The sequence below is a fragment of the Roseiarcus fermentans genome (genome assembly GCF_003315135.1).
Classification (GTDB): domain Bacteria; phylum Pseudomonadota; class Alphaproteobacteria; order Rhizobiales; family Beijerinckiaceae; genus Roseiarcus; species Roseiarcus fermentans.
On sequence record NZ_QNRK01000014.1, the window covers coordinates 57305 to 114153 of the forward strand.

At 68.3% G+C, this 56849-nt stretch carries 48 protein-coding genes, 1 tRNA gene and 1 pseudogene (2 of these 50 running past the window's edge); 21 read left to right on the forward strand and 29 right to left on the reverse strand.

The features are described 5' to 3' along the window. The 5 genes in view from DFR50_RS13795 to DFR50_RS13815 are tightly spaced (at most 11 nt apart) and all read right to left on the reverse strand, a layout consistent with a single transcriptional unit that may run on beyond the window. Positions 1 to 601: the 5' portion of an FAD-binding oxidoreductase gene (locus tag DFR50_RS13795; RefSeq protein WP_113889856.1), read on the reverse strand. The gene continues 830 nt to the left of window position 1, outside the view; the window shows 601 of its 1431 coding nt (coding positions 1-601); its start codon is at positions 599 to 601; the stop codon falls past the left edge of the window. After that, positions 598 to 1908 carry a cytosine deaminase gene (locus DFR50_RS13800; RefSeq protein WP_113889857.1) on the reverse strand — a complete coding sequence of 437 codons (1311 nt, stop codon included), beginning with the start codon at positions 1906 to 1908 and terminating at the stop codon, positions 598 to 600. Before DFR50_RS13800 ends, DFR50_RS13795 begins: the two co-directional genes overlap by 4 nt. Continuing rightward, positions 1905 to 2690: an ABC transporter permease gene (locus DFR50_RS13805; RefSeq protein ID WP_113889858.1), complete on the reverse strand. Its 786-nt coding sequence runs from the start codon at positions 2688 to 2690 to the stop codon at positions 1905 to 1907. Before DFR50_RS13805 ends, DFR50_RS13800 begins: the two co-directional genes overlap by 4 nt. Continuing rightward, complete coding sequence (locus DFR50_RS13810) at positions 2687 to 3529, reverse strand: ABC transporter ATP-binding protein (RefSeq protein WP_113889859.1); 843 nt, start codon at positions 3527 to 3529, stop codon at positions 2687 to 2689. The genes DFR50_RS13805 and DFR50_RS13810 overlap by 4 nt, the downstream gene beginning before the upstream one ends. An 11-nt stretch (positions 3530 to 3540) precedes the next feature. Further along, on the reverse strand, positions 3541 to 4533 hold the full coding sequence (locus tag DFR50_RS13815; RefSeq protein WP_113889860.1) for an ABC transporter substrate-binding protein: 993 nt from the start codon (positions 4531 to 4533) through the stop codon (positions 3541 to 3543). Positions 4534 to 4636: 103 nt separating this feature from the next. Here DFR50_RS13815 and DFR50_RS13820 point away from each other — a divergent pair, with 103 nt between their 5' ends. Beyond that, on the forward strand, positions 4637 to 5029 hold the full coding sequence (locus DFR50_RS13820; RefSeq protein ID WP_113889861.1) for a RidA family protein: 393 nt from the start codon (positions 4637 to 4639) through the stop codon (positions 5027 to 5029). A 2-nt stretch (positions 5030 to 5031) separates the two neighbouring features. After that, positions 5032 to 5844, forward strand: coding sequence for a creatininase family protein (locus DFR50_RS13825; protein ID WP_113889862.1), 813 nt, complete (start codon positions 5032 to 5034; stop codon positions 5842 to 5844). 161 nt (positions 5845 to 6005) lie between these two features. Here DFR50_RS13825 and DFR50_RS13830 read toward each other — a convergent pair whose 3' ends face one another. After that, a complete protein-coding gene (locus DFR50_RS13830; protein WP_210208891.1) occupies positions 6006 to 6599 on the reverse strand; it encodes a PEP-CTERM sorting domain-containing protein in 594 nt (197 codons plus the stop codon). Positions 6600 to 6846: 247 nt separating this feature from the next. Between DFR50_RS13830 and DFR50_RS32105 the strand changes: the two genes are divergently transcribed. Continuing rightward, positions 6847 to 6996 carry a hypothetical protein gene (locus DFR50_RS32105; protein WP_170153210.1) on the forward strand — a complete coding sequence of 50 codons (150 nt, stop codon included), beginning with the start codon at positions 6847 to 6849 and terminating at the stop codon, positions 6994 to 6996. A gap of 545 nt (positions 6997 to 7541) precedes the next feature. On the opposite strand, the gene DFR50_RS13835 is transcribed toward DFR50_RS32105, so the two are convergent. From DFR50_RS13835 to DFR50_RS13855, 5 genes are all read right to left on the reverse strand, one after another. Next, positions 7542 to 8009, reverse strand: a complete 468-nt coding sequence (locus DFR50_RS13835) for a M23 family metallopeptidase (protein ID WP_113889864.1) — start codon at positions 8007 to 8009, stop codon at positions 7542 to 7544. Between the two features lie 5 nt (positions 8010 to 8014). Then, positions 8015 to 9415, reverse strand: a complete 1401-nt coding sequence (locus DFR50_RS13840) for an NAD(P)(+) transhydrogenase (Re/Si-specific) subunit beta (RefSeq protein WP_113889865.1) — start codon at positions 9413 to 9415, stop codon at positions 8015 to 8017. Between the two features lie 6 nt (positions 9416 to 9421). Further along, the gene (locus DFR50_RS13845; RefSeq protein WP_113889866.1) at positions 9422 to 9844 is read right to left on the reverse strand and encodes a proton-translocating transhydrogenase family protein; all 423 of its coding nucleotides are present in this window, start codon (positions 9842 to 9844) and stop codon (positions 9422 to 9424) included. 38 nt (positions 9845 to 9882) lie between these two features. Continuing rightward, positions 9883 to 11010: a Re/Si-specific NAD(P)(+) transhydrogenase subunit alpha gene (locus tag DFR50_RS13850; RefSeq protein WP_113889867.1), complete on the reverse strand. Its 1128-nt coding sequence runs from the start codon at positions 11008 to 11010 to the stop codon at positions 9883 to 9885. A gap of 186 nt (positions 11011 to 11196) precedes the next feature. Then, positions 11197 to 11565, reverse strand: a complete 369-nt coding sequence (locus DFR50_RS13855; protein WP_113889868.1) for a flagellar export protein FliJ — start codon at positions 11563 to 11565, stop codon at positions 11197 to 11199. A 670-nt stretch (positions 11566 to 12235) separates the two neighbouring features. Here DFR50_RS13855 and ctrA point away from each other — a divergent pair. From ctrA to DFR50_RS13875, 4 genes and pseudogenes are all read left to right on the forward strand, one after another. Next, positions 12236 to 12937 carry a response regulator transcription factor CtrA gene (gene ctrA / locus DFR50_RS13860; protein WP_113889869.1) on the forward strand — a complete coding sequence of 234 codons (702 nt, stop codon included), beginning with the start codon at positions 12236 to 12238 and terminating at the stop codon, positions 12935 to 12937. A gap of 209 nt (positions 12938 to 13146) precedes the next feature. After that, positions 13147 to 13332 (forward strand): annotated as a pseudogene (locus tag DFR50_RS13865) (hypothetical protein); the annotation flags it as partial. Positions 13333 to 13667: 335 nt separating this feature from the next. Further along, positions 13668 to 14381: an MgtC/SapB family protein gene (locus tag DFR50_RS13870; RefSeq protein WP_113889870.1), complete on the forward strand. Its 714-nt coding sequence runs from the start codon at positions 13668 to 13670 to the stop codon at positions 14379 to 14381. Between the two features lie 475 nt (positions 14382 to 14856). Next, a complete protein-coding gene (locus DFR50_RS13875; protein WP_170153211.1) occupies positions 14857 to 15609 on the forward strand; it encodes a PEP-CTERM sorting domain-containing protein in 753 nt (250 codons plus the stop codon). A gap of 6 nt (positions 15610 to 15615) precedes the next feature. Here DFR50_RS13875 and DFR50_RS13880 read toward each other — a convergent pair whose 3' ends face one another. Further along, a complete protein-coding gene (locus DFR50_RS13880; RefSeq protein WP_113889872.1) occupies positions 15616 to 16245 on the reverse strand; it encodes a transglutaminase-like cysteine peptidase in 630 nt (209 codons plus the stop codon). A gap of 278 nt (positions 16246 to 16523) precedes the next feature. Here DFR50_RS13880 and DFR50_RS13885 point away from each other — a divergent pair, with 278 nt between their 5' ends. After that, positions 16524 to 18407: a potassium transporter Kup gene (locus DFR50_RS13885; RefSeq protein WP_113889873.1), complete on the forward strand. Its 1884-nt coding sequence runs from the start codon at positions 16524 to 16526 to the stop codon at positions 18405 to 18407. 28 nt (positions 18408 to 18435) lie between these two features. On the opposite strand, the gene DFR50_RS13890 is transcribed toward DFR50_RS13885, so the two are convergent. The 4 genes from DFR50_RS13890 to DFR50_RS13905 form a co-directional block, all read right to left on the reverse strand. Beyond that, complete coding sequence (locus tag DFR50_RS13890; protein WP_113889874.1) at positions 18436 to 18963, reverse strand: GNAT family N-acetyltransferase; 528 nt, start codon at positions 18961 to 18963, stop codon at positions 18436 to 18438. A gap of 65 nt (positions 18964 to 19028) precedes the next feature. Continuing rightward, on the reverse strand, positions 19029 to 21524 hold the full coding sequence (locus DFR50_RS13895; RefSeq protein ID WP_210208893.1) for a DUF3141 domain-containing protein: 2496 nt from the start codon (positions 21522 to 21524) through the stop codon (positions 19029 to 19031). Between the two features lie 14 nt (positions 21525 to 21538). Beyond that, entirely contained in the window at positions 21539 to 22732 is a 1194-nt protein-coding gene (locus tag DFR50_RS13900; RefSeq protein WP_113889875.1) for an acetate/propionate family kinase, read from the reverse strand. 25 nt (positions 22733 to 22757) lie between these two features. After that, positions 22758 to 24185: a bifunctional enoyl-CoA hydratase/phosphate acetyltransferase gene (locus DFR50_RS13905; RefSeq protein ID WP_113889876.1), complete on the reverse strand. Its 1428-nt coding sequence runs from the start codon at positions 24183 to 24185 to the stop codon at positions 22758 to 22760. A gap of 435 nt (positions 24186 to 24620) precedes the next feature. Here DFR50_RS13905 and DFR50_RS13910 point away from each other — a divergent pair, with 435 nt between their 5' ends. Continuing rightward, positions 24621 to 26978 (forward strand): Orn/Lys/Arg family decarboxylase, encoded by a 2358-nt coding sequence (locus tag DFR50_RS13910; RefSeq protein WP_113889877.1) that lies wholly within the window; start codon positions 24621 to 24623, stop codon positions 26976 to 26978. A 12-nt stretch (positions 26979 to 26990) separates the two neighbouring features. Next, the gene (locus DFR50_RS13915) at positions 26991 to 27581 is read left to right on the forward strand and encodes a GNAT family N-acetyltransferase (protein ID WP_113889878.1); all 591 of its coding nucleotides are present in this window, start codon (positions 26991 to 26993) and stop codon (positions 27579 to 27581) included. A gap of 61 nt (positions 27582 to 27642) precedes the next feature. Here DFR50_RS13915 and DFR50_RS13920 read toward each other — a convergent pair whose 3' ends face one another. The 3 genes from DFR50_RS13920 to DFR50_RS33325 all read right to left on the reverse strand — a co-directional run bounded on the left by DFR50_RS13920 (position 27643) and on the right by DFR50_RS33325 (position 29425). After that, complete coding sequence (locus DFR50_RS13920) at positions 27643 to 28095, reverse strand: VOC family protein (RefSeq protein ID WP_113889879.1); 453 nt, start codon at positions 28093 to 28095, stop codon at positions 27643 to 27645. A 342-nt stretch (positions 28096 to 28437) separates the two neighbouring features. Then, positions 28438 to 28953 carry an RICIN domain-containing protein gene (locus tag DFR50_RS13925; protein WP_170153212.1) on the reverse strand — a complete coding sequence of 172 codons (516 nt, stop codon included), beginning with the start codon at positions 28951 to 28953 and terminating at the stop codon, positions 28438 to 28440. 349 nt (positions 28954 to 29302) lie between these two features. Beyond that, positions 29303 to 29425 (reverse strand): hypothetical protein, encoded by a 123-nt coding sequence (locus DFR50_RS33325; RefSeq protein WP_281015993.1) that lies wholly within the window; start codon positions 29423 to 29425, stop codon positions 29303 to 29305. A gap of 905 nt (positions 29426 to 30330) precedes the next feature. On the opposite strand from DFR50_RS33325, the gene ovoA reads away from it, so the two are divergent. After that, complete coding sequence (gene ovoA / locus DFR50_RS13940) at positions 30331 to 32466, forward strand: 5-histidylcysteine sulfoxide synthase (protein WP_113889882.1); 2136 nt, start codon at positions 30331 to 30333, stop codon at positions 32464 to 32466. Between the two features lie 75 nt (positions 32467 to 32541). Here ovoA and DFR50_RS13945 read toward each other — a convergent pair whose 3' ends face one another. Further along, on the reverse strand, positions 32542 to 34257 hold the full coding sequence (locus tag DFR50_RS13945) for an adenylate/guanylate cyclase domain-containing protein (protein ID WP_113889883.1): 1716 nt from the start codon (positions 34255 to 34257) through the stop codon (positions 32542 to 32544). 363 nt (positions 34258 to 34620) lie between these two features. On the opposite strand from DFR50_RS13945, the gene DFR50_RS13950 reads away from it, so the two are divergent. The 3 genes from DFR50_RS13950 to DFR50_RS13965 all read left to right on the forward strand — a co-directional run bounded on the left by DFR50_RS13950 (position 34621) and on the right by DFR50_RS13965 (position 40496). Then, positions 34621 to 38703 carry a Pls/PosA family non-ribosomal peptide synthetase gene (locus DFR50_RS13950; protein ID WP_245427774.1) on the forward strand — a complete coding sequence of 1361 codons (4083 nt, stop codon included), beginning with the start codon at positions 34621 to 34623 and terminating at the stop codon, positions 38701 to 38703. Positions 38704 to 39184: 481 nt separating this feature from the next. Beyond that, the gene (locus DFR50_RS13960; protein WP_113889886.1) at positions 39185 to 39469 is read left to right on the forward strand and encodes a hypothetical protein; all 285 of its coding nucleotides are present in this window, start codon (positions 39185 to 39187) and stop codon (positions 39467 to 39469) included. Positions 39470 to 39590: 121 nt separating this feature from the next. Next, positions 39591 to 40496 carry a fructose bisphosphate aldolase gene (locus tag DFR50_RS13965; RefSeq protein WP_113889887.1) on the forward strand — a complete coding sequence of 302 codons (906 nt, stop codon included), beginning with the start codon at positions 39591 to 39593 and terminating at the stop codon, positions 40494 to 40496. Positions 40497 to 40644: 148 nt separating this feature from the next. On the opposite strand, the gene DFR50_RS13970 is transcribed toward DFR50_RS13965, so the two are convergent. From DFR50_RS13970 to DFR50_RS14000, 6 genes are all read right to left on the reverse strand, one after another. Further along, positions 40645 to 41286: an NADPH-dependent F420 reductase gene (locus tag DFR50_RS13970; protein WP_113889888.1), complete on the reverse strand. Its 642-nt coding sequence runs from the start codon at positions 41284 to 41286 to the stop codon at positions 40645 to 40647. An 875-nt stretch (positions 41287 to 42161) separates the two neighbouring features. Next, positions 42162 to 43238, reverse strand: a complete 1077-nt coding sequence (locus tag DFR50_RS13980) for a branched-chain amino acid ABC transporter permease (RefSeq protein WP_113889890.1) — start codon at positions 43236 to 43238, stop codon at positions 42162 to 42164. Next, on the reverse strand, positions 43235 to 44245 hold the full coding sequence (locus DFR50_RS13985) for a branched-chain amino acid ABC transporter permease (protein WP_113889891.1): 1011 nt from the start codon (positions 44243 to 44245) through the stop codon (positions 43235 to 43237). Before DFR50_RS13985 ends, DFR50_RS13980 begins: the two co-directional genes overlap by 4 nt. Further along, on the reverse strand, positions 44242 to 44964 hold the full coding sequence (locus DFR50_RS13990) for an ABC transporter ATP-binding protein (RefSeq protein WP_113889892.1): 723 nt from the start codon (positions 44962 to 44964) through the stop codon (positions 44242 to 44244). Before DFR50_RS13990 ends, DFR50_RS13985 begins: the two co-directional genes overlap by 4 nt. Then, positions 44961 to 45725 carry an ABC transporter ATP-binding protein gene (locus DFR50_RS13995; protein ID WP_113889893.1) on the reverse strand — a complete coding sequence of 255 codons (765 nt, stop codon included), beginning with the start codon at positions 45723 to 45725 and terminating at the stop codon, positions 44961 to 44963. Before DFR50_RS13995 ends, DFR50_RS13990 begins: the two co-directional genes overlap by 4 nt. Beyond that, positions 45722 to 46909: a substrate-binding domain-containing protein gene (locus tag DFR50_RS14000; RefSeq protein WP_113889894.1), complete on the reverse strand. Its 1188-nt coding sequence runs from the start codon at positions 46907 to 46909 to the stop codon at positions 45722 to 45724. The genes DFR50_RS13995 and DFR50_RS14000 overlap by 4 nt, the downstream gene beginning before the upstream one ends. Positions 46910 to 47103: 194 nt before the next feature. On the opposite strand from DFR50_RS14000, the gene DFR50_RS14005 reads away from it, so the two are divergent. The 6 genes from DFR50_RS14005 to DFR50_RS14040 all read left to right on the forward strand — a co-directional run bounded on the left by DFR50_RS14005 (position 47104) and on the right by DFR50_RS14040 (position 53116). Continuing rightward, positions 47104 to 47180: transfer RNA gene (locus tag DFR50_RS14005), tRNA-Pro, on the forward strand. Between the two features lie 462 nt (positions 47181 to 47642). Continuing rightward, entirely contained in the window at positions 47643 to 48602 is a 960-nt protein-coding gene (locus DFR50_RS33330) for a PEP-CTERM sorting domain-containing protein (protein ID WP_147262766.1), read from the forward strand. 72 nt (positions 48603 to 48674) lie between these two features. Next, positions 48675 to 49496: a sulfotransferase family protein gene (locus DFR50_RS14020; protein ID WP_113889897.1), complete on the forward strand. Its 822-nt coding sequence runs from the start codon at positions 48675 to 48677 to the stop codon at positions 49494 to 49496. 457 nt (positions 49497 to 49953) lie between these two features. Next, complete coding sequence (locus DFR50_RS14025) at positions 49954 to 50892, forward strand: glycoside hydrolase family 16 protein (RefSeq protein ID WP_113889898.1); 939 nt, start codon at positions 49954 to 49956, stop codon at positions 50890 to 50892. 453 nt (positions 50893 to 51345) lie between these two features. Then, positions 51346 to 51768, forward strand: coding sequence for a hypothetical protein (locus DFR50_RS14030; RefSeq protein ID WP_147262767.1), 423 nt, complete (start codon positions 51346 to 51348; stop codon positions 51766 to 51768). 346 nt (positions 51769 to 52114) lie between these two features. After that, entirely contained in the window at positions 52115 to 53116 is a 1002-nt protein-coding gene (locus tag DFR50_RS14040; RefSeq protein WP_113889901.1) for an ABC transporter substrate-binding protein, read from the forward strand. Here the strand turns inward: DFR50_RS14040 and ubiV are convergent, their stop codons facing one another. From ubiV to ubiT, 3 genes are all read right to left on the reverse strand, one after another. Beyond that, positions 53117 to 54055 (reverse strand): ubiquinone anaerobic biosynthesis protein UbiV, encoded by a 939-nt coding sequence (ubiV, locus tag DFR50_RS14045; RefSeq protein ID WP_113889902.1) that lies wholly within the window; start codon positions 54053 to 54055, stop codon positions 53117 to 53119. It lies immediately after the preceding gene. 163 nt (positions 54056 to 54218) lie between these two features. Next, positions 54219 to 55211: a ubiquinone anaerobic biosynthesis protein UbiU gene (gene ubiU / locus DFR50_RS14050; RefSeq protein ID WP_113889903.1), complete on the reverse strand. Its 993-nt coding sequence runs from the start codon at positions 55209 to 55211 to the stop codon at positions 54219 to 54221. Continuing rightward, positions 55208 to 55765: a ubiquinone anaerobic biosynthesis accessory factor UbiT gene (gene ubiT, locus DFR50_RS14055; RefSeq protein WP_113889904.1), complete on the reverse strand. Its 558-nt coding sequence runs from the start codon at positions 55763 to 55765 to the stop codon at positions 55208 to 55210. Before ubiT ends, ubiU begins: the two co-directional genes overlap by 4 nt. Before the next feature lie 82 nt (positions 55766 to 55847). Between ubiT and DFR50_RS14060 the strand changes: the two genes are divergently transcribed. After that, on the forward strand, positions 55848 to 56849 hold the 5' portion of the coding sequence (locus tag DFR50_RS14060; protein ID WP_113889905.1) for a UbiD family decarboxylase. 507 nt of this gene lie beyond the right edge of the window; only the first 1002 of its 1509 coding nucleotides appear in the window; its start codon is at positions 55848 to 55850; its stop codon lies off the right edge, out of view.

Below are 56849 nucleotides of genomic sequence, written 5' to 3' on the forward strand. Positions count from 1 at the left end.
AGGCGTGCACCGCCTTGTGCAGGTCGGCGCCGGTCAGCTCCAGCGTGCGCGGGCTCGCTTCCATCGTCATGACGCGCAGGCGCAGCACGTTGCCGAAGTCGCGCAAGCCCCCCCAGGTGATCGAGCCGACGCCGCCGGAGCCGCCGGCGATGAAGCCGCCGATCGACGCCGTCGCCCGGGTCGAGGGGAACATGCGCAATTCCTGGCCCGACGCAGCGGCGGCCTTGTCGATGTCGGCCAGCAGCGCGCCGGGCTCGCAGACCACGCGGCCGGGCGCGATGGCGAGGATCCTGTTCATCTCGATCAGGTTCAAGAGCACGCCGCCGTCGAGCGGCATCGCCTGGCCGTAGTTGCCGGTTCCGCCGCCGCGCGCGGTCACCGGGATGGCGAGCTCATGCGCCGCGGCGAGGATGGTCGCGACCTGCCGCTCGTCTTGAGGCGTCACCACGAGGTCGGCCGTCACCGGCTCGAGCTGGCGCTTGAGGACCGGCGAATACCAGTAGAAGTCGCGGCTCTTCTGCTTCACCAGAACCGGATTGTCCTCGCACTTGATCGGGCCGATCAGCGCGCGGAAGGCGGCGATGTCATACGGTCTGGTCACGGGACAGTCCCCAGCGCTTCGAGTTCGGCGTAGTCGGGCGGCGGCGGCGCGCGCTTTCCCGCGCGCAGCACGATCCGGTCGGCGTGCGGGCGGGCGAACAGCTGGGTGAAGTCGCGCGCGTCGGTCAGCACGAGGTCGGCGGGGGCGCCCGCCCTGACGCCGTCGAGCGCGAGGCCCATCGCCCGCGCCGGCGCCTCGCGCACCACCGGCGCCCAGCGCGCGAACGGATAGTCGAGATGCAGAATGCGCACGCCCTCGCGCCAGACCTCGAGCATGTCGAGATCGCCATAGGCGTAGAACGGGTCACGCACGTTGTCGCTGGCGATCATCACCTCGACGCCGGCGTCGCTGAGTTCGTGCAGGGCGGTCACGCCGCGCCAGCGGGGGGTGCGGCCGGCGTGGCGGTCCTGCAGGAACAAATTGCACATCGGCAGCGAGACGACGCTGACGTTCGCCCGCGCCGCGGCCTCGATCGCGCGCTTATGCTCGTCCTCGTCCTGGACGCTGAGCGAGCAGCAGTGGCCGGCGAGGATGCGGCCGGGAAAGCGGCGCGCGAGCGCCATGTCCGCGATCACGCGCAGCGAGCGCGCCTCCGGGTCGGCCGATTCGTCGACGTGGAAGTCGAGGTCCCAGCCCTTGCGCTCGGCGAGCGCGAACAGGACGGCGAGGCCGTCGCCGAGCTCGGGAACCATGTAGGTGACGGCCCCCAGCACGCCGGTCCCGTACGCGTCGAGCATCGCCTCGACGTGGCCCATGTGGGCGGCGTCGAGCGCCGACTCGATCTTGAACAGCGGCGCGGCCTGAAGCGCGATCCGTCCCTTCCAGCGCTCGCGCGCCTCGGCCAGCACCGGCCAGCTGATGCGGGTCTGCGGCCCGACGCTGTCGATGTGAGTGCGGATGGCGGCGGACCCGTGCGCGTAAGCCGTGCGCAGGCAGAAATCCATGCGGGCGGCGACGTCCTGCGCGGTCCAGTGCGCCTCGCGATCGCGGGTCACGGCGTCGAGCGCGCCCCAGAAATCGCCGGTCGGGTTGTGGGTCCGGCGCCAGATGTGCGCCTTGTCGAGATGGGTGTGCGCGTCGACGAAGGTTTCGAGCGCGATGCGGCCGGCGAGATCGACCCGCCGCACGTCGGGATGCGCCGCGGTCCCGGCCGGCGCGACCGCGGCGAACCGTTCGCCGTCGATCAGCAGATCGACCAGGACGAAGCCGTCGCGATCGACCGGCTCGCCCCGGAAAGGACAATGGCCGGCGAGCAGCCGCGCGCCGGCGAGAAGGAAGGGGCCGGAATCGGGGATCGCGGGGATCATGGCTCGCGCCTCCGCGCGCTGTCGTGCCAGCGGTGCAGCAGCAGCCAGGACAGCGTGGTCGTGCAAACGAAGATCGCCACGCCGCTGACCGAAATTAGCACCAGCGCCGCGAACATGCGCGGAATGTTGAGGCGATAGCCCGACTCGACGATGCGGAAGGCGAGGCCCGCGCCCTCGCCCGCCGAGCCCGCCGCGATCTCGGCCACGATCGCGCCGATCAGCGCGAGCCCGCCGCCGATCCGCAACCCCCCGAGGAAGTAGGGCAGGGCCGCCGGGATCCTGAGCCAGAGAAGCTGCCGCCACGACGAGGCGCGATACATCTGGAACAGGTCGAGCAGGTTGTGGTCGACCGACGTCAGGCCGAGGGAGGTGTTGGCGAGGATCGGAAAGAACGCCACCAGGAAGGAGCAGACCAGCACCGCCTCGCCGGGCGTGAGGTAGACGAGCAGCAGCGGCGCGATCGCGATGACCGGCGTCACCTGGAGAATCACCGTGAACGGGAAGAAGGTGTATTCGAGCGGTCGCCACTGGGCGAACAGAAGCGCGAGCAGCGTGCCCCCGACGGTCGCGGCGACCAGCGCCTCGAGCGTGATCGACAGGGTGACGACCAGCGACCCCGACAGCGTCGGCCAGTCCTTGACCAGGGTCGCGCCGATCAGGCTCGGCGCCGGCAGGATCACCGGGGGGATATGGTTGATGCGGACGATCGCCTCCCATGCGGCGAGCGCCGCGAGGAAGGCCAGCGCCGGGAGGAGGGTGCGGATCGCCCGGTCCCGGTTCATTGCGATCCCGTCTCCCCGCCCGCGGGTTCCGCGCCCATGGCGCGATGCAGCGCCCGCGACGTCTCCCGGCAGAGCTCGGCGTATTCGGCCCTGAGCCGGAAATCCTCGTTGCGCGGCTGCGGCGCGGGCACGGCGACTTCCGCCACCACGCGGCCGGGGCGCGGCGCCATGACGACGATGCGGTCGGACAGATAGACGCTCTCGAACACCGAGTGGGTGACGAACACCACGGTCGCGTTCAGTTCGCACTTGAGCGCGACCAGGTCGTCGTTGAGCTTCATCCGGGTGATCTCGTCGAGCGCGGCGAACGGCTCGTCCATCAGCAGCAGCGCCGGGCGCGTCGCCAGCGCCCGGGCGATGGACGCGCGCATCTTCATGCCGCCCGACAGTTCTCGCGGATAGGCGCGATCGAAGCCGGACAGCCCGACCTGCGCCAGCGCCTCCTCGACCCTGGGCCGGGCCGTCGCGCGCGACTGGCCCTGAAGGCGCAGCGGCAGCCAGACGTTGTCGAACACGTTGGCCCACGGCATCAGCGTCGGCTCCTGGAACACGAAGCCGAGGTCGTGCTCGGTCGCCGGCCAATCGATGCGGCCGAGGCTCGGGTTGGCGAGGCCGGCGAGCAGCCGGAGGATCGTCGACTTGCCGCAGCCCGACGGCCCCAGCAGCGACAGGAACTCGCCGCGGCGGATCTCGAGGTCGACCGCCCTCAGCGCCTCGACGCCGTTCTGGAAGGTTTTTCCGACCTGCGCGAGGCGGGCGAGCGGCTCGCGCGCCGGCGCGGACGGGGCGTCGCCGGTTGCGTTGGCGACCGCTCGCGCGGCGGGCAGGGGCGCAGCCATCGCGCGGGCGCTCACTTCGGCCTGAGGTCGAGCCCGACGCCCTTGTTGACGAACGCCAGCGTGTAGGCCTTCCGGATGTCGAGGCCCGGCTTCACCACCCCGGCCTTGACCATCTCGTCGTAGAACGACTGGATCCGCTCGTCGGTCATCGCGCCGATCCCGAGCTTCAGCGTGTCGCCGGAATCGACCAGCCCGTATTCCTTCATCTTGCCGATCGAGAAGGCGATCTGATCGTCGGTGATGTCGGGGTTGGCCTTCTTGATCAATTCGTTCGCTTTCGCGTTGTCGCCGTAGAGATAATGGTACCAGCCGATGGTCGAGGCGTCGACGAAGCGCTGCACGACGTCCTTGCGGGTCGCGACCACGTCCGCCCGGGTTTCGATCGTCGTCGCGTAGGTGCCGTAGCCGTGGTCGGCGAGCAGGAAGATGTTGGGCTTGAAATGGCCCTCGCGCTCGATGGCGAAGGGTTCGGAGGTCAGGTAGCCCTGCTGGATCGAATGCGGGTCGGCGATGAACGGCTGCGGATTGAAGGTGTAGGGCTTCACGTTCGCGCCCTTGAAGCCGTAGGCCGTCTCCATCCAGCGATAGAAGGAGGCGAGGCCCTCCTTGCCGACGAAGGCGGTCGCCTGCGGCAGCTCGGCCCACGTGTCGAGGCCGACGCCCGGGTGCGACATGAAAATCTGCGGGTCTTTCTGGAAATGCGCCGCGACGACCACGATGTTCAGGTCCTGGTCGACCGCGTCGAAGGCGAGCAGGAGATTGCCGCCCATGTAGAAATCGAGCTTGCCGGCGGCGAGCAAGAGGCCGTTGTTGGCCTGCGGGCCGCCGGGGACGATGGTCACGTCGAGGCCATATTTTTCGTAGGTGCCGTCGGCGACCGCCTGATAATATCCTCCGTGCTCGGCCTCGGCGAGCCAGTTCGTGCCGAAGGAGACCTTGTCCGCCGCGTCCGCCGTGGCCGCGAAGGACAGGAGGCTCAGGAGAACCGCGCCCGCTCGTTTCATCAATCTTACCTCCAGATGGCCGGGAGACCGGCCCGGGACTTGCAAACTCCGCGCCAGCATAACCGCCTTGACGGCGGTCAGCCCAGAGGGAATCCGAAGCCCCATGCGCCGACTGAATCCGAAATCGATCCATCCGCCCTTCGCCAATTACGCCCACGGGGTCGAGGCGGATGTCGGGGCGCGGACCATTTTCTGTTCCGGACAGCTCGGAATTGAGGCCGACGGCCGCATTCCGCCCGACGTCGAGGGCCAGGCGCGCCTGTGCTTTCGCGCGATCGCGGCGATTCTCGCCGAGGGCGGCATGACGCTCGCCGACGTCGTGCGCCTCAACGCCTATGTCAGCGGCCGCGAGCATCTCGCGGGCTATATGCGGGTGCGCGACGAATTCGTCGCGGGTCCGCCGCCGGCCTCGACGCTGATGATCGTGCAGGGGTTCGCGCGGCCGGAATTCGTGGTGGAAATCGAAGCGGTCGCCGCCCGCGCGCCGGAGACGTGAGCATGTTGCCGACCAGATTCTGGGCAGAGATGAAGTGGACCGATTTCGCCGCCGCCGACATGGCGAATGTGGTGGCGGTGCTGCCGGTCGCCGCGATCGAGCAGCACGGGCCGCACCTTCCCGTCGGCGTCGATTCGTTCATCAACGAGGGCTATCTGAAGCGGGCGGTCGATCGGGTTCCCGACGACCTCGCCGTCCTGTTCCTGCCGGTTCAGGCGATCGGCAAGTCGAACGAGCACCTCGACTATCCCGGCACGCTGACCTTCTCGATGGAGACTCTGACGCGGGCGTGGACGGAACTCGGCGAGAGCGTGGCGCGGACGGGCTGCCGAAAACTCGTGTTCATGAACTCGCACGGCGGCAACGTCGCCGTCCTCGCGGCCGTGGTGCGGGAATTGCGCGTGCGCTGCGGCATGCTCGCCGTCCACGCCGCGTGGCATACGCTCGGCTATCCCGAGGGCCTGTTTTCACGCGAGGAGAGCGCCCACGGGATCCACGGCGGCGACGCCGAGACCTCGCTGATGCTGGCCGAACGCCCGGCGACGGTCACGATGGCCGAAGCGCGGAACTTCGTCAGCGCCGCGGTCGCGATCGAACGCGACTTCAAGCGCCTGCGGGTCACGCAGCCGATCGGCATCGGCTGGATGGCGAACGACCTGCATGAGCTGGGCGCGGCGGGCGACGCCTCGAAGGGGACGGCCGAGAAGGGCGAGGCGTGTTTCGCTCACGGGGTCGAGGGCTTTGTCGAGCTCCTGCGCGACGTCTCGGCCTTCGACCTGTCGCGCCTGACGAGCGGGCCGCTGGCGCAGCGATGACGCGACGCCATGGGCTGAAGGTCCGGGTTCGCCCCGACCCGAGCCTCGATCGGGCCCGGTCGCGCCGTCGGGGCTCGATGGAAGGCGGGCGTTGGCAAAGCGGCGCTGAAGGCGGCAGGGCGCGGAAAGGCGGCCTTGGGGTCGATGATCGCCGCAGCCGCTCAGGCGGCGCGCGGCGTCCTCATGCGGCGATGGCCAGCGAGGCCGAGGCCGGCCATGCCGACGATCATCAGGGCCCAGGTCGCGGGCTCCGGCGCCGACACGAATGAGACGTCGATCGTGTAGGATCTGTCGGCCGAATTGCTGGCCGGCAGCGTCCAGGAGACCGAATCTGCGGTGTAGCTCACGTCCGCCGCCGTGAACCCAGAAATGTTGGTCGACGCAAGCGTAGCCGCACTGATCACCGCACTTCCGGTCAAATCTGTAAGAGTATAGCTAACCGAAGTTGAGAGCTTCTGTTTGTCAGCCCCGGAAATAAGCGTCGAATTGACTGTGACGCGTTGGCCAGTGCTAGGGGCGAAGACGGTGATAACAGTCTCAGAGTCTGAATAGCCAGCGGTGCTCGTCAGTTCGACAGTGTCGCCGAGCCAATTCGTCGCCGCGTTGGCTTCACCGCTTACCATAACGGCGGCGAGAGCCCCGGCCATCGCAAACTTCGGCACGTACGAACTGATCATATCGACTTCCCCACCCCAACGTGACACTGCGTCATCGCTGCTCTGCAAAAAGCTACGGGCAAAGTTGACGTTCGTCAAGTTCAAAAGTATTCTGCACGGTAATCGCTTGAGCGAGATGGGATTCTGCGCAAGACTTGATATGATTCATGGAGGACCTCGAAACAGTGAGGCCCGGAATCGCGAAGATCTCGCTGAGGCCGAGCGCCCGGCGGTCGCGATGGGGAAGGCGAAACATTCGTCAGCGCAGGCGTCGCGATGGAAGGCGATTTCACGCGCCTGCGGGTCACGCAGCCGATCGGCATCGGCTGGATGGCGAACGACCTGCATGAACTGGGGCCGCGGGCGACGCGTCGAAGGGGACCGCCGCCAGGTGCGAGGCGTGCTCGCTCACGGCGTCGAGGGTTTCGTCGAGCTCCTGCGCGACGTCGCGGCCTTCGACCTGTCGCGCCTGACGAGCGGGCCGCTCAAGCGCTGAGGGCGGAAGGCGAGGGGGCGGGGACGGGCGGCCGCCGGGCCTGCGCAGCAAAGGCTCCGGTCACGGCGTAGGCCTGGCGAAAAGTCGGCATGGACGCCGGCTCACGGTCTGACGCCTCATGGGACTTCCGGATGATGGCTTCGCGCTGCAGGCTGCGATGCGGCGCCGAGGGGCGGCGGCCTTGGAGGAAATGTCTTGTGAAAAAGAGAATTATAGTCTAGCGTATGTTCTGAAAATGCAACTCTTCCGGCGAAAACGCCCGGCTGTTTGACATCCCGGAGCCGAACGTGCGTAGGCTCGCGCCTGCGATCGCGCTCGTTGACCGCGTCGGCAGGATCAGCGACCGCGCCTTGCACGAGCGCCCTATCACGGCGAGCGTCTCGTCCGCCGCTCTTACGGCCGGCGTGGGCGTGACAGTCGCTCGGAAAATCCCGCACAAGCGGCTGAAAACGCTCGAAACCGGCCGATGTCGCGCCGCGCCTCCTCGAGGCGGCGCCCTCCCTGCGCGGATCGCCGCGGTCGAGGACGAGCGGCCCCGCGCGCGGCTAGAGCGGGACCAGGTGCGGGACAGGATCGACGGCGTGGCCGTCCTTGCGCAATTCGAAGTGCAGGCGCGGGGCGGGGGCGGCGCCGGTCTGGCCGGACTTGGCGATGATCTGTCCGCGCCGGACGTGATCGCCTTCCTGGACCAGAAGCTCGGAATTGTCGGCGTAGACGGTGACGAAGCCGTCGTCGTGACGGATGACCACCATCCGGCCGTAGCTCTTGATCTGCTCGCCAGCGGCGATCACTGTCCCGTCAGCCGCGGCGTGGACCGCGACGCCGAGGGGCGTCGCGATGTCGATCCCGTCATTGGCGCCGGCCTTGAAGGGCTGGACGATCGCGCCGCGCAGCGGCCAGCGGAATTTTTCCCGCTCGGGCTGCGGCGCCGCGTCCTGCGCAAGCGCCGCGCCGGGGAGGCCGGCCGCCAGGACGACGACGGCGGCGAGGCCGCCTCTCGCGAAGCGGCCCATTGTCCTCAGTGCCCGAACGCCTTGACGATCGAGTCGGTCATCTTCTTCGCGTCGCCGAACAGCATCAGCGTGTTGTCGCGGAAGAAGAGTTCGTTCTCGACGCCGGCGTAGCCGGAGCCCATGCCGCGCTTGACGAACAGAACCGTCTTCGCCTTCTCGACGTCGAGGATCGGCATGCCGGCGATCGGCGACTTCGGGTCGGTCTTGGCGGCGGGGTTGGTCACGTCATTGGCGCCGATGACATAGGCGACGTCGGCCTGGGCGAACTCGCTGTTGATGTCCTCGAGCTCGAACACTTCGTCGTAGGGGACGCTCGCCTCGGCCAGCAGCACGTTCATGTGGCCGGGCATGCGGCCCGCGACCGGATGGATGGCGTACTTGACCTCGACCCCCTCGGCCTTGAGCAGGTCGGCCATCTCGCGCAAGCTGTGCTGCGCCTGCGCCACGGCCATGCCGTAGCCCGGGACGATGATCACCTTGGAGGCGTTCTTCATCATGAAGGCGGCGTCTTCGGCCGAGCCCTGCTTGACGGGCCTTGTCTCCTTGGCGCCGGCCGCCGCCGCCGTCTCGCCGCCGAAGCCGCCGAGAATGACCGAGAAGAACGAGCGGTTCATGCCCTTGCACATGATGTAGCTGAGGATCGCGCCCGAGGAGCCGACCAGCGCGCCGGTGATGATCAGCGCCAGGTTGCCGAGCGTGAAGCCGATGCCCGCCGCCGCCCAGCCGGAGTAGGAGTTCAGCATCGAGATCACCACCGGCATGTCGGCGCCGCCGATCGGGATGATCAGAAGGACGCCGAGCGCCAGCGACACGAGGGCGATCAGCCAGAACAGGGCGGCCGACTGCGTCGTGTAGAAGAGCGCGATGAACACCACCAGGGCCAGGCCGAGGCAGATGTTGATGACGTGGCGCTGCGGCAGCATGATCGGCGCGCCCGACATGCGCCCGTCGAGCTTGAGAAAGGCGATGATCGAGCCGGTGAAGGTGATGGCGCCGATGGCGAGGCCGAGCGACATTTCGATGGCGCTCGCCGGATGAATGCCGCTCCCTTCCGCGATGCCGAAGGCTTCCGGCGCATAGAGGGCGCCGGCCGCGACCAGGACCGCGGCGAGGCCGACCAGCGAGTGGAACATCGCCACGAGCTGGGGCATGGCGGTCATTTGTACGGTGCGGGCGCGCCAGGCGCCGATGCCGCCGCCGATGGCGAAGCCGAGGATCACCAGCACCCAGGAGAAGAAGCCCGCAGGGGGCTCGAGCGCCAGCGTGGTCAGCACGGCGACGCCCATGCCGATCATGCCGTAGCGGTTGCCCTGCCGGGAGGTGGCGGGCGACGACAGGCCGCGCAGGGCCAGGATGAAGAGGACGCCCGCGACGAGGTAGAGCAGGGCTGCGAGATTGGCGTTCATCGGGCGTCAGCCCTTCTTCTTGTACATGGCGAGCATGCGCTCGGTGACGAGGAAGCCGCCGAAGATGTTGACGGACGCGAGAATGAGGGCGAGGAAGCCGACCAGCTTGGCGAAGCCGGACCCGCTGTCGACCCCCGCGACGCCGACCGAGAGGAGGGCGCCCACGACGATGACGGACGAGATCGCGTTGGTGACCGACATCAGCGGCGTATGCAGCGCCGGCGTCACCGACCAGACCACGTAATAGCCGACGAACACCGCGAGCGCGAAGATCGCGAGGCGGAAGACGAAGGGGTCGATCGCACCGCCGGTGGCCGCGTGGCCGGCGGCGGCGATCTGGTCGGCGTAGGTGTGGGCCGCCTGGGCCGCCTGCTGCGCGGCGTCGGTTGCGGCTCGGAGTTTGGCGATTGCGGCGTCGAGGGTGTCCATCCGGTGCTCCGGCGTTCAGATTCTGGCTTCGGGCGGCCCTACTTGGGCAGGAAGGCGGGATGAACGATCGCGCCGCCGCGGGTGAGGCAGGTGGCCTTGACGAGCTCGTCGTCCCAGTTGACCGCAAGCGCCTTGTTCGCCTTGTCGATCAGCGTCTCGACGAAGGCGAAGAGGTTGCGCGCATAGAGCGCGGAGGCGGTGGCGGCGAGCCGGGTGACGTTGGAGGAGCCGACGATCTTGACGCCGTTTTCGGTCGTCACGACCTCGCCAGCCTTGGCCATCTCGACGTTGCCGCCGCGCTCGACGGCGAGGTCGACGAGCACCGAGCCGGGACGCATCGAGCGAACCATGTCGGCGGTGACGAGGCGCGGCGCCGGGCGGCCCGGGATCAGCGCCGTGGTCACGACGATGTCCTGCTTGGCGATGTGGGTGGCGATCAGGGCCGCCTGCTTGGCCTTGTAGGCGTCCGACATCTCCTTGGCGTAGCCGCCGGCGGTCTCGGCCTGCTTGAACTCCTCGTCCTCGACGGCCACGAATTTCGCGCCGAGCGACTCGACCTGCTCCTTGGTCGCCGGCCGGACGTCGGTCGCGGTGACGATGGCGCCGAGCCGCCGTCCGGTCGCGATCGCCTGAAGTCCGGCGACGCCGACGCCCATGATGAACATTCTCGCCGCCGGCACGGTGCCTGCGGGCGTCATCATCATCGGCAGCGCGCGCCCGTATTCCGCGGCGGCGTCGATCACGGCGCGGTAGCCGGCGAGGTTGGCCTGGCTGGACAGGACGTCCATCACCTGCGCGCGGGTGATGCGCGGCATGAGCTCCATCGCGAAGGCGGATGCGCCGGAGCCGGCCAGCGCCTCGACCGCGTCGGTGTGGCCGTAGGGGTCCATGACCGCGATGACCAGCGCGCCGCTCTTGAGCGCCGCGGTCTCCGCAGCGTCGGGACGGCGCACCTTGAGAACGACATCGGCGCCCAGGGCTTCGGCGTTCGAGACGATCCGGGCTCCGGCGGCCTGAAATTCCGCGTCCGGAACGCCCGCCTTGACGCCCGCGCCCTGCGCGACGGCGACTTCGGCGCCCAGGCCGATGAACTTCTTGACGGTTTCCGGGGTCGCTGCGACTCGCGTCTCGGCCGGGTCGGTTTCCGCAGCCACTCCTATCAGCATGGACTCTACCCCCAAGGACCGACTCGAACCGGCGGCTTCGGCCCATGCGGGCCGCGCTCGTCCGGCTGCCGTCTCGTCCGGCTCGCCGGCGCGGCAAAGGCATAGATCATCATCGCCTTCGCCGCAACGTGGAGCGCGGATCGCGCGGGACCACACGGAGGCTTGTGATTTCCGCGATCCGTCCGGTCAGACGCGGGCGACTGCGTCGATTTGCCGCTCGTTCCCCTTGTCGCGCACTTCGAGGGCCTCCGCCTTGACGAGCTCGGCTTGCGCGTCGTCCTGCGCGGCCCGCGCCTCCTCGAGCTGGGCGGTCAGCTCACCGATCGAACTCTTGAGATTGTCGCGCCGCGCCGCGGCGGCGCGCGCGTAGGTCGGGTAGGCGAAGTGGCGCGGATCGCTGATGCCGGCGCGCTTTTCCTCGTTGACGATCTCGCGCTCGAGCTCCCCGGAGATGCGCGCGAATTCGGCGACCATCAGTTCGATCTGGCGCACCCGCCGCCGCTTCTCCTCCACCTGGAACCGTTTCAGACGAACAAGCGTGTCCCGCGACTTCATTCCCGACGCTCCATGCAACAGCAACCCGAGAGGCCGACGAAACCCTCGAACTCACACCACGAGACGCCGCGACGATGGCGCATGAAGGTTTCGCCTTTGTTACCTCGAGCGCGTTCCGGAACCGCTTCCAGATGGGCGTCGCGATTTTGGAGCGTCGCCGATGCGCGGCCGCCGAGCCGGTGACCGCGCGGCCGCGAGCGCGCCGACGCCCCGAAATCCCCCCCTGGTCGCCGGGAGGCGCAGGCCGGCTGTCGCGAGTCGTTAGCGCTTCGTTTACCGGCGGCGTCGGAGAGTGACGGGACAGGCGTGCGGGCGGCCGAGGGCTATGGCCCGCACGCTCGAGAAGTCGGCGTCGTCTCCCGGGGGCGGGCGGCCGGCGCAGGCGCTCGCCGAACTGCGAGTCGATAGAGTCGGTTATCAACTGTTCCTAAGTTTTTTCTTTAAGAAAGAGCGAACCAACTTTTATGCGAAAAATCAGCAGGTTACTGTGCGGAATGAGGAAAGGAGGGAAGGGGGTTGAAAAAGGGAATCACGATTTGTTAACCAATGGCCGCCACTCTTCATTCGAATCAGTCTGGGCGCCTGTCCGACTGCGCTCGTCAGGTTGAGCACGAAAGCGACGAACGAAACCGCGATCAAAGGGCAAGAGGCGAGGCGGGGAGCCTGAAACATGCGCGTTTTATTGATCGAGGACGATGCCGCGACCGCTCAGAGCATCGAGCTGATGCTGAAGTCCGAGAATTTCAACGTCTACGCAACGAACCTTGGCGAGGAGGGGATCGATCTCGGCAAGCTCTACGACTACGACATCATTCTTCTCGATCTCAATCTGCCGGACATGTCCGGCTATGAGGTGCTGCGTTCGCTGCGGGTGACCAAGATCAAGACGCCTATTCTGATCCTGTCCGGCATGGCCGGAATCGAGGACAAGGTCAAAGGTCTCGGCCACGGCGCGGACGACTATCTGACCAAGCCGTTCCACAAGGACGAACTGATTGCCCGAATCCACGCGATCGTTCGACGGTCCAAAGGGCACGCCCAGTCGGTCATCGTAACCGGCGACCTGGTCGTCAATCTCGACCAAAAGACGGTCGAGGTCGACGGGGCGCGCGTTCACCTGACGGGGAAGGAGTACCAGATGCTGGAGCTCCTTTCCCTTCGCAAGGGAACGACCCTGACGAAAGAGATGTTCCTCAATCACCTCTACGGAGGGATGGACGAACCGGAACTCAAGATCATCGACGTATTTATCTGCAAGCTGCGAAAGAAGCTCGCCGTGGCGTCCAGCGGACGAAACTACATCGAGACGGTGTGGGGCCGCGGCTACGTCCTGCGTGAGCCGTCTCCGGCCGAGGACCGCAAGACCGCCTGACGGCGCAAGGGCGCCGCGATCCGCGCGTCGGCGGATGGCGCGCCGTCGCGGGCGCACCCGACTGACGCTCGACCGGGGTGCGTCCCCTCTTTTCCCGCTTTCGTGTTCTTGCGTCGCCCCGAAAGGCCGGCGCAGTCGTCGCCCTGCGACGCAGGCGAGCGCCGCGACTCTCGCCAGGCGGTTTCTTCTCGAGGTCTCGGCCGGCGCCCGTCATCGACGCCGTCATGAGGGTCTCGTTGGTCGGCATCGCGCTGATCGCGATGGAAGCGCGCATCGTGCCCGCATCGCTCGAGACCCACCTGACGCATGCGGCGGCCATTGGCCTCACGGCGTCGGCCCGGTTTTCCGGGCCGTCGACCGGAGTCCGAACGGGCGGGCGGCGTCCGGCGTCCTGACCCTCGCTCCGGGAGGCCGGGCGGCGGCGGCGGGCGCCTCGACGAACTGGTCGGCAAATTGGCCCTCGACGCGCCGGCCCAGAGGCGAGCTGAGAGCGGGAGAATCGCGGCCGTTGGGTCGGATATCGACGTCATTCGGACGGCGCGCAAGACCCTTGCGGCGCATCAGGCTCTCTAGAAACAAATGAATTCCCGAGCCTCTTCGCCGGACCGGGCGACGCGCGAGACGCGCCCGGCGTCCGGTTCCGCGTCGCCCCCGTTGCCGGCGCCCGGCGCCGCTCGACTCGCCTCGCGCGCCATGCGAGACCGCGCCGGTCTTGTCGATCCGGGCCGCTATGCGCTTCCTCACCACCTTCGATCTCGACGCGCTGATCAACAGCGTCGTCTGCCTGTCGACCGCCTTCGCCTTCGGCACCCTGATCGGCGCCGAGCGGCAGTACCGGCAGCGGTCGGCCGGCTTGCGCACCAACGCGCTGGTCGCGGTGGGCGCTGCGGCTTTCGTCGACTTCGGCCTGCGGATCGGCGGCCCGACCTCGACCCAGGTGATGGCCTACGTGGTCTCCGGCATCGGCTTTCTCGGCGCCGGCGCGATCATGAAGGAGGGGGTCAACGTGCGCGGCCTGAACACCGCGGCGACCCTGTGGTGCTCGGCCGCCGTCGGCGCCGCCGCGGGGGCGGGCCTGGTGGTCGAGTCGGCGCTGCTCACCGGGTTCGTCATCGCCGGCAACACGCTGCTGAGGCCGCTCGTCAACCGGATCAACCGCATTCCGCTCGACGAGGAGGCGGGGGAGGCCACCTACGAGGTCCGCCTGTCGGTGTCGCCGAGCGGGGCGGCGGCCGCGCGCGAGGCGCTGATCGAGGCGCTGGAGAGAGCGCATTATCCGGTCGCCGACGTGGTCACGGAAGAGCGCGGCGACGACCTCATGGACATCGTCGCGACCCTCGTCGCCACGTCCGTCGTAACGGACGAACTGGACGCCGTGATCGGCGCGCTGGAACGGCTGCCCGGCGTCACGCACGCGACCTGGGAGAGCGAGGTCCAGCCATAGGGCCGACGTCGGCCGCTGGCGCGGTCGTCCGAGCGAGGATTTTGCCGGCTCGGGCGCGCTGAGCCGCCGCCTCATGGGAATCAATGACGTCGCCGCAGGAAGCGAACAATTTCAAGCGTGCGGCCAGCGGCCGAGCGCCGCGGCGAAAGTACATCCGAAGTTTGCGCGTCATGGGAGCAAGGCAACGCCGAAACGAGGCGATGTCGACCGTAACGCCTCCTTTTGGTGTCTGCATGAATTGGCGGAGGCCAGACGCCCTCAGTATTTGAGACAGTGTTCAACGGCGCGCTTCTCGTCCAGCAATGACATTGGACGCTCTGAGCCAGCAAGACGCGCTGGCCGTTCGATTGTGAACGCATGTCGGCAGAATAAAGGCGTCAATCCGGCGGCGCGAACACCGGTGCGCTATTCCATTGACGACAAAATGTTAACAGGGTACATGCGAAAACCAGGTCAGAATTGGCTCTTCCGTTGGTTGGCGCTGTTGGGATATCTGCAAAAAGTATCGATGCGGCCCGGCTCGGCATGGAGCGCCGTCGGCGCGAGGGTGCGGACGGCGGTCGCGCTGGCGGCGCTCGCGCTCGCGGTCGCTTCGCCGCCGGTCGCCGAGGCCGAGCAGATCCGCATCGTTCACCTGAATTGCGAGCAGTGGCATGCGCGGCAGGCCATGCTCGCGCGGCGCGCCGCCGAGCGCGCCGCCTGGCGCGCCGCCCATCCCGGCGAGCATTTCCTCCGGCCCGCCGGGCGCGCCGGACATCGGTTCCGACATCACGGGCCCCGCATCCATTTCGTCTGCGATTGCCTGGACGGGGCGGATCAAGGCGCCGACACGGCGGCGGACGGTTCGGGCGGCGGCGCGTTGCCGGACAGCCACGGCGACGGCGGGGCCGGCGATTTCGCGCAATTTTCCGGCGGCGGCGGCGGCGGTTTCGCCTATGCGATCGGAGGAGGGGGCGGAGGCGGATTTCCGGGCGGCTACGGCGGCGGCGGTTCGTCCAGCCTGTTCCCCTCCAGCCCGTCGACCTCCGGCGGTTCGTCCTCGGGAGGCGGGGGGCCGACCGATCCCGCGACGCCGGTCCCCAATCCCGATCCGGGCCCGAATCCGGATCCGGGTCCGCTACCCACGGCGCCCGAACCGTCGACCTGGATGCTGTTCGGTCTCGGGGCGTGCGCCCTCGCCGCGCTGAAGCTGCGACACCGCGAGGCGGCGCTCGCGGCCGGCCCCTGACGCCCGCTACTGGCTCGCCGCCTCTGTCGGCGGCGCGCCGGTCGCGCCGCCGAGGCTTAGCCAGACGTTCGGGTCGTCCTGCGCCTGGCGCTTGAAGAAAGTATAGCCGGTGGCGTTCCACGGCCGGACCTCGTCGGCGAGGTTGTCGAGCACCCAGTCGCCCCGGTCGGTCTTGACGGTGAGCACGGCGTGGCCCTGTCCGTTGAGGTCGCGCACGATCGTCATCAACAGCGCCTGACGCGGAAAGCCGCGCTCGATCAGGAGCTTGCGCTTGAACAGCGCATAGATCTTGCAGTCGCCCTTGCCGTCGACCGGATAGTCCCAGTGGTCGAGCGTGGTGCCCCAGTGGTCGAAATTGCTGATCGGCTCGATCGCGCCGTTGGCCATCGCGTTGACGTCCTCGAGGGTGTTCCACACCTGCCGCGTCATGTGGACGTCGACAGGCGCGAGTTTGCCGAGCGTGCATTCCTCGCCATGACGGTTGCAGAAATCGACCCAGCCGTAGGGGATGGTGGTCTCGCCCCCGACCGGCGCGGAACTCGCTCTCGGCAGCCCTTCCGAGGCTTGGCAGAGACCCGCGAGCGCGAAAGCCGACAGCATCGCCGCGATGGGAAGGGAGAGAAGTGTCTTGACCATGATCGCGCCTGCTCGTCGTTCGTCCTCGAGCAGCGAGGATCGGCGCGGCGGCTTGGCGCGCGGCTGATAAATTCGCTCGAATTTTATCGGTCGGGGCTTTGCCGGAGCGCGAAATTTCTTAATCTTGACAAGACGTTTGCTTCATATCCGGTTTACTGTCTTCGCTCGCGGAGCGTTTACCGTGCGCCGTCGGCGCTCTGCGCCGCCGTCGTGTGTTTGTATCGCGTCGCCGCTATCTCCTGTCGAGGAGCCGGCGGCGAACGTCTCGGGAGCGCGGAATGGCGAGCGAAACGGACACTCCCCAGGCGTCGTCGGCCGGACGCACGGCGGTCGCCGGCGTCGCGGCGCTCGGCGTGGTGTTCGGCGACATCGGCACGAGCCCGCTCTACACGCTGAAAACCGTGCTCGACTATACCGGGCCGCATCCCGACCCGTCCGCCGTGCTCGGCGCGTTGTCGCTGATCGTGTGGACGCTCTTCCTCATCACCGCCGTCAAATACGTCAATTTCGCCATGCGGGTCGACAACGACGGCGAGGGCGGCATCATCGCGCTCATGACCCTGCTCGGCGTCAAGAAGCAGCGCCGGCCGATCATCGTCGCCGTCGGGCTGTTCGGCGCGGCGCTGATCTACGGCGACGGCGCGATCACGCCGGCGATCTCGGTGCTGTCCGCCCTCGAAGGCGTCGAGCAGATCGCCCCCGCTCTCACGGCCTGGGTGCTGCCGGCGGCGGCGGTCATCCTGGTCCTCCTGTTCGCCGTCCAGCCGTTCGGGACCGCCAGGATCGGCCGGGCCTTCGGCCCGATCATGCTGTTCTGGTTCTTCGCCATCGCCGCCCTCGGCGGCTACGGGATCCTTCAGCATCCGTACGTGATCGCAGCGATCAACCCGCTCTGGGGCCTCGACTACCTGATGCGCGGCGGCGTCACCGGGTTTCTGGTCCTCGGCGGCGTGTTCCTGTGCGTCACCGGCGCCGAGGCGCTCTACGCCGACATGGGCCACTTCGGCGTCGGGCCGATCCGGCTGTCGTGGTGGGCCGTGGTGTTTCCGGCGCTGATCCTGAACTACGCCGGACAGGCGGCGATCGTGATCGCCGGGGCGCCGACCGAGGGCAACATCTTCTACCGGCTCTGCCCGGGGCCGCTGCTGACGCCGATGATCCTGCTCGCGACGGTCGCGACCGTGATCGCCAGCCAGTCGATCATCACCGGCGCCTATTCGATGACCCGCCAGGCGATCCAGCTCGGCTGGCTGCCGCGCATGACCATCACCCAGACCTCGGAGGAGGGCTACGCGCAGATCTATGTCGGCGCGGTCAACTGGCTCCTGATGATCGTCACGCTCCTCCTGACCATAGGCTTCGGCAAGTCGGACCGCCTCGCCGCCGCCTACGGCATCGCGGTGTCGGCGACCATGCTGATGACGAGCGTGCTCCTGTTCATCGCCATGCGCGAGGTCTGGAACTGGCCGGTCTGGGCCGCGGGCCTGATCGCGGCCGCATTCATCGCGATCGACGGAAGCTTCCTCGCCGCCAACCTCGCCAAGCTCCTCGACGGCGGCTGGGTGCCGCTGCTGCTCGCCTCGCTCGTCTATGGCGTGATGTGGATTTGGCATCGTGGCGCGACCGCGGTGCAGGCGCGGATCGAGGCGGCGCAGACGCCGCTCTCGGCGATGGACGAATTGCTGAGGTCGGGCCGGATCGCGCGCGTGCCGGGATCGGCGGTGTTCCTGACCCGGGTCAGGGACAAGACTCCCCCGGTCATGGACTGGCACGTGCGCCAGAACCGCGCACTGCACCAGGACGTGATGGCGCTGACCCTGACCACGCTCTCGGTCCCCTGGACGGCGCCGGAAGGGCGGGTGACGGTCCAGCACGAGGCCGACCACTTCTGGCGGGCGGAGGCGCGGATCGGCTTCATGGAGCGTCCCGACGTTCCCGCCATCCTCGCCGAATGCAAACGACTGGGCGCGGGAATCGACCTCGACGACGTGACCTTCTATGTCGGCGCCGAGACCATCGTCCCGGCGAGCGACGGCGCGGGGCTGCCGCGCTGGCAGGAGGCGCTGTTCGCCGCGATGACCCGCAACGCCGGCCGGATCAGCGACTATCTGGCGCTGCCCTACGACCGGGTGGTCGAGATCGGGCGCGAGATCGAGGTGTGAGACGCGATCGAAGCCGCCTGGGAGGCGCTCACCCTCCCGCGCCGAGCCGCCGCGTCATGTACCGGGCGCTCTCGCCGTAGGCGGCGAGCTTGGCGGCGAGGCCGGGGTGGCGTTCGTCCGCAAATCCCGCGTGCGCCCAGTACGGCCCGGTCCCGTGCACCGAAACCAGCGCCATCGCCGCGAGCGCCTCCGCCGCGGCGATCGCCGCGAGACGCGCGATCGCCGCGCCGGCCGCGCCGCGCCCGCGCGCGGACTTGCTCAGCGCGAGGTCGTGCAGATAGAGACAGTCGGGCGAGGCGGGGAGGGCGCCGAGGAACGCGTCGAGCCCGGGCGCGTCGCCGAGCGTCCACGGGTGGCTGAAAGCGTAGCCCAAAACCCCGCCGGGACCGTCGAGCGCGAGACAGCCGCGCGGATAGAGGCGCAGCTTTTCGGCGAACACCGCAGGGCGTTCGTCGAGGCCGGTGTGGGCGGCGGCCGCGATGCGGTCGACGTCGCCGAGATCCGCCTCGGCGAGCGGGCGCCAGTCCAAATCCGTCTTTGCCGGCTTCGTCGTCATGGACGCTGGCATAGCGCGGCGCGCCGGACTTGTCTCCGGCGCGCCGTCCTTGAGGGCGGGGGACTTTATTCCGCCGCCTCGCGGCCGCGGCCGCGCCTCGGCTTGGCGGACTCGGGCGGCGCCGGCTCGGTCGCCTCGGGTCCGGCCACCGCCTCGGGGGCGACGCCCGCCACGGCTTCGAGCGGGGCGGGGGGCGTCTCGCCGAGATCGTCGCGCAGGCCCTGGCTCAGCGCCAGCGGATCCTGGCGGGCGGCGGGAATGGCGAGACCGTCGAGGCCGAGCGCCATGTGGAAGCCCTGCACCAGCCGGATCGTCGCCGGCTCCATCTCCTCGACCGCGCCGGCGATGAACTCCACCACCTCGATCGCGCGCTGGCGGTCCTGCCGTTCGGGCAGAAGCCTCGGCAGCGATTCGATCGCGCGCTCGCGCTCGAATTCGACGATCAGCGTCTGCTCGTGGATGATCGCGGCGCGCCGATCGCCGCCCAGCGACGCGAACGGCTCGTCGTGGCCGAGCACCCGGGCCGAGCGTTCGAGGCGGTCGCGCCGGACGGTGGCGCGCGAGTCCGCCATCAGGATCAGCATGCGGATCACCGCTTCGACGAAGCCGCCGCGGTCCATGTTCAGCAGCGCCGCCTGCACTTCCGGCAGGAAGCGCAGCGCCTTCGGGTCCTTGCGGGTGCGTTCGAAGGCGAATTTCTCGCCCAGGCGCAGCATCATGGGCGAGCTGTAGATGCCGAGGAAGGTCATCTCGTACATCGCGTCGCGCAGGTCGCGCATCGCGTCGAGCGTGTTCTCGACGCTGCGCGCCCAGAGCTTCTCGGCGAACAGGAACGGGTTGGTCGCGTCGGCGGGCCGGCGTTCGGCGGCGGCCTTGCGCGCCAGTTCGGCGACCCCTTTCATCAGCGGGTTCGTCTCGCCGAACATCGAGCGCGAGACGCGGGCGGGATGCGTCTTGACCAGCGCGTCGGCGACCTGCGGCGTCACCCACGATTGCACCAGCGGACGCGCCCAGATGTCGTAGAGTTCCGAGCCGAGTTCGGAAAAGCGCTCGACCGCGGCGAAGTCGCGTTCGTCGGTGCGGTCGTTCTCGTCGGTGGCGAGGATGTCGGTGAGCTTGCGCTCGTGGAAGCTGACGGTGAAGCGCGCCTCGACGCCTTCGCCGACCTCGTCGTCGATGGTCATCTCGTAGAGGCCCGGCCGCAGCGCCTCGATCGTCTTCATCGTCGAGGTGACCTCGGCGTGCTCCTTCTTGGCGATCGAGGAGGAGACGAAGATGCCGAGGTGACCGACCTTGTCGTGCACCATGTAGATGATGCGCTGGCCGCGGATCGCGATCTCCTGTTCGTCGGCGTAGGTGTCGACGATCCAGTTGAGCGCCTGCTGCGGCGGGGTGATGTTGTCGCCCCACGAGGCGAACACGATGATCGGCGAGCGGATCGCCTTGAGGTCGATCGGCCGGCCCGGCTCGAGGTTGGCTTCGTGCCGGGCGAGCTTGTTGCCGACGAACAGGTTCTCCACGATCCAGTGGATCTCCTGCTCGTTCATGAAATGATAGCCGCCCCACCACTTCTCGAATTCGAGGAAGGACTTGCGGGTCTTCTCGGGCGCGACGAACAGGTCGTAGTACTTGCCGAAATAGTTGCGCCCCGGATTGAGCATCTCGAAGTTGGAGACGAGATGGGCGCCGTCGAACACGCCATTGCCGAGGTCGGCGAGCGCCAGCGCCGGCAGGGCGCCGCCGAGCAGGCCGCCGTTGTAGCGCATCGGGTTCTCGCCGAGGCGGCCCGACCAGTAGGCGACGGGGGCGCCGTTGACCACCAGCGGGCCGGAGATGTCGGGGTTCATGGCGGCGAGGATCAGGCTCGCCCAGCCGCCCTGGCAGTTGCCGACGATGATCGGCTTGGGCGCATCGGGATGAAGCTCGCGGATCTTGGCGACGAACGCCGCCTCGGAGCGCATCACGTCGGCGAGCGTCTGGCCCGGCTCAGGCTGCGGACGGAAGACGACGAAATAGACCGGATGGCCGTCGTGCAGCGCGACGCCGACCTGGCTGTCCGACTTGAAGCCGCCGATGCCGGCGCCGTGGCCGGCGCGCGGGTCGACGATCATGTAGGGACGCTTCCAGGCCTTGACTTCGACGCCTGCGGGCGGAAGGATCCTGAGCAGCATCTTGTTGGTCGGGCGGGGCAGGGTCTTGCCGTCGAGCACGACCTCGTGATCGTAGATCAGCACCGGCGGCGTGCCGGCCTCCGCGTGCGCCTTGTCCTGGTCCGCGCGCTCGCGCAGCACGTCGAGGGTCAGCGCAGTGCGCTGCTGAACGTCGACGGCGTAGGCTTTCGCCTCGTCGCCGAGCTTGCCGGAATTGTGCGCCTCGGCGAAGCGGCGCTGGACATCGGCGGCGTCGGCCCAGAACTTTTGCAGGCGGTCGCCGTGGTCCTTCGCCGCCCGCTCGATGCGGCGGCTCATGGCGAACATCATCTGCTCGTATTGGTGGCCGAGCATTTGCGCGTCCTCGGTGGCGCGTGCGGCGGCGGTTCCGGGGCTGAAGGGGGAGGTCATGGGGGCTGCCTTGGTTAAGTGGCCGGCCTGTCGCCGGTTACCTCGAGGGTGTGGCGCGCGATCATCCGCTCCTCGTCGGTCGGGATGACGAAGATGGCGGTCGGCGAGGCTTTGGCGCTGATGATCTGGGCGCTGGCCTCGTTCGCCTCGTCGTCGAGCACGAGACCCATCCATTCCATGCCGGTGAGCACGGCCTTGCGGATGCGCGCCGAATGCTCGCCGATCCCGCCGGTGAAAACGACGCCCTCGACGCCGTCGACGGTCGCGGCGAGGCCCGCCAGCTCGCGGCGGATGCGATGCACGAAATAGTCGATCGCCTCCTTCGCCCGCGGGCTGTCGGAGGCCTCGAGCTCGCGCATGTCCTGGGACAGGCCCGACATGCCCTTGAGCCCGGATTCCTTGTAGAGCAGGTCCGAGATCTGCTGGGCGTCCATCTTCTTCTCGGCCATCAGGTAGAGCAGCACGCCCGGGTCGAGCTGGCCGCAGCGCGTCCCCATCGGCAGGCCGTCGAGGGCGGTGAAGCCCATGGTCGAGGCGATCGACCGCCCGTTCTTGACCGCGCACATCGAGGCGCCGTTGCCCAGATGCGCGACGATCACGTCCTCGCGCGCGATCTGCGGCGCCATCTTCTTCAGCGTGCGCAAGATGTATTCGTAGGACAGACCGTGGAAGCCGTAGCGGCGCACCCCCTCGTCGTAATAGGAGCGCGGCAGGGCGAAGGTGTCGGACACGAACGGGTGGCTGCGGTGGAAGGCGGTGTCGAAGCAGGCGACCTGCGGCGTGCCGGGGAACGCCTCGATCGCCGCCGCGATCCCGGAAAGGTTGTGCGGCTGGTGCAGCGGCGCGAGCGGAATGAGCTTCTGCAATTTCGCGATTGCCGCCTCGTCGATCAGAATCGGCTGGACGAGGTCCGGGCCGCCGTGGACGACGCGGTGGCCGACCGCGACGATGCCGCGCGCGTAGCCGATGTCGGTCAGCCAGCCGAGAATGACCTTCATCGCCGCGCGATGGTCGAGCCCGCCGGCCCCGGGCCCGAAGGCGAACTCGGTCTTTTCGCCGGTCGCCCGCTTGACCGAGCCCTTGGGGGTCGCGCCGATGCCCTCCACCTGGCCGGCGGCGAGATGGTTGAGGACGCCGTTGTCGGCGCCGAACGCAGCGAACTTGAGGGACGACGAGCCGGCGTTGAAGGTGAGGACGATCTTGCTCAAAGGGGGCTCCGGACTGGCTTTTTTGTCACTCCGCGGCCTTGGCGACCGGCGGCTCGAGGCCGAACGGCCGGCCTTCGCGGCGATAGTAGCCGTAAAGCTGGGCGAGCGCGCACGAGGCGAGCCGCGCGCGCTCGTTGTCGGCGCGGCTCGTCAGCATGACCGGGACCTTGGCCCCGAGCACCAGCCCCGCCGCTTCCGCCCGCGCGACGAAGGTGAGTTCCTTGGCGACCATGTTGCCGGCCTCGAGATTGGGGACGATCAGCACGTTGGCGCGCCCGGCGACCAGCGAGGCGATGCCCTTGGTGCGCGCCGCCTCGACGTCGATGGCGTTGTCCATCGCCAGCGGCCCGTCGACGATCGCGCCGCGGATCTGGCCGCGCTCCGCCATCTTCGACAGCACCGCGGCGTCGAGGGTTGAGGGGATCGCCGGGTTGATCGTCTCGACCGCCGAGAGGATGCCGACGCGCGGGGTCTCGAGGCCGCAGGCGCGGGCGAGGTCGACCGCGTTCTGCACGATGTCGACCTTGGTCATCAGGTCGGGCGCGATGTTGATCGCGGCGTCCGACACGTACAGGACCTCGTCGAGGGTCGGGACGTCGAGCGCGAACACGTGGCTGATGCGGGCGTGGCCGCGCAGGCCGCCGTCCTTCTTGACCACCTCGGCGAGCAGGACGTCGGAATGGAGGTCGCCCTTCATCACCGCGCCGGCGCGGCCCTCGTGCACCATGGCGACGGCGCGCGCCGCCGCCTGGCGCTCGTCCGCGAACGCCTCGATCGCGTAGCCCGAGAGATCCTTGCCGAGTTCCTTCGCCGCCGCCGCGATCCGCGCCGGATCGCCGATCAGGATCGGCTCGATCAGCCCGCGCTCGGCCGACATGAGCGCGCCGCCGAGCGAATTGTGGTCATGTGGGCAGACGACCGCGGTCTTCAGCGGCGGCAGCCGCGCCGCCTTGGCGACCAGCGCCCCGAAATGGTCGACCGAGTCGACGATCAGCGTCGGCAGGTCGCGCGCCTCGGTGATGCGGGTGACGGTGGGGGCGTCGATCTCGGCGGTTCCCTCGCACACCACCACGCCGCCGGCGTCGACGACCCGGGTGTCGAACACGGCGACCGGCTCGTCGCGCTTCTCGCGGCAGACGACCGTCGCCGTGACCTTGTCGCCGACATGGACGCGGCGGAGGAAGCGCAGGTTCTGCGACCGGTAGAGCGTGCCCGGGCCCGGCAGGATGTTGCCAAGCACAGCCGACACCAGCGAGCCGACCCACATCGACGGCGCGACCGGGTCGGACGGCGTGGCGTCCCCGGCCGAGGGCAGCATCAGCGGGTTCAGGTTGCCCGACACGTGCGCGAACAGGATGAGATCCTGCGCCGTGCAGGTCCGCTCGATGCTGGCGGACGCGCCGACCGCGAGTTCGGCCCAGGTGGTGTTGCGGACTGCGGGTTTGGCGCTCATGTCGGCCTTCCGTGAATGCGCGGCGGGCGCACGTCTCGTGACGCCGGCGGGCTTGCCGTCGCGCCGCCGATCCGATCCCGTGAGCCGTTCCGTCGCCGTTTGTGCGACGCAACATCTAGCGCGCGGGCGTGACGGTTCGGTGAAATGGGGGGGCAGTGGGCAGTAGGCAATAGGCAGTAGGCAATTGCAGCAGGCGGTCGGCGCCAGGCCGGGCGGCGGAGGGAGGGGGGTCGTCGTGAAAGGCGGCGGCCGATGGGCTTCCATCGCCTGTCGCCCGCTTCCGATCGCCGACTGCCGACCGCCCGCGGGCCCCGACGGCCGACGGCCGGATCACGTCCCGGACAAACGTCTTGATTCTGTCACGCGCATCCTGTCTTAGCTGTGCCCGCCGAATGGGGTCCGCCGGCCCCGACCCGCCTTGGGGCCAAGAAAAGAATGAATTTTTTCCAGCGATTCACCTTCCTGTTCTCCGCGCCGGCGTTCGACGCCGACGATCTCGAGGGCCTCAGGGTCAGCCAGATCATCGCCGCGATCGAGCGGATGGGATTCCAGGTGATCAAGGCGCGCCGGGTCGAGGACGCCGAGATCGCCGTCCAGACCGACGCCGCCATCGGCCTGCTCGTGGTCGACTGGGGCAAGAAGGGCATCGAGGGCAAGGCGGCCTCGCTGATCAACGTGATGCGGCGGCGCGGGCTCGACATGCCGATCGTCATCCTCGTCCGGCGCAAGCGCTTCGAGGACATTCCGGTCGAGGTGCTCGACTACATCGACGGCTACGTGTTCCTCGCCGAGGAGACGCCGGAGTTCATCGCCAGGAACCTCGTGTCGCGCCTCAAGCAGTACGCCGAGACGCTGAAGACGCCGTTCTTCGGCGCCCTGGTCGATTACGCCGAGGAAGGCAACCAGCTGTGGACCTGCCCGGGCCACAACGGCGGCATCTTCTACAGCCGCAGCCCGATCGGCCGGATCTTCATGGAGCATCTGGGCGAGGCGGTGTTCCGCGACGACCTGGACAACTCGATCCTCGAGCTCGGCGACCTCCTGACCCACGAGGGTCCGGCGTTGCAGGCCCAGAAGGAGGCCGCCGCCATCTTCGGGGCGGAGAAGACCTATTTCGTGCTGAACGGCACCTCGTCGTCGAACAAGATCGTGCTGACGAGCCTCGTCGCCGAGGGCGACCTCGTGCTGTTCGACCGCAACAACCACAAGGCCGCCCACCAGGGCGCGCTGATGATGGCGGGCGGCGTCCCGGTCTATCTCTCGACCGATCGCAACGCCTACGGCCTGATCGGTCCGATCCGCCCGGAGGAGCTCGACGAAACGGCGATCCGCGAGCGCATCCGCGCCAATCCGCTGGTCAGGGACCCGGAGGCCTGGAAGCGGGAGCGGCCGTTTCGCGTCGCGGTGATCGAGCAGTGCACCTACGACGGCACGATCTACAACGCCCAGCGAATCCTCGAGCGCATCGGCCCCTTGTGCGACTACATCATGTTCGACGAGGCCTGGGCGGGCTTCATGAAGTTCCACCCGATCTACGAGAGCCGCTTCGCCATGGGGCTCAAGGGGCTCGACGACAGGTCGCCCGGCATCGTCGCCACCCAGTCGACCCACAAGCAGCTCGCGAGCTTCTCGCAGGCCTCGCAGATTCACCGGCGCGACAGCCACATCAAGGGCCAGCGGCGGCGCGTCGAGCACCGGCGCTTCAACGAAGCCTTCATGGCCTACGCCTCGACCTCGCCGTTCTATCCGCTGTTCGCTTCCCTCGACGTCGGCGCGCAGATGATGAAGGGGCGATCGGGCGAAGTGCTGTGGGACGACACCATCCGGCTCGGCATCGAACTGAGGAAGAAGATCCGCGCGGTCAGGCGCGAGTTCGAGGAGAAGGAGCGCGATCCGGCGCGGCGCTGGTTCTTCGATCCGTTCGTCCCCGACCGCGTGTCGATCCGCGACGCCGCCTTCGACGGGGGCGCCCACGACGTGCCGTGGGAGAGCGTCTCGACCGACATGCTCGCCCGCGACCCGCGCTACTGGGCGCTGGCGCCGGGCCAGGCGTGGCACGGCTTCCACGCCCTCGAGGAGGGTTTCGCGATCACCGATCCGGCGAAGCTGACGCTGCTGACCCCCGGTTTCGACCGCAAGACCGGCGATTACGAAGCGCACGGGATTCCCGCCCCGGTGGTCGTGCAGTTTCTGCGCGAGAACCGCGTGGTGGCGGAGAAGAACGACATGAACTCGATGCTGTTCCTGCTGACCCCGGGCGTCGAGGCCAGCAAGGCCGGCACGCTGGTGTCGACCCTGGTCGCCTTCAAGCGCCTGCACGACGACAACGCGCTGCTCGACGACGTCATGCCGGAGTTCGTCGCCAAGCGTCCGGCGCGCTACCGCGGCGCGCGGCTGCGCGACCTGTGCGGCGACATGCACGCCTTCTATCGCGCCCACGACATCAGCCGCCTGCAAAAGGCGCAGTTCGCCGCCGAGCACATTCCGACCATGACGATGACGCCGCGGGAGGCGCAACTGCATCTGACGCGCAACAACGTCGACTACCTGCCGCTCGACGAGGTCGAGGGGCGCGTGGCCACGACCCTGTGGGTGGTCTATCCTCCGGGCATCGCCACCGTGGTGCCGGGCGAGCGGCTGGACGAGCGGTCGCGGCCGATGGTCGAGTATCTGAAGATGTTCGAGAAGGGGGCGAACGTGTTCCCCGGCTTCGAATCGGAAGTTCAGGGCCTCTATCGCGAAACCGATGAAAAAGGCGTCGTTCGCTTCTATACCTATGTCGTGAGGGAGTGAGTCGGAGCGACGATGGACGAAAGCCAGAACCCGGACGCCGAACCGCAGGCCCCGCAGTCGCAGGAATCGCGGATCGTGGTGCGCAACTCGCGCGACGCCGACGTGCCGGCGATGCTGGCGATCTACCTCTTCCACATCCGCCGCGGGGTGGAGCCGGGGCTCGACGACGGCGAGTTCGAGACGCCGGACGCCGAGGACCTGAAGCGCCGCCGCAAGAACATGCAGAAGCGCAAGATGCCGCACATCGTCGCCGAGGAGAACGGCGTGGTGCTCGGCTACGCCTACGCCGTGCCGTTCCGCAAGCGCCCCGCCTACCGCTTCGCGGTCAAGCATTCGATCTACGTCCACACCGAGCATCTCAAGCGCGGCATCGGCGGCAAGTTGATGGGGGCGCTGATCGACGCCTGCGCGGCCGCCGGTTTCCGGCAGATGATCGGCTACATCGACGCCGCCAACGGCCCGTCGCTCGGCCTGCACGAGCGCTTCGGCTTCCGCCAGGTCGGCTACCTGCCCTCGATCGGCTACAAGTTCAGCCACTGGACCGACACCGTCATGGTCCAGCGCTCGCTCGGGCCGGGCGGCACGGAGCCGCCGCAGGGGTGACGGGTCGTCGCGGCCGCGCCCTGTCGAAGTGCGGTCGCCGGAACAGGATGTGTGGTGCGCTTCAGCCGTAAGCGAAGCCCGGATTGCTTTGCCCAACCTCTATAATATAACCGTCAGGATCGCGAAGATAGCAGCACGTCTCGCCGTGTTTGTCCATCGGCTCCGTAATAAAGACTGCTCCTCGACTTCGCCACAGTTCAACGCACGCCTGAATATCCGCAACCCGGATATTCATGAAGCTGCTGAACGAATTGGGGTCGGGGACGCTGAGCGTTACCGATGGTTTGTCGGGTGTCGGGCCGCCGCCGACATTGACAATGAGCCACGCGTTCGCGATCTGGATGTACCCGGGCGCGCCGCTGCTGTCGCCTCGACTCAGAATCCGGCCTCCAAAGACGGTTTCGTAAAAGCGGGCCGACCGCTCGATGTCGGCGACGGTGAGAAAGTATGCGACGGTAAACCCGTCCTGCGGCGGCATCTGATAGATTGTCCGCTCGACCTGGACTTGAGTCATGGGACGACTCCTGTTCGAATGGGTATGTCTCCGTTCAACAGCGCATAGGTCGTGGTGCAGCCACGTATAGGACGTCGATCGATATTTTCCGGCGCCAGTAACAGATAACGACAAAAAAGCCCCCCATGATGCTGAGTTTTTTGTAAAATGCCTCCATGCTGGCGATTTGAATTCGTCGACTTGCAGCCAAGCCGTCCGGCTGGTCCCCTGACTTTTCGCGGCGCGTTCAATCCGCTGCAAAAGCGCGGCGTCGACAGCCCGTCCACGCCCGGGGCAGCGTCCAGCTTGAGCGCATGGAACGCTTCCCTCAGGCGGTCGCCCCACGAGACGGCGCGCGATCGATCACTTCAAATTCCACTTCTGCCCGGCGGAGCCGTTGCAGGTATTGATGACCAACTGGAAGCCCCCGCCGATCTGACCTTGGCTATCGAGACATTTGTTGGCGCCCATATTTATGATGGAACCATCGTAGCGCGGCTCCCATAATTGGGTGCTATTACGGATGACGCAGGCATCCAACTCGACGAGGGAACCGGCGTTTATCGAGTTATCATGAACTGACAGGCATGTGCTTGCTCCAGGAAACGTGCCATTGCCGCAGCAGGTGCCTAGACCCAGAAATTGGCCGTTTAGGTATATCCACTGTTCGTTGAACTGATTGTTGCAGGGAAATGGGCCAACCTTCGTTCCATTGGCCGTAGAGGCGCCGCCGACATCGACGCAAGCGGTGATTGCGAACCCGTTTTTTACATTCTGGTCGGACAGTTGCGTGATGGTGAGCGCATTAGCCTTGAGAGTGCCGGCTATCACCACGACCAATGGCAGCGTAACTCCGAAGATCGAAGAAAAGTTGAGCATGACATTTCTCCTGTTCGTTAGTGCGCGCATGAGCACGATTTCTCGATTTAATCGGGGTCTGGCACGCTGGGCGTCACCGATGGCTTGTCGGGTGTCGGACCGCCTGCGACGTTGACGATGAGCCGAGCGTTCGCGATCTGGATGTAACTAGGCGCGCCGCTGCTGTCGCCTCTGCTCAGAATGCGGCCTCCAAAGACGATTTCGTAAAACGAGCCGACCGTTCGATGTCGGCGACAGTGAGAAAGTATGCGACGATAAACCGGCCTTCTTCGCGTTGCACTGGACCTTCGCCGGAAAAGGCCACCGGTTGCGGGGAATGCCCGCCTTGAAGGCCCCGATCATCTCGAGATTACCGAGGATCGTCTCGCTTCTTGTCTTGCGCCGCAAGGGCAACGCCGCTCGGCACGGCAAGCAGCGCCACAACCGCGATCGTCGAGGGCTTGCTCGTGGACTTCATGTTCGTGTGCTTCATTGTCGTCTCCTCCCTTTTCGAGCTGGTCACGGATGTGATCGCGCTTGGGCGAAGAAGCTTCGCTGCACAGACTTGCAATAACAGACTGATCTCTTGCGTATTGCCACTCTCGGGAGCGGCGCCCCGATCGCCAGGGGACAAGCGCAGTGATCAACGAAAACAATCGCGGAAGGTATGAGCTTGATTATAGACCGCAGGCGGCGCCGCAGCAATGGGCTGGAAAGGGCCGACATCCGCCATCGCGGCGTGTCCTGTCCTGACAGGCAACGATCCACGATCCACCTCGACGCGTCAATTCAACGCGACATTCGCAATCGGCGAAACCGCGCCTGGAGGCAAGGCTTGCCGACGCCCAAACCGCATAATCAGCCGAACCGCCCGTGTACGGACCCCTACGCACGGTGGTGTGGGTCCCGCGCACTTGCGCGCTTTGCGCTCGCGATCTGCAACAGCGGCTTCACGTCGACTCCCAGGAGGACGAACCGTTCGCCGGAACGCGGGTTGCATGGACGAAGGGCGCAAAGGCCATGCCGTTCTACCCGCGGCCACGAACGCACGCTCTCGCCCCGTTCGAGTCTTTCAGCATTTCTATGTCGCCTCGGCCGCGACCAGCGCCGTCAGCTCCCCAGCCCGCTTCGCCGACCCGCCCCGCCCGCGCGCGTCGACCTCGCGGGCGGGGCGGAGCGTCGTCCGGCAGGTCGGCGACCTGCCGCCGGTCGGCGATACGGTCAGGGTCCGGCGCTCGCTCGGACCCGGCGCGGCGGAACCGCCGCAGGCCTGGCGACAGCCCTTCGTCGGGGTTGATCCGGCGATCGCGCGCGCGGCGCGGACCCTTGTTAATCGTCACAAAAACGCCGCCGCCTTCGCATAGCGACGACACGACACGGGGCGAATGGGGCTGGGCAATGTCGGGGAGATTGCGGCGGGCGGTTGCCGCCGAGGGGTTGGTTGCGGCCGCGGCGACGCCCTCGTTAACGGGCGTCGATCCGGGCCTGAAGCGCGATGAGATCCTGGCGTATTTCGTCGAGACGTTCGATCTCTACGAACGTCTGTTCGACTGTCTCGCCGACGAGCGCGCCTGGTTCACCAAGGCCATTCCGCTGCGCCATCCGTTGATTTTCTACTTCGGCCACACTGCTGCGTTCTTCGTCAACAAGCTCATCGCAGCGGGCCTGATCGACCGTCGCGTCGACCCTGTCGTCGAGGCGATGGTCGCCATCGGGGTCGACGAGATGAGCTGGGACGATCTCGACGAGCGGAACTACGCGTGGCCGTCGGTCGGCGAGATCCGGGCCTATCGCGCGCGCGTGCGCGCTTTGGTCGCCGGCTTCATCGAGACGATGCCCCTCGCTCTGCCGATCGATTGGGACAGTCCGGCCTGGGCGATCTTGATGGGCGTCGAACATGAGCGCATCCATCTCGAGACGTCGAGCGTCCTGATCCGCCAGCTCCCTCTCGCGTGGGTGACGCCGCAGCCGCATTGGCCGGTCTGCCCCATGCGCAGGCGCGACCTCTCGTCGGTTCCTTCCAATCGCCTGATCGCGGTGGGGGGCTGCGACCTCGTCCTCGGCAAGCGCGATCAAACCTATGGTTGGGACAACGAATACGGCGCGCGCCGGGTGCGCGTGGCGCCGTTCGAAGCCGCGCGCATGCTGGTCAGCAACGCCGAATATCTCGCCTTCGTCCGGGCGGGCGGCTACAGGGACGCGAATTGGTGGACGGACGAGGGTTGGGCCTGGCGCGGCTTTACGAAAGCCGTCATGCCGACGTTCTGGGTCGGCGATCCCCACGATGCGGACGGCCTGAGGCTGCGCCTCATGACCGAGGAGGTCGCGATGCCGTGGGACTGGCCGGTCGAGGTCAACCAGCTCGAGGCCTCGGCGTTCTGCCGCTGGAAGGCGGCGCAGACCGGGCGGCCGGTGCAGTTGCCGAGCGAGGCCGAATACATGGTTCTGCGGGGGTATGGGTCGGATTCGGCCGCGCCCGCCAACATCAATCTGGAGCGCTGGGCCAGCGCCTGCCCGGTCGACCATTTCGGGCAGGGCGACTTCTTCGACATTGTCGGCAACGTCTGGCAATGGACGAACACTGCGATCGACGGCTACGACGGCTTCAAGGTGCATCCGCTCTACGACGACTTCTCGACGCCGACCTTCGACGGCAAGCACAACCTCATCAAGGGCGGCAGCTGGATTTCGACCGGAAACGAAGCGATCGCCTCCTCGCGCTACGCCTTCCGGCGGCACTTCTTTCAACACGCCGGCTTTCGCTATCTCGTGTCCTCCTATCGTGAGCCTGACGTGATCAATCCCTACGAGACCGACGCCCTGGTCTCACAATATGCCGACTTCCATTATGGCCCGGAGTATTTCTCCGTCGCCAACTTCCCCCGGACGCTGGCGGAGATCGCGATCGGCCTGTGCCCCGACGGCGGCCGCGCGCTCGACATCGGATGCGCGGTCGGCCGCGCCAGCCTCGAGCTCGCGCGACATTTCGCGCATGTCGACGGAGTGGACTATTCGGCCCGCTTCATCGACGTCGCCCTGCAACTGGTCGCCAAAGGCCGCTTCCGCTACGCCGTTCCGGTCGAAGGCGAACTCGTCGACTACCGCGAGGCGCGCCTCGAGGCGCTCGACCTTGGCACGGAGCAGGCCGCGCGGGTCGATTTCAGCCAGGGCGACGCCCTGAACCTCAAGGAAAAATACCAGGGGTACGACTTCGTTCTCGCCGCCAACCTGATCGACCGGCTGCGCGAGCCTGCGGCGTTCCTTCGCGATATCGGCCGGCGCATGAAGTCGGGCGGCGTGCTGATGCTGACGTCGCCCTACACATGGCTGGCCGAGTTCACGCCAAAAGAGAATTGGCTCGGAGGGGTGAGGGAAAACGGCGAGGCGCTGACCAGCCACCACGCCCTGCGCCGGCTTCTGGATGGCGATTTTGTCGAAATCGCGCCTGCGCGCGACATCCCCTTCGTCATTCGCGAAACCGCCCGCAAGCATCAGCATTCGGTCGCGCAATTGACAACGTGGAGACGGCGCTGAGCGCGACGGGCGATTACGGAGGGCGGCTGCGGACACCCGGTTCGGGCGAGGACGCGTCAGAGCGCCGCCAGGCGGTCAAATCGCCGCCGGCATGAGCCCCGCCAGGTCCGACGCCTTCTTTGCGCTGCGCGCCATCACGGTCCCCGTGCGTCCGCGCGCGTCGACCTCGTGCGCCGGCAGATCGAGGGCGGCCAGAGCCGCCCGGCGGTAGACCTCCTCGCTCATGAGCACCTCGCACGCCAATCGCTTCGTCAAGTCCTGAAGCCGCGCGGCGACGTTGACCGTGTCGCCGATCACGGTGAACTGGGCGTGGCGCTCGTAGCCGATCTCGCCGGCGATCACGAGCCCGGCGTTGACGCCGACGCCGAAGCGGATCGGCTCGACAGGCCCGTGCGCCAGCGCGTCGTTGAGTCGGTCGACGGCGCCGGCAATGCGGGCGCAGGCCGCGATCGCGGCGCGGCACGCCTCGTCCGGCGGCTGCTCGAGGCCGAAGACCGCCAGGAGCCCGTCGCCGAGCACCTGGTTCGGCTGCCCGCCCGCCTCGATCACCGCGCTCGACACCGCGTTGAGGAACTGGTTGATCAGGAACACCGTGTCGTACGGCAGCCGCTTTTCGGCGAGGCGGGTCGAGCCGCGCATGTCGACGAACATCACCGCCGCGTAGCGCTCCTCGCCGCTGCGGGCGGGACCCCGCCGGACATCGGCGATCGACACGTGCGGCGGCAGCAGCGGCAAGAGCGCGAGGTCGCGGGTCGGCCTGAGCTGGCAGGCGAGGCGGACGCCCGCCTCGGCGCGGACGCGATCGAGCACCGTCTGCTCGGCTTCGCTCGCAGCGGGCAGGTCGCCGCGATCGCCGAGAACGCGGATGCGACAGGTCGAGCAGCGCCCGCGCCCGCCGCAGACGTGGGCGAGCGGCGCGCCGGTGATCAGGCTCGCCTCGAGCACGCTCAGGCCGCGCCGCGCGCGGATCGTGCGGTCGGGAAAGGTCAGCCGGATCGACCCGACCCGTCGCTCGCGCCATCGCCGCAGGGCGCGGACGAGAAGGACTCCCGCCAGGACGCCTGCGAGACCGATCAGCGTATCGGTCCGGACCGCGAGCAGCAGGGCGCCGTCGGCCGCCGTCCCGACATGGGCCGGGGAGAGGATCCGCGCCCGCCACGTCGGGTCGGCCAACAGCGGCGAGATCTGGCGCTCGCCCTGAAGGAAGCCGAGCAGCGCCAGCGTCGGCAGCAGCACCGCGCCCGAGAGCAGGACGTTCCTGATCCTCGGGTAGAAGGGTTTCAGCGCGAGCCAGAAATGGATGCCGATGCAGCCGTGAATCCAGACCACCAGCAGAAGCGTCGCCTGCAGCCAGCCGGCGATCGGCGAGGCGAACTTGACGAGCTCCTGCGCGTAGCCCTTGTCCGCGCCGAACAGGCTGAGCGCGACCCGGGCGCCGACGACGTGATCGGTCAGGAGGAACGGGATCGTCAGTCCGAGCGCGAGCTGGGTCGCCTCGAGCCGCGTCATCCGGAACTGGCGCCGCTGGTAGAGCGCCCAGAACCCCAGGCCCATGTGGGTGACGAGCGCGGCGTAGAGCAGCAGCGCGCCGGCGGCCGACTGCCAGATCAGCTTCTGGACCGCGAGCCCGGTTTCCATCGCCTCGACGGAAAGATTGCCGAGGGCGTGGTTCAGGTAATGCAGGGTCACGTAGGCGAACAGGACGAGCCCGCAGGCGAGGCGCAGCCGGCGCACGCCGATTGCCCGGCCGGCCGTGGGCCGCAAGGGTTTGCCTGGCGCAGGGGATGTCATCGGCCGAATCGCCATCAAGGAGGACCGCCGGAAGGGAGACTCGATCAGACCGCGGCTCGTCGACGAGAGCAAGCCCGGCGGCGAAAGCGGGCGGTCCGCGACGGGCGCCGACGCCGACCCGTCAAGTTGACGTCAGGATCGGAATCGAGCGGCAGGCCAGGCGTGCGGCTCGGGAAAGGCCCGCTTGCGCGCGCGCCGCGCCCCCGCCTCGTTGCTGAAACGCCGTTCAGGCGGCGTTCAGCGGGCCGGGACCATATCGACCCCGAAAAGCCGGACCCGTCGGCGCGGAATTACGCGGACGGGCCGGAAGGAGTTCCGCCCCCGAGGCAACGGGAGCGAATGCGTCGAGAGAGATTGGCCATCATGTTGAACACCGGGTTGGGCGTTGGCGAGCGGAGCTTCGAGGCGGATCCGATCGCGGATTTGCGGCGACTTCAGGACGCGCGCCCCATTTCCGTCCTCAGCGACGGCTCCCCCTTGCGCTGGCGGTTCGGCGAACGGCTCGACGACGTGCTCGACGAGGCGTGCCGGCGGCATGCCGACCGGACCGCGGTGTCGACCGGGGACGCCGACATCGGCTATCGCGAACTGGCGGCGCGCGCGAGCCGGATGGCGCGATTCTTCCGCGCCCGCGGCGTCCAGCCTGGCGACCGGGTCGGCGTGCTGGTCGACCGCGGCGTCGAGGCCTATGTGACGCTGTTCGGGCTGCTCAAGGCCGGCGCGACCTATGTGCCGCTCGATGCCAACCATCCGGCCGAGCGCGTCCGCTACATCCTGGCCGACGCCGGCGCGAAGCTGGCGGTGGCCCACATGCGTTTCGCCGACCGTCTCGCCGAGACGGGGGTGGAGACCCTGATCCTCGACACCGCGCGCGCAACAATCGCCGGGTTCGACGACGCGCCGCTGACCGAAGCCGAGAAGGCCGGGCGCGGCGAGGGCCTGTGCTACGTGCTCTACACCTCGGGCACGACCGGCAACCCGAAGGGCGTCGGGATCGCGCATCCGAGCATCTGCAATTTCGTCCGCGTCGCCGCCGAATCGTACGGCTTCGGCCCCGGCGACCGCGTCTATCAGGGCATGTCGATCGCCTTCGACTTCTCGATCGAGGAGGTGTGGGTGCCGCTGGTCGCCGGCGCGACGCTCGTCCCGAACACCGCGTCGACGAGCCTGTTCGGCGACGAACTCGCCGATTTCCTCGAAACCCGGGCCGTCACCTGCATGGCCTGCGTGCCGACGCTGCTCGCCTCGATCGACCGCGACCTGCCGAAGCTGCGCGTCTTTCTGATCGGCGGCGAGGCCTGCCCGCCGGCGCTGGTCCGGCGCTGGAGCCGGCCGGGCCGCACGCTGCTCAACAGCTACGGGCCGACCGAGGCCACCGTCACCTGCACGCTCGGCGTCCTGACGCCGGACCGACCCGTGACCATCGGCAAGCCGTTGCCAACCTATTCGATCGTCATCCTCGACCCCGAGGACGACGTCGCGGTCGAGTTCGGGGCGCAGGGCGAGATCGGCATCGCCGGCGTCGGCGTCGGCGAGGGCTACCTCAACCGGCCCGAGCTGACCGAGCAGAAGTTCATCAAGGACTTCCTCGCCCTGCCGAACAACCGCTCCCGCCGCATCTACCGCACCGGCGACCTCGGCCGCCTGACGGAAGACGGCGAGATCGAGTATCTCGGCCGCATCGACACCCAGATCAAGCTGCGCGGCTATCGCATCGAGCTGACCGAGATCGAATCCGTCCTGATCGAGATCCCGGAGATCGCGCAGGCCGTGGTCTCGACCTTCGAGCCCCAGCCGGGCGCGACCGAACTCGTCGCCTATTACGCCGTCAAACACGGCGCCGCCGCGCCCGACCCCGCCGCGCTCGCCGCGCATCTGCGCGCCCGCCTGCCGGCCTACATGACCCCGGCCTATCTCGAACGGCTGCCGTTCATTCCGACGCTGGTCAGCAACAAGGCCGACCGCAAGCAGCTGCCGAAGCCGAAGTCGGCCCGGCTGCGGCTCGGCGGGACGATCGTCGGGCCGGAGACGGACACCGAGGAGACCCTGTGCGAGGCGCTCGGCGGCGTCCTCGGCCTCGACGCCGTCTCGATCGACGCCGACATGTTCGTCGAATACGGCGCGCACTCGCTGTTGATGGCGCGCTTCTGCGCCCGCGCCCGCCAGCTCGACGCTTCGCTCCAGGTGGCGATGCGCGACGTCTACGCCCATTCGACGATCCGCAGGCTCGCCCGCGCGCTCGACGCCCGCAAGCCCGCGGAGACGGAGAGCCTCGCGGTCGGCCCGGCGCACCGGCCCTCGAACGTCGCTTATTACGCCTGCGGCGCGGCGCAGTCCGCGTTCTATGTGCTCGCCGGCGCCGTCGCGGTCGCGGCCGGCCAGGCGGCGTTCGACTGGGTCTACGAAGCGGTCGATGCGCCGGTCACCCTCTACGCCCGAGCGCTCGCGGTGGCCTGCCTCTGGTTCTTCGGCCACAATGCGCTCGCCGTCGCCGCCAAGTGGCTGCTGGTCGGGCGCGCCCGCGCCGGCGCGATCCCGCTGTGGAGCGTGCGCTACTTCCGCTTCTGGGCGGCCAAGCTGGTCGTGCGCTCGGCGCCGGCGACCGTCTTCGCCGGCACGCCGCTCTACAACGTCTATCTGCGCCTGCTCGGCGCCAGGATCGGCGCCAACGCGGTGATCCTGTCGCACGCCGTGCCCGCGGTCACCGCCGATCTGTTCGAGGTCGGCGACGACGCGCTGGTCATGCGCCGCGCGCTCCTGCCCGGCTACATCGCCTACGGCAATCGCATCCACATCGACGCGATCCGCGTCGGCGCCAACGCCTATGTCGGCGAGCAGAGCGTGCTCGAGATCGGCTCGACCATCGGCGACTTCGGCCAGCTCGGTCACGCGTCGTCGCTGCAGCGCGGCCAGCGCGTGCCCGACGGCAAGCGTTGGGCCGGCTCGCCGGCGCAGGAGACGGCGACGGACTTCCGCCTCGCCGACGAAGCTCCGGCGCGGCCGATTCAGAAGGCGCTGTTCACTCTCGGCCGGCTGGCCTTCGTCCTCGCCGTCGCCGGCGCGCTCGCCGAGGCCGTCGTGATCTACCTGATGAACGCGCTGACCGACGGCGACGACGCGCTGGCGCTCAAGCCCCTCGACGCGGTCTTCGCCGTGCTGCCGATGGCGGCCGCGACCGCGCTCGTCGTGACGCTCGGCTCGCTAGTCGCGGGACTGATCGCGATCTTCGCGGTTCCGCGGCTCGCCAACCTGTTCCTCGTCGAGGGCAAGGTCTATCCGCTCTACGGATTCCATCACAGCCTGCAGCAGATCGTGCAGATCGTCGGCAACTCGTGGTTCTTCAACCTGATGTTCGGCGACTCGGTCTACATCGAGCCCTATCTGCGCTGGATCGGCTGGAAGATCGGCCGCGGCGACAACACCGGCTCGAATTTCGGCAGCGAGCAGGGCCAGGACTATCCCTTCCTGTGCTCGGTCGGCGGCAACACGGTCGCCTCCGACGACCTGTGGCTCGGCAACCTGACGATGTCGAGCCGCGCCTTCCGCCTCGGGACCTGCCGGATCGGCGAGAACAACTTCCTCGGCACGATGGTCTACGTGCCGCCCGGCGCGCGAACCGGCGACAACGTGATGTTCGCCACCAAGGTGATGGCGCCGATCGACGGGCCGGTGCGCGAGAACGTCGGCCTGCTCGGCTCGCCCGCCTTCGAGATTCCGCGCGCCTCCGCCCGCGACCTCGAACTCCTGGCCTCGATCGGCGAGAAGGAGCGCAAGCGCCGTCTCGTGCGCAAGACCTGGTTCAACATCGCCTCGATCATCGGGCTGGTGGCGTCGCGCTGGCTGATCGTGTTCCTCGGCGTCTTCGTGTTCGGCTGGACGGCGGCGGTCTACGGCGTCAACGACGTCCCGGCGATGGTGGTCGCGGCCGGCGCGCTGGCGCTCATGTCGATCGCAGCCTTCATCCTGATCGAGCGCGCCTCGCTCGGCTTCCAGTCGCTGAAGCCGGAGACGGTGACCATCTACGACCCGGCGTTCTGGCGGGTCGAGCGGTACTGGAAACTGTCGAACTCGCCGCACACCACGCTCTTCAACGGAACGCCGATGCGGAACTGGGTCATGCGCATGGTCGGGGTCAAGGTCGGCAAGCGCGTGTTCGACGACGGCAGCATCCTGTCCGAGCACACCCTGGTCGAGCTCGGCGACGAGGCCAACCTCAACGAAGGCAGCATCGTCCAGTCGCACTCGCTGGAGGAGGGCGTGTACAAGTCGGATGTCGTGCGGATCGGCGCCGGCGCGTCGATCGGGATCGGCTGCCTCGTCCATTACGGCGTGACCATGGGCGATCACACCCACCTCGACTCCGACTCGTTCCTGATGAAGGGCGAGATCACCCCGGCCGGCTCGCGCTGGCGCGGCAACCCGGCCGAGCTCGTGCATCTGGGCTGACGCGAAAGAGGCCCGTCCCGGAGGCCGGCCCCGGGACGGGCCTCTGCGAAGGGTTCGGCATATCCTGGTCTCTCTCGCCGGCGCCTTCCGGACCCCCGAGAGCGGCGAAGCTGGAGACGGCGCCTGCGACCCGACTTTGCGTGACGATCGCGGCGCCGGCTTCGTCGACGAGACGGCCGCTTTCCGCTTCTCCGAGGCCGGGGAAGTCGGGGCGCTCCCGCAAGATCGGAATCGCGCGCTTCCGCGCGAGGCGGCGGCGACATGGACCGCGGCGCCCATGACCCGCGCGCCGCTCTTGCAAAGATCCGGCTGGTGAGGCCGGCGCCAGGATCGCGATCTCGGTCCGCGGCCGCGCTTGCCGCGTCAGACGCAGGCGATTACAAATCTTCGTGAAGTAAGCGCTGTACGTCAACATGCTCTGTTGACATGCGCTCGTTAACTTCGGCACGCGGTTCGGATCGTGTGGAGTTGGTTTCCCGTCATGCCCGACGTCAAGTCCGCTTTCGCCGCCCTTCGGTATCTGCCCTGCCGCACCGAAGGCGGCGAGTGGCTGGTGGTGGACCAGAAACGGGGCGACCGCGCCGTGCTCAGCTGTCCCGACGCGGGCGGCGCGGCGGTGATCGCTGCGCTGATGAACGGCGATCTCGCGACCCTCGCCGGCATGGCCCCCGAGGCGCTGGCGAGCGGTCGCGCGACGCTCAGTGACGCGTTGCTGCATCCGTGCGGCCGACCCCCGATCTGCGACGCGACCTTTCCCCGCCTTTAGGGCTCGTTCGGTGGTAAGCTCGCGCTCGCGGAGGGCGCGCTGCGTCGTCGCCCCCGACCGGGAGCCGGAAGGCGATCGGCCAACTTTTGACGCGGGGCGGCTCGAAGGCGAGGAGACGATCATGGCCAACGACACGATGAAGCAGCAGATGGCGAGCAAGGGCGGCTTCATCGCCGCTCTCGACCAGAGCGGCGGCTCGACTCCCGGGGCGCTCCGGCTCTACGGCATCCCCGACAGCGAGTACGCCGGCGACGAAGCGAAAATGTTCGAGCTCATGCACGAGTTCCGGGTGCGGATGATGAGCGCGCCCGCATTCACCGGCGCCAAGGTCATCGCCGCCATCCTGTTCGAGCGGACGATGGACGGCGAGGCCAAGGGCAAGCCCGTGCCCACCTACCTGTGGGAGGACCGGGGCGTCGTGCCGATCGTCAAGGTCGACAAGGGGCTCGAGCACGATCAGGACGGCGTGCAGTTGATGAAGCCGATGCCGGGCCTCGACGCGCTGCTCGCGAGGGCTGCGAAGCTCGGCGTGTTCGGCACCAAGATGCGCTCGGTCATCAATCACGCCTCGAAGGACGGCATCGCGGCCATCGCGCGGCAGCAGTTCGAGATCGGCGAGCAGATCGCCGGGCACGGCCTCGTCCCGATCCTCGAGCCCGAGGTCTCGATCAAGGCCACGGACAAGGCGAGGGCGGAAACGATCCTGCTCGACGCGCTGGCCGAAGGCCTCGACCGGCTTCCGGCCGGCCGGCAGGTGATGTTCAAGCTGACCCTGCCGGATGTTCCCGACCTCTACGCGCCGCTGATCGAGGACAAGCGCGTCCTGCGCGTCGTCGCCCTCTCGGGCGGCTATTCGCGCGCCGAGGCGTGCCGGAAGCTGGCGCTGAATCACGGCATGATCGCCAGTTTCTCCCGCGCGCTTACCGAAGGCCTCCTACGCTCGATGAGCGACGCCGACTTCGACAAGGCGCTCGGGGAGGCGATCGCCGAGATTTACGGGGCCTCGGTCGACAAGGTCGCGGCGTAGAGCGTCCCGGGAGGGAGCGTGTCCCGCGCTCTCCCAACGCCCGTCGCCCTATGGCGCGGCGAGACGCCGCCTGTCCCGTCGCTCGCCGCCGGCGAGCCGGAAAACCGGCCGTCGCTGCGACGTCGAGGTCGCCTCGACGTCCTGCGCCTTACTTGAGCAGCTTGAAAGCGTGCGCCGACCAGTCGCCGCGGCCGATGCCGGGGATGCACCAGAGTTTGCACAGCGGCTCGATGGCGCGCGCCGCCTCGAGCGCGCCCATGTCCTCGACGTCCCAGCCGAACTGGTCGCAGATCCCGGCGACGGTCCGCTTGGCCTTCGCGTCGTTTCCGCAGATGAACATGGTCGGCCGCAGGCCGCCGAAGTCGGGATTGACCATGTAGGACGAGCCGACCGAGTTGAACGCCTTGACGAAATGCGCGTCGGGAAACGCCTTCTGCAGCCGCTCCATCAGCGACTCGTTCTGGTCGGTGAAGTAGCTGAGGACGCCCGCGACCGGCGGCCCGCCGCCGATCGGGTTCGTGGCGTCGATCACCGGCTTGCCGTCGATCGCGGCGGCGCCGACATAGTTCAGCGCGTGCAGCGCCACCTCGCCGCCGACCGCCAGGACCACGACGTCGCCGAAGGTGGCGGCTTCCGCGAACGACCTGACCGTCGCGCCGGTGTTCTCGCCCAGCCACTCGGCGAGTTTGCCCGGATCGCGGGTGCCGATGGCGACGGAATGGCCGTGTTTTAAGAAACCAGCCGCGAGAGTCTGGCCGACGATTCCCGAACCGATGACGCCGATCTTCATGAGACGTCTCCTCCGTTGAATGCCTGACAGTGGGGTTTACTGGGCGCGGACGCAAGGGCCCGGACGCGTGCGTCGGCGCCGGGCGTCCCGCTCACTGCCCCAGGTTTCGCGAATGCGCCCAATCCTCGAGCGTCAGCGCCATGGTCGCCACGGCTGGCTCGGGGGTGGGTCCGCACGGCGCGAGCGAAGGCCACGTCCGCAGGCACGACAGCGCTCGCCCCGGTCGCGATGGCGAAAGCTAGATACAGCGTGTCGGTAACCGGGTGATCGATGGTCATGCCGACGTCGAGCGCGGCGTCGTGCAGGCGCATGGATGCGGTGGGAATCGGCGCGACGGCCGCGCGGAGCAGACCGAGACCGGCCCGCGCCTCGGCCAGTGTCAGCAGCTTTCGCCGCGCTTTCAGCCACAGGACGTTGGTTGCTTCGTGCAGCCAGAAGTCGGGGACGAGCAGGTCCGGTTCCTTGCCGAGGAGGGCCTCCGCGAGCGGGCTGTCCGGTTATGACAGCATATGCCCGATCGGCGCCGGCTCAAGATTTCTCTCTCGCTGTCGGGCGGCGCGCGGACGAAGGTTGCGTCTCTGCCCGAGGTGGGCGGAACGGCAAAGCTCTCCATCATCGCGAGGAGCGAAGCGACGCGGCGATCCAGGGGGGCAGGGCCAGTGTCTCGGCGAATTGGCGGGCGCAGCGGTTCTTCGCCGTCCGCGCAGGCGGCTCCTGGATCGCCGCGTCGCCCTTCGGGCTCCTCGCGACGACGGCGGAAGGGCGCCCGGCGCGGGAGTTACAAAGTTGCAAAGTCACCCGAAACGGCGCCCGAGCCGCTGAAATCGGCTGCCGAGAGCGAACCCGCGCCCATGGCTGAATCGGAGGGGAGGGGACTACGTCCGTTTCCCCTTCCCCTCGGCCGGCTTCAGCGCCCCGACGATCCCCGCGGGAGCGAAATAGACCGCCAGCACGAAGGCGAGGCCGAGCCACAGCAGCCAGCGGTGCGGGTCGAACAGGCCCGGCAGCAGCGGCAGATGCGCTTCCGCCGCGGCGTTCGCCAGCGCCCCCATCAGGTCCTGCAGATAGCCTTCCGCCACGACGAACACGGCCGCGCCGACGATCGCGCCCCACAGCGACCCCATGCCGCCGACCACCACCATCACCAGCACGTCGACCTGGATCGAGAACGACAGCGCCGTGTCGGGTCCGACATAGCGCAGCCACAACGCGCTGAGCGCGCCGGCGACGGTCGCCCCGAGCGCCGAGATGCAGGTCGCCAGCGTGCGGTGGAACACGATCCGGTAACCGAGCGCCTCGGCGCGAAAGGGGTTTTCGCGGATGGCCTGCAGCACGCGCCCGAATGGCGAGTTGACCACCCGCAGCAGGACCAGAAAGGCGACTGCGGCGACGAAGAACACCAGATAATAGGCGATCAGCTTGCCGCTCGCCGGCACGCCGAAAATCGGATGGTCGAGCCACTTGAACCCCGGCTGCAGCGCCGCCGGGACCTTGAACGAGCGCCCGTCCTCGCCGCCGGTGATGTCCGACAGTTGCGAGGCCAGCACGTTGAACGCGTAGGCGACGGCGAGCGTCACCATGGCGAAGAAGATCGACTGCACCCGGAGCGAGAACAGGCCGATTGCGAGCGCGAGCGCGAGCGACAGCGCCGCCGCCGCGACGAGCCCGATCGCAACCGCGGTCCAGCTCGCCCCGAGCCCGTAGAGCGCGAGCCCGACGCCGTAGGCGCCGACGCCGAAGAACATGACGTGGGCGAAGGACACGATCCCGGCGTAGCCGATCAGGACGTCGTAGGAGGCGACGAGCAGGATCATCACGCAGATTTTCGCCGACGTGTTCAGCGCCTTCGCGCCCGGGAACAGGAACGGAGCGAGCATGAGCGCCAGCACGACAGCCCCGATGAGGATCTGCAAGGGCCGGCCGCGCGGGCCATCGCCGGAGAGAAGGCTCATCGGCCGGTCACCGGATAGAGGCCGCGCGGACGCCACAGCAGCACCACGACCATCGCGACAATGTTGGAGACGAGCGCGAGTTTCGGCGCGAGGAAGCCGGCGTAATTGGCGATCAGCGCCACCAGGATCGAGGCGACGAACGAGCCGCCGACCGAGCCCAGGCCGCCGATGATGATGACGATGAAGCACAGGACCAGAAACTCGGCGCCAATGGTCGCGTGCGCCTGGCCGCGGTAGAGCGCCATCATCGCCCCGCCGAGGCCCGCAAGCGCGCTGCCGGCCATGAATACGCCGACGAACAGCCGGTCGATGCGGTAGCCGAGCGCTTCCACCATCTCGCGGTTCTCGACGCCGGCGCGGATCAGGAGGCCGATCTTGGTGCGGTTGAGGATCAGCGTCTCGCCCGCGAACACCGCGAGGCCGACGACGGTCGCGAGCACGCGATACTTCTCGATCGCCGTGTCGCCGAACACGAACGAGCCGCGAAACGCAGCCGGTAGGGCGAGCGGGATCTGGTCCGGCCCCCAGAGCGCGTAGATGAGCTGTTCGGCGATGATCGCGCCGCCGATGGTGGCGAGAATCTGGCGCAGGTGCTGGCCGTAGACGGGTTTGACGATCAGCCGTTCGAACAGCCAGCCGAGCGCCCCGCAGACCACCGCCGCAGCGAGGATGGCGAGCGCGAAGGCCGCGAGATTGAGCGCGACCGAGTCCGAGGCGGACCAGCCGGCGAGCGGCAGGAGCACCAGCGTCGCGACATAGGCGCCCAGCGCAATGAAGGCGCCGTGGCCGAAGTTGAGCACGTCCATCATGCCGAACACGAGCGTCAGCCCCGAGGCCATGGTGAAGATCATCATGCCCATGGCGATTCCCGCCGCCGTCAGTGTCAGGAAGGTCGAGGCCGAGCCGACGAAAGGCGCGGCGACGAGGGCCACGATCAGCGGCGTCAGCGCCGGCAAAATCTCGATTTTCCGCCGCGGCAGCGCCGCCCCGACATCGAGCGCGCTCATTGGTGCGAATCCAGGCTGAGGCCGAGCAGGCGCATTTGCAGGCGCTGGTCTGCGGCGAGATCGCGCATCGAGCCACGGTGCACGACGCGGCCGTTGTCCATGACGCGCACCTCGTCGCCGACTTCCGCCGCGACGCGGAAATTCTGCTCGACCAGGAGGATCGTGACGCCGGTCGCCTTGATCTCCTTCAGGCAGTCGATCAGCGCGCCGACGATCGCGGGCGCGAGGCCCTTGGTCGGCTCGTCGATCAGCAGGAGTTCGCGCGGCTCGACGATGGCGCGGGCGATCGACAACATCTGCTTCTGCCCGCCCGAGAGCGAGCCGGCGCGCGACAGCCAGAACTTTCTCAGCGCCGGGAAGAAGCCGAAGATCCAGGCGAGGCGGCGGTCGTCCATCGGGCCCTGGCGCGCGCCGAGGATCAGGTTCTCCTTCACCGTCAGGTCGGAAAAGACCGCCATCGTCTCGGGCGCGTAGCCGACCCCGAGTCTGGCGACGTCGCTCGCCGCGAGGCTGTGCAGCGCCCTGTCGCCGAGCGCGATGCGCCCCTTCGAGGCGCGCCACAGCCCCATGATCGTGCGCAGCGTCGTGGTCTTGCCGGCGCCGTTGCGGCCGAGCAGCATGGTGGTCAGCCCGCCGGGGGCGTCGAGATCGACGCCCTGCAAGATGTGATAGCGGCCGATGTGGGTGTGGACGCCTTCCAGCGCGAGACCGGCGCTCATGCCGCCTTCCCCGGCGCGATCCCGAGATAGGCCTCCTGCACCACCGCCGAGGCGATCACCGCCTGAGGCTCGCCGTCGGCCGCGAGCCGGCCGTTGACCAGCACGACGATGCGGTCGGCGAGCGAGCGCACCACGTCCATCTTGTGCTCGACCAGCAGGATGGTCCGGGTCGGGTCGCTCTTCAGCCGCGCGATCAGGTCGAGCACGACCGGGACCTCGTCGACGCTCATGCCGGCGGTCGGCTCGTCGAACATGGCGATCTTGGGCTCCAGCGCCATCATCATCGCGACCTCGAGCTTGCGCTGATCGCCGTGCGACAGCGCCGCCGCCTGCGTCCCGCGTCTGTCGCCCAGACCCACCGACCCCAGCACCGCCTCGGCCTTGTCGATCAGGTCGCGCCGCCCTCGCCACGGCCGGCGCATGTCGTAATGAACCCCGGCGTGGGCCTGCACGGCGAGCCGCACGTTCTCGGCGACGGCGAGCTGCGGAAACAGGTTCGTCAGCTGGAAGGCGCGGCCGAGGCCGAGCCGCGTGCGCTCGGGCGCGCCGAGCCGGGTGACGTCCCGGCCGAAGATCGCCACCGCGCCGTCGGAGGCGCGCAGCTGGCCGGAGATCAGGTTGAAATAGGTCGTCTTGCCGGCGCCGTTCGGCCCGACGATGGCGGTGAGCTCGCCGGGCCGGAACGCGCAGGTGACGTGGTCGACAGCGACGTGGCCGCCGAAACGGACCGTGAGGCCGCGGGTTTCGAGCGAGGGGCTCATCGCTTGTTGCGGATCGGAATGTCCATGTCCTCGATCTTGATCTCGCGGGTGAGTTCGGGGATCGCCCAGGCCACGTTCGGGTCGACCTTGATCTTGAAGGCGTACATCGACTGCAGCGCCTGATGGTCCTCCTTGCGGAAGATCATCTTGCCCTTGGGGGTGTCGAATTCCATGCCCTCCATGACGGGGATCAGCTTCTCCGCGTCGGTCGATTTCGCCTTGTCGAGCGCGGTCACCAGCGCCTCGGCCGCGGCGAAGCCGCCGGCGGTGAAAAAGTCCGGCGGGGCGTGAAAACGCTTCTCGTGCTCGGCGACCAGCCAGTCGTTGGCCGGGTTCTTCGGGATCGCGTAGTAATAATACGCCGCGCCCTCGAGGCCGGGGAAGCGCTTGTACTGGGCGAGGATCGGCAGAATGTTGCCCGCGCCGGCGAAGCCGACGCCGTAGCGCTCGGGGCCGAGGTCGGCGAGCTTGTCGAGCGGGTTGGTGGCGCCGGCCCACACCGTCCAGATCAGCTTCTTTCCCGGCTTGTCCTTCAGCGCGTCGAACAGGCGCTGCCCGACGCCGGTGAAGTCGGTGGTGTTGGCCGGGGCGTATTCCTCGGCGACGAGGGTCGCGCCGGTCTTGGCGAGCGCCGCCTTGAACGCCGCCACGCCGTCGTGGCCGAAGGCGTTGTCGACGCCGAGCACCGCGATGTTGACGCCAGGCGCCCCGATGGCGATCGCGTTCGAGATCGCGTCCTGCGAGGAATTGCGCGCGGTGCGGAAGATGTAGCGGTTCCACTTGTCGCCGGTGATCTGGTCGGCGACCGCGGGCTCGACGATCAAAATCTTCTTGTGCTCCTCGGCGACCGGCAGCATGGCGATGGTCGCGGGCGACGAGGTCGTGCCGACGGCGATGTCGGCGCCGTCGTCCTCGAACGCTTCGGTCAGCGCGCTTTTCGCGAGGTCGGGCTTGCCTTGGTCGTCCTTGGTCACGATGACGATCGTCTTGCCGTCGACCGCCATCGTGCCCTTGGTGGCGTATTCGAGGCCGAGCCGGAAGCCGGCCTCGGTCTGCTTGGCGTAGGCCTCGAGCGGGCCGGTGAGGCCGCGAATCAGCGCGACCTTGACCTCGTCCGCGCGCGCCGCGCCCACGGCGGCGGCGAAGGCCGCGGCGACCGCGATTGTCCCGAGACGAAACCTCATGAGCGCTCCTCGTGATGTCGCCCGCGCTGACCTGCATGTTTGCCGGGCGCTGGCATGGAATTGCATACGAGATTAGCCGTCGGCGCGGGCGTTTCAAGCGCATTCGCGGGACTCGCGAAATCACGATTGCGAGGCTTGCATGCGCCACCCGACGCCCCTATAAGGCCGCTCTGGCCGCTTCGCGCGGCCTTTGTCGGAGTGTAGCGCAGTCTGGTAGCGCACCTCGTTCGGGACGAGGGGGTCGTAGGTTCGAATCCTATCACTCCGACCAATTTCATCACCAGACTTCAGCATGGCGGCCGGGACGGCCCGGCTTCGGGCATGACGTCGGTCTCGCGGTCGGCGTCCTCGAGCGCGGCGCGCGCTAGCTGGTCGCTGAGAACGATCCGCAGGGTTTCAACGGCGATTCCTCCGGGCCGAACGCGTCCGGCCGCGCCCGGTCGGAAGCTGTGGCGGCTCGCCGCCGCCGGATCATGGCCGGTCGCGCGCGAATTCCGCGGCGCGGCCGAAGGCGAAGCGCGGCCGAAATCGCCCGGCGCGGCCGCAGCGATGTCCTCCCGCCGCGCCCATATCACACATCGCCGCCGCCTGTTCACGAAAATGTCAACGCTGGTCCCATCCGGCAGTCACCCGATGTTGATAGAGTCAAGATCGTGGGGAGCGATTGCGAGCGGCGGCAGGCGACTGCGTCTCCCGCCGGGGTTCGCCCTCGCTTTCTACGAGGGGAAAGGGAATGGGAAGATTCCTCACACACCGGCTGCTGCTTGCGGGGGTGTCGGCGCTGGCGCTGACAGCGGCGGCGTCGACCGAGGCGGGCGCGACGACGTTCAATTTCACCGGCCAGATCGTGCAGTGGACGGCCCCGACCACCGGCGTCTACGAGATCCTGGCCTACGGCGCGAATGGCGGCAACAACTTCAACCAGGGCGGCTTCGGCGCTGAGGCCGGCGGCGACGTCACGCTGTCCGCCGGCACGACGCTGTCGATTCTGGTCGGAGGGGCCGGCGGAAGCGGCTCGTCCGGCGGCGGCGGCGGCGGCAGCTTCGTGTTCGGCGCCTATAGCGTGCTGGTCGCGGCCGGCGGCGGTGGCGGCGCCGGGAACGGAGTCGGCGGGCGAAACGGCTACGCCGGCACGAATTCGACCTCGGGCGGCGACGGAAGCTCCAGCGGCGGCGCGGGCGGCGTCGGCGGCAATGGCGGCAGCGGCGGTACGTCCGGCCTCGGCAGCGGCGGCGGCGGCTGGGGCTTCATGAGCGGCGGAGGGAACGGCGCGGGCGCCTCGGGCGGCCAGGGCGCCATCGGCTCGACCTCCACCGCCGCGGGCGGTGGCTACGGCGGGACTGGCGGCTTCGGCGGCGGCGGCGGCGGCGGCCGGTACGGCGGCGGCGGCGGCGGCGGCTTCTCCGGCGGCGGCGGCGGCGGCTCGTATTACCAACCGCTCTATCCCGCGAACTTCGGCGGCGGCGGCGGCGGCGGCGGCTCGTATGTCGATCCGAGCTTCACCAACGTCGTCCTGGCCGCCGGCGCCGGCTACAACAGCGGCGCCAGCTACTACAACGGCCTCGTGTCTATCAATGCGACCGGCTCCGCCGCGCCGGAGCCGGCGACCTGGGCTCTCATGGGCCTCGGCTTCGCCGGCCTCGGCTTCGTCGGCTTGCGCCGGGGCCGCAAGATCGAGCCGTCGAAGGCCTAGCGGCGCCGCCGAACCCTATTGCAAACAGGGCGGCGCGCAATCGCGCCGCCCTCATCGTCCCCACGGAGCGCCATGCACAACCGCCTCCACTTCATCTCCGGCCTGCCCCGGTCCGGATCGACCCTTCTGTCCGCGCTCCTGCGCCAGAACCCGCGCTTCATCGCCGGCATGTCGAGCCCGGTGTTCTCGCTCTTCCGAGCGATGCTGAGCGAGACCAGCAACCGCAACGAGACCGCCGTCTTCATCGACGACGAGACGCGCAAGCGCCTGCTCACCGGCGTGTTCGACGCCTACTATCACGAGGCCGCGCCGGACACGGTGATCTTCGACACCAACCGCGGCTGGACGACCAAGCTCCCGGCCCTGGTCGAGCTTTTCCCCGACGCCAAGGTCGTCTGCTGCGTGCGCAACCCGGCCTGGGTGCTCGACAGCGTCGAGAGCCTGGTCCGTCGCAACGCCTTCGAGCTCTCCGGCATCTTCAGCTACGATTCCGGCGGCACCGTCTATTCGCGCATCGAGGGGCTGGCGTCGGCGAACGGCATGTACGGATATGCGCTGAACGCGCTGCGCGAGGCGGTCTACGGCGCGCAGTCCGACCGTCTTCTGCTCGTGCGCTACGAGAGCCTGGTCGCCAACCCGCTCGCGACGCTGGCCGCCATCTACAGCTTCACCGGCGAGGACCTCGTCCCGCACGACCCCAAGAACATCGAGCCGAACTACGACATGATCGAGTTCGACCTCCGGCTCGGCACGCCGGGCCTGCACGACGTCGGCCGCAAGGTGTCAGCACGCGAGCGCCCGACCATCCTGCCGCCCGACCTCTTCAACCGCTATAAGGCCGACGCCTTCTGGGAGGACCTGTCGCTCATTCCGCCGACCGTCTCGGTGGTGTAGCGGGCGCAGCGCCGTCCCGGGGCGCCGGCCTGTCGGGTGGTCTGAGACGGGCGGCGATTCGGGATGCGCCGGCGGGCGGGCGCCCTCGCCCGCGAGCTTTCCTCCTGAGGCGCATCGAGCCGCCTGCGGCCCAATGAACGGCCGAACCGCGGGGTCTTGCCCTGGCGCCCGGAATCCGGGAGCGAACCGCGAACTGGGACGCCGCTCGAACCGCCGTTCGGTCCGGCCCCGGCCTCGGCGTGTCGCCTCCGGGGCTTTCGGCGCATTCGCGCTTGGCGCCCGGGTCGAGTCGGGCGGGCGCCAGAACGCGGGGCGAAGCCCTATCGCCGCGGCTTCGTCGCGTTCGTTGGCCGGCGCGATCAGAAGTCGACGCGCGTCCTGGGCGACGCCTGTGGTAGAAGTCGATCGCGGCCGGGTGGTCGTCCGGCCGTTCCGAAGCATCGCTTGAGACCTCGGGATGAGTGCATTGGCAACCGTCGTCGCCCTCGTGGGCGTCGCCCTCGCATCCAGTTCCTCGCCGGCGCAGGACTCGGCCGCGGCGCGATGCGGTTCCCCGCCTCCGCCCCCGTCGGCGCGGCTCAGCCCGCCCGAAGGCTTCACCGACAGCGACCTCGTCTTCAGCGACGACTTTTCCGGCGCGGCCCTGAACAGCGCGAACTGGGTGCCCTACGTCACCTCGAACGCCGCGAAGGGAGCGGCGTGGTGGAGCGACGGCCGCGGCGGCAGCGGCATCGGGACTTTCGTCGACTCGTACAACCTGCCGTCGCAGGTCTGCGTCGACAACGGCCTGACGCTCGGCGCGGCGCGGACCGGCGTCGTCGCGCCCGGCCCCGGCGGGGGCAAGCGGCTCTATCCGTTCACCGCCGGCGCCGTCTCGACGTATGGCAAGCAGGAATTCACCGGCGGCACGATCCAGATCAGCATGAAGGCGCCGAACGGGCCGGGCGCCTGGCCGGCTCTCTGGCTGCTCCCCGGCAAGGGCGCGGGATCGTCCGGCGACGTCTTCGAGATCGACATCCAGGAAGGCGGCATGACCGCCGACCGGCGCGCCGCCAACAGCCTGCTCTCCTATCACCTGCATACGCAGCGCGGCGTGTTCGGCGGCGAGGCCGACGCCGGCGTCGATCTGACGGCGGGCTACAACACCTACGCCATCGACTGGGTCCCGGGGCGGTCGATCACCTGGCGCCTGAACGGCAAGGCGATCGGCGAGGTCACCAGCGCGCAGGCGCCGATCCCGGACGCGCCGATGACGCTGATCCTCAGCAACGCGGTCGCGGGTCCCGGCGCCGCCTTCTGGCATACCGTCCCGGACGGTTCGACGCCCGCCTCGATGCCGATGCAGATCGCCGGCGTTCAGGTCTACGCGAAGGGCGGTCGGCGCGCGGCGCCGTGATCGCCGGGGCGGGGCGGTCGAGTTTGGGCACCCCGTCAGGCCAGCCTGTACGGAATCACCGGTCATTTGGCCCAGAAATGGAAGACTAACGCAGCGCCCGCTGCGAAGATCGTGGCCAGGGCGCTCATGCCCTGAAAAGCCAGCCGCCAGCCTTCGTAAGTCTCCAACTGGCGAAGCTGCTCGCCGCGCGGCTCGAGTCGCGGAGCCGAAGATCCCAGTTCGCCCGCTGTTCCTGTTCCGGAATCCGCGTCGTCGGGTTGCTCGCCGGTCAGTGTCAGGTTCTACAGGATTGTCGGCGCGTCGGCGCCCTCAACAGACAAACGGGGAGCGCCCTGAGGCGGCTGCGCATGCGCTTCGAACAAGGTGCCTCGTCTGGCGCGCGCCGGACGAGGCGCTTGATTCAACGCGGCGACCTGGGATACTGCGCGTTCGAGCGCGGAATGGGCATCCTGCGTGAACCCGAAATTGTGGCAATGGGACTGGCTCGGTTGGCAAGTGTTCGCTCCGATTACCCTCCCCATCGTGATCTCGGCCGCCGTGGTTTCGCTCTGGCAAATGGGCCCAAGCAGTTTTCCAATCGAGTGGGACATCGTTTTCGATGATGTAAGCCCGTGGGCTCTCTCGTTTTATTGTTTCACGCTGATATGCGTGACCATGCACGACTTCTGGCCCAGGCTGCCTTCGCATCCGGTGCTTGGAACGGGTCTGATCGCGGCGGCGGTTTCGGTTGCCGTGTATGCTTCGTTCATTGTAATTTGGCGGCATGATCCCAAGTTTCGCGTTGGAACGAATCTCTGGCAAATGACGTTCATATTGCTGGGTGGCGTCGTGTTTTTGTGCCACCTGGCGGTGGCGAACGGCAAGAAGGCCCCATGAGATGGCGGAAGAGGCAAAGACCGAGACCGCGAGGCCCCGCCCGGATCCGGCGTCCCGGAGCAGCCTCGAGCGGGAAAGCCTGGGCGCCGGCGCAGCCGGGGGAGCGACCGTCGGTTCGGTCGTCGGATTGGTCTTCGGGTCCCCCATTATCGGAGCGCTCGTTGGGGCCGGCGTCGGAGCGGGTCTGGGTCATCTCGCCAACGCCAGGATGGGAAGGTAGACCACCCGCCGCGGCGCGCTCGGTCTTCGACCGCCTCGTCCGCCCCCGCGACAAAAGCCCTTTTCACCCGGACCCAAACGTCGCAGGATCGCCGGAACAGGCGACGCCGGGTCTCGCGAGGGCGCAATGCGACGAAGTTGGATTTTTGCGGCGCTCGCGGCCTTTCTCGGCCTCGCCGCGCCCGCCCACGCGCTCGACAAGGTGCGCTTCGGCACCAACTGGCTGGCCGATCCGGCGGCCGGCGGGTTCTACCAGGCGGCGGCGGACGGCACGTACGAGAAATACGGCCTCGACGTGACGATCGTGCCCGGTGGGCCGCAGGCCAACGGCGGCCTGCTGCTGCTGTTCGGCAAGCTCGAATTCTTCATGGGCGGCGACATGATCGGCAATTTTCTGTCGGCGGAGGCCAATCTGCCGCTGGTCGCGGTCGCCGCCCACTTCCAGAAGAGCCCGCAGATCCTGATGTCCCACCCAAATGTCGGGCTCGACCGGTGGGAAGACCTGCCGAACGCCAAGCCCGTCTACCTCGGCGCCGGCGCGATCAACACCTTTTACGCCTGGCTGAGGCTCGCTTACGGGTTCCGGGACGAAAATGTCAGGCCGTATAATTTCAACTCCGCCCCGTTCATTGCCAACCCGAAGTCGATCCAGCAGGGCTACGTCACCGCCGAACCGTTCGAGATCGAGCGGCAGGGCAATTTCCGGCCGAACGTCTTCCTGTTGGCCGACTACGGCTATTCCACCTATTCGACGCTGATCGTGACGCACACGGACCTGGTCGAGAAGAGACCCGACCTCGTCCAGCGTTTCGTCGACGCTTCCGCAATCGGTTGGTACCACTATCTCTACGGCGACTCCGCCCCGGGCAACGCGGCGATCAAGCGCGACAATCCCGACATCAGCGACGACCAGATCGCCTTTTCGCTCGCCACCCTGCGAGCCCGCGGCATCGTCGATTCGGGCGACGCCGAGACACTCGGAATCGGCGCCATGACCGACGCACGCTGGAAGGATTTTTTCGACAAGATGGTCGCCATCGGCATGGTCGACGGCCGGACCGACTACAAGAAAGCTTACACCTTGCAGTTCGTCGACAAGGGCGTCGGGCTCGACCTCAGGCCGAAGTGATCAGCGGACGAGCACGGGCTCGGCGCGGCTCTTGGGCAGCGTCGCCGCGCCGCAGTCGCCGAACAGGAAGCCGTTGGAGAGCGCCGCGGCGGGAGAAATCTCCCGCAGCCGGGCAAGTCCCTCCTCGCCGGAGATGCGGCCGCCGGCGGCGTCGGCGAAGGCCTTCGTGACCGCGACGAAGTCGCCGCTGTGCGGCGACAGGCGCAAGCCCGCGACGTTCGCCGCGGCGAGGCGGTCGCCGTCGCCAATCAGCGCGGCGGTGACGTGCGACAGGGTCTGGACGCCGTTGATCGCCAAGAACTCGGCGCCGTCCATGGTTTTCGCCGACAGGCCGTCGGGATCGTTGGCGCAGATGAACTGGCAGGAGTCCTTGGTCAGCGCGTGCACGCGCGCGTGGTAGCAGCGGCTGGAGATCGCCAGCGGGACGCGGCCGTAGGCCCAGACCTCGACCTCGGCGCCGAGCGTGCGCGCGGCCTTCGCCAGAACCTCGACCGAGGCGATCGGCAGTTCCGGCGGCAGGCAGAAGCGGCGGGCGCCGCGTCGGGCGAGGAAGGCGAGCGTATTCTCGTTGTACACGTTGACGAGCGGCCCGACCGAGAACGGCTTGTCCGGCCGCATCCAGTTCAGCAGCGTCAGATCGTCGATCTCGACCTCGCGCTCGGTCTGTTCGGCGAGTTCGCGCGCGGCGCGCCGCTCGCGCTCGAGGGTGGGCAGCGCCAGCGAGCCGAGCACCACCGTTTTGCCGCCGCTCTCGAGCCGCGCGACCACCTCCGGGATGCGATCGGCGTAGAAGGGCAGGCGTTTCGAGCAGACGAGCTCGCCCACGACCACCCGGTCGACCGGCGCTTCGTCGGCGATTTTCGCGTAGAAGTCGACGAAGGCGTCCGCCGTCCAGTTGAACAGCAGCGGCCCGACGGTCAGCTCGAAGCGTTTGTCCAAGGTTCCGTTTCCTTGCCTTGTGCGCCAAAGTCAGGCGTCGTGAACCCTCCCCCGGGTCAAGCCGGGGGCCTGCCGCCTTCGGCGGCTGTCCCTCTCCCAAGGGGAGAGGGGGGAAACCCTTCCCCCTCAGGGGAAGGTGGCGGCGAAGCCGCCGGATGAGGGGTCACCGCCACGCCTTGCGATAGGCCCCTGCCGTGGTCCTCTGCCCCTCGGTCAACTCGCGCAGCGCGCTCGCGGCGATCGGGCGGCCGGCGGCGTGGGCGTCGACCGCGGCGCGGAACTCCTTGACCACCGCGGTCGTATAGGCGCGGCTGCGCTGGCGGCCCTCGATCTTGAGCGCGGTCACGCCCGCCTCCGCGAGCTGCGGGATCAGCGCGGCCGCGTCGAGGCTGACCGGATCCTCGAACACGTGGCCCTGGTAGTCGCCGACGCGGAACGATCCCTTGCACAGGGTGGGGTAGGGCGCCGGGTCCTTCGCGCCGACACGGTGGATGGCGAATCCACCCAGCCGCGACACCAGCGCCGCGCCTTCGGCGCGATACTCGACGTGGCTCGCGGGCGAGCAGGCGCCGTTCATGTTCGGCGACTTGCCGGTGGCGTAGGAGGAGAGCGCGCAGCGTCCCTCGGCCATCACGCACAGGCCGCCGAACACGAACACTTCGGTCTCGACGTCGATGTCGCGGTTGATCGCAGCGATCTCCTGCACCGTCAACACGCGCGGCAGCACGACGCGCCTGACGCCGAAAGATTTAGCGTAGACGCTGATCGCGTCGGCGTTGGCCGCGGCCGCCTGAACCGAGAGATGCAGGCGCAGGCCCGGTCGGCCGGCGGCGTAATCCAAGAGCCCGAGATCGGCGAGAATGACCGCGTCGGCGCCGAAGCGATGGGCGTCGTCGACCGCCTTCGACCACAGGCCGAAGGCGCCTGCGCGCGGAAAGGTGTTGATCGCCACCAGCACCTTGGCGTCGTGGCGGTGGGCGAAGGCGATCCCCTCGGCCATTTCGTCGCGCGAGAAATTCAGGCCGGGAAAGTTGCGGGCGTTGGTCTCGTCGTTGAACCCGCAGTAGATGGCATGCGCGCCGGCTTCCACCGCCGAGCGCAGCGCCGCCGGCGTTCCGGCCGGGCAGACCAGTTCGAGTTTCCTGGCTTTCGTCATTCGAACCGTCCCGTCGCTACGCGGGTGAGGGGGGCGCCCGACACCGCGCCGATGAGCGAGGCGAGCTTCTGCGCCGGGGGGGTGGCGAGCGCCGCGAGCGGCCCGAGCAGCGCGGTGGCCTCGCGCACGAGATCGAGCTCCTCGTTGTCGATGGCGTTGCGCAGCGCGACGACCGCCGCGGTGTCGCCCTCGATCGCCAGATCGCGCGAGAAAAACAGAGCGTCGCCGTCATAGGCGCCGTGCACGAGCCCGATCAGCGCCGCCAGCGGCCCGGCGATTCGCGCGTCCCAGCCGACCTCCTCGTCCCGGCGATGGGCGCTGAACTGCGGCCGCTCGGGGCGGGGCCGCATGACGAAAACGCAGGGCAGATCGGTCGGGTCGATCAGGAAGACCTTGTCCGCCTGATCGCCGAGCCGGGAAAACAGCGCCGGATGGCGCTTTCCGAGCCGGTCGGTCAGCCGCTGGCCGGCGAGCGACAGGGGCCAGAGCGGCGCGAATCGCAGCGCGAGCGCGCCGACCGCGGGGAATTGGGGGATGCTTCGGGCTTCAAACATGGGCGACCATTAGTCAGATGATAGAGACGTGCGCTTTGATCTGTGTCAATGCGGATTGACAGAGCATACGGGAGGAGGCGGGATGTCGTTCCGTGACCTTCCGCCTTTCCACGATCTCCGGGCCTTCGTTCGGTTTCTCACGGAGCGCCGGCTTCTCGTTCGCATCCGCGAACCGATCGGTCTCGTCCACGAACTCACCGAGGTCCATCGACGGGTGATCGCGGCCGGCGGTCCGGCGCTGATGTTCGACAACGCCGAGGGCGCGACGATGCCGGTGCTCGCCAACCTGTTCGGCACCGCCGAGCGGGTCGCGGCCGGCTTCGGCGTCGCCCCGTCGAGGATCGTCGAACTCGGCGAGATGCTGGCCGCGTTGCGCGAGCCGCAGCCCTTCGACGGCCTTCAGGATGCGCTGAGCCGCTGGCCGATGGTTCGCGCGGCCCTCTCGACCCGGCCGAGTCTGGTGTCGAGGCCCGACTGCCAGGCCGAGCGGCGGCTCGGGCGCGACGTCGACCTCGGCCGCCTGCCGATCCAGACCTGCTGGCCGGGCGAGCCCGCGCCGCTGATCACCTGGGGGCTGGTCATCACCCGGCCGCCCGACACCGAGGCCGACGACACGGCGCACATGAACATCGGCGTCTACCGGATGCAGGTGCTGGACAAGGACCGCGTCGTGATGCGCTGGCTCGCCCATCGCGGCGGCGCGGCGCACCATCGGGCGTGGGCCGCGCGGGGCCAGGATACGCCGGTCGCGGTCGCGATCGGCTGCGATCCGGCGACGATTCTCTCCGCCGTCCTGCCGTTGCCGGAGACGGTGTCGGAACTGCGCTTCTCCGGGGTCATCCGCGGCGAAAGGCCGCGGATCGCGCCGGCGCTGACCGTGCCGTTGATGGCGCCGGCCGACGCCGAGATCGTGCTCGAGGGGCATGTCTCGGCGACCGAGACGGCGCCGGAGGGGCCGTACGGCGACCACACCGGCTACTACAACAGCGTCGAGTCGTTTCCGGTGATGCGAATCACCGCCATCACGTCGCGGCGCGATCCGATCTACCTCACCACCTTCACCGGACGGCCGCCGGACGAACCC

Bases quoted from the DNA above. Each gene is read 5' to 3' on its own strand.
- DFR50_RS13800 (WP_113889857.1), bottom strand. From the start codon at position 1,908: ATGATCCCCGCGATCCCCGATTCCGGCCCCTTCCTTCTCGCCGGCGCG.
- DFR50_RS13805 (WP_113889858.1), bottom strand. From the start codon at position 2,690: ATGAACCGGGACCGGGCGATCCGCACCCTCCTCCCGGCGCTGGCCTTC.
- DFR50_RS13810 (WP_113889859.1), bottom strand. From the start codon at position 3,529: ATGGCTGCGCCCCTGCCCGCCGCGCGAGCGGTCGCCAACGCAACCGGC.
- DFR50_RS13815 (WP_113889860.1), bottom strand. From the start codon at position 4,533: ATGAAACGAGCGGGCGCGGTTCTCCTGAGCCTCCTGTCCTTCGCGGCC.
- DFR50_RS13820 (WP_113889861.1), top strand. From the start codon at position 4,637: ATGCGCCGACTGAATCCGAAATCGATCCATCCGCCCTTCGCCAATTAC.
- DFR50_RS13825 (WP_113889862.1), top strand. From the start codon at position 5,032: ATGTTGCCGACCAGATTCTGGGCAGAGATGAAGTGGACCGATTTCGCC.
- DFR50_RS32105 (WP_170153210.1), top strand. From the start codon at position 6,847: ATGAACTGGGGCCGCGGGCGACGCGTCGAAGGGGACCGCCGCCAGGTG.
- DFR50_RS13835 (WP_113889864.1), bottom strand. From the start codon at position 8,009: ATGGGCCGCTTCGCGAGAGGCGGCCTCGCCGCCGTCGTCGTCCTGGCG.
- DFR50_RS13840 (WP_113889865.1), bottom strand. From the start codon at position 9,415: ATGAACGCCAATCTCGCAGCCCTGCTCTACCTCGTCGCGGGCGTCCTC.
- DFR50_RS13845 (WP_113889866.1), bottom strand. From the start codon at position 9,844: ATGGACACCCTCGACGCCGCAATCGCCAAACTCCGAGCCGCAACCGAC.
- DFR50_RS13850 (WP_113889867.1), bottom strand. From the start codon at position 11,010: ATGCTGATAGGAGTGGCTGCGGAAACCGACCCGGCCGAGACGCGAGTC.
- DFR50_RS13855 (WP_113889868.1), bottom strand. From the start codon at position 11,565: ATGAAGTCGCGGGACACGCTTGTTCGTCTGAAACGGTTCCAGGTGGAG.
- ctrA (WP_113889869.1), top strand. From the start codon at position 12,236: ATGCGCGTTTTATTGATCGAGGACGATGCCGCGACCGCTCAGAGCATC.
- DFR50_RS13870 (WP_113889870.1), top strand. From the start codon at position 13,668: ATGCGCTTCCTCACCACCTTCGATCTCGACGCGCTGATCAACAGCGTC.
- DFR50_RS13880 (WP_113889872.1), bottom strand. From the start codon at position 16,245: ATGGTCAAGACACTTCTCTCCCTTCCCATCGCGGCGATGCTGTCGGCT.
- DFR50_RS13885 (WP_113889873.1), top strand. From the start codon at position 16,524: ATGGCGAGCGAAACGGACACTCCCCAGGCGTCGTCGGCCGGACGCACG.
- DFR50_RS13890 (WP_113889874.1), bottom strand. From the start codon at position 18,963: ATGACGACGAAGCCGGCAAAGACGGATTTGGACTGGCGCCCGCTCGCC.
- DFR50_RS13895 (WP_210208893.1), bottom strand. From the start codon at position 21,524: ATGACCTCCCCCTTCAGCCCCGGAACCGCCGCCGCACGCGCCACCGAG.
- DFR50_RS13905 (WP_113889876.1), bottom strand. From the start codon at position 24,185: ATGAGCGCCAAACCCGCAGTCCGCAACACCACCTGGGCCGAACTCGCG.
- DFR50_RS13910 (WP_113889877.1), top strand. From the start codon at position 24,621: ATGAATTTTTTCCAGCGATTCACCTTCCTGTTCTCCGCGCCGGCGTTC.
- DFR50_RS13915 (WP_113889878.1), top strand. From the start codon at position 26,991: ATGGACGAAAGCCAGAACCCGGACGCCGAACCGCAGGCCCCGCAGTCG.
- DFR50_RS13920 (WP_113889879.1), bottom strand. From the start codon at position 28,095: ATGACTCAAGTCCAGGTCGAGCGGACAATCTATCAGATGCCGCCGCAG.
- DFR50_RS13925 (WP_170153212.1), bottom strand. From the start codon at position 28,953: ATGCTCAACTTTTCTTCGATCTTCGGAGTTACGCTGCCATTGGTCGTG.
- DFR50_RS33325 (WP_281015993.1), bottom strand. From the start codon at position 29,425: ATGAAGCACACGAACATGAAGTCCACGAGCAAGCCCTCGACGATCGCG.
- ovoA (WP_113889882.1), top strand. From the start codon at position 30,331: ATGTCGGGGAGATTGCGGCGGGCGGTTGCCGCCGAGGGGTTGGTTGCG.
- DFR50_RS13945 (WP_113889883.1), bottom strand. From the start codon at position 34,257: ATGACATCCCCTGCGCCAGGCAAACCCTTGCGGCCCACGGCCGGCCGG.
- DFR50_RS13950 (WP_245427774.1), top strand. From the start codon at position 34,621: ATGTTGAACACCGGGTTGGGCGTTGGCGAGCGGAGCTTCGAGGCGGAT.
- DFR50_RS13960 (WP_113889886.1), top strand. From the start codon at position 39,185: ATGCCCGACGTCAAGTCCGCTTTCGCCGCCCTTCGGTATCTGCCCTGC.
- DFR50_RS13965 (WP_113889887.1), top strand. From the start codon at position 39,591: ATGGCCAACGACACGATGAAGCAGCAGATGGCGAGCAAGGGCGGCTTC.
- DFR50_RS13970 (WP_113889888.1), bottom strand. From the start codon at position 41,286: ATGAAGATCGGCGTCATCGGTTCGGGAATCGTCGGCCAGACTCTCGCG.
- DFR50_RS13980 (WP_113889890.1), bottom strand. From the start codon at position 43,238: ATGAGCCTTCTCTCCGGCGATGGCCCGCGCGGCCGGCCCTTGCAGATC.
- DFR50_RS13985 (WP_113889891.1), bottom strand. From the start codon at position 44,245: ATGAGCGCGCTCGATGTCGGGGCGGCGCTGCCGCGGCGGAAAATCGAG.
- DFR50_RS13990 (WP_113889892.1), bottom strand. From the start codon at position 44,964: ATGAGCGCCGGTCTCGCGCTGGAAGGCGTCCACACCCACATCGGCCGC.
- DFR50_RS13995 (WP_113889893.1), bottom strand. From the start codon at position 45,725: ATGAGCCCCTCGCTCGAAACCCGCGGCCTCACGGTCCGTTTCGGCGGC.
- DFR50_RS14000 (WP_113889894.1), bottom strand. From the start codon at position 46,909: ATGAGGTTTCGTCTCGGGACAATCGCGGTCGCCGCGGCCTTCGCCGCC.
- DFR50_RS33330 (WP_147262766.1), top strand. From the start codon at position 47,643: ATGGGAAGATTCCTCACACACCGGCTGCTGCTTGCGGGGGTGTCGGCG.
- DFR50_RS14020 (WP_113889897.1), top strand. From the start codon at position 48,675: ATGCACAACCGCCTCCACTTCATCTCCGGCCTGCCCCGGTCCGGATCG.
- DFR50_RS14025 (WP_113889898.1), top strand. From the start codon at position 49,954: ATGAGTGCATTGGCAACCGTCGTCGCCCTCGTGGGCGTCGCCCTCGCA.
- DFR50_RS14040 (WP_113889901.1), top strand. From the start codon at position 52,115: ATGCGACGAAGTTGGATTTTTGCGGCGCTCGCGGCCTTTCTCGGCCTC.
- ubiU (WP_113889903.1), bottom strand. From the start codon at position 55,211: ATGACGAAAGCCAGGAAACTCGAACTGGTCTGCCCGGCCGGAACGCCG.
- ubiT (WP_113889904.1), bottom strand. From the start codon at position 55,765: ATGTTTGAAGCCCGAAGCATCCCCCAATTCCCCGCGGTCGGCGCGCTC.